At 69.0% G+C, this 48,125-nt stretch carries 41 protein-coding genes and 2 pseudogenes; 32 read left to right on the top strand and 11 right to left on the bottom strand.

Going from position 1 to position 48,125, the window contains the following annotated elements; all coding sequences use genetic code 11:
- The 4 genes and pseudogenes from ACNFOC_RS09735 to ACNFOC_RS09750 form a co-directional block, all read right to left on the bottom strand.
- Positions 1 to 667 (bottom strand): annotated as a pseudogene (locus ACNFOC_RS09735) (hypothetical protein); the annotation flags it as partial.
- A complete protein-coding gene (locus ACNFOC_RS09740) occupies positions 649 to 1,389 on the bottom strand; it encodes an ABC transporter ATP-binding protein (protein ID WP_416958684.1) in 741 nt (246 codons plus the stop codon). The pseudogene ACNFOC_RS09735 and the gene ACNFOC_RS09740, both read right to left, overlap by 19 nt.
- Before the next feature lie 192 nt (positions 1,390 to 1,581).
- The gene (locus ACNFOC_RS09745) at positions 1,582 to 2,961 is read right to left on the bottom strand and encodes an aspartate aminotransferase family protein (protein ID WP_363096779.1); all 1,380 of its coding nucleotides are present in this window, start codon (positions 2,959 to 2,961) and stop codon (positions 1,582 to 1,584) included.
- Entirely contained in the window at positions 2,946 to 3,461 is a 516-nt protein-coding gene (locus ACNFOC_RS09750; RefSeq protein ID WP_329258436.1) for an Lrp/AsnC family transcriptional regulator, read from the bottom strand. Before ACNFOC_RS09750 ends, ACNFOC_RS09745 begins: the two co-directional genes overlap by 16 nt.
- A 165-nt stretch (positions 3,462 to 3,626) precedes the next feature.
- Here ACNFOC_RS09750 and ACNFOC_RS09755 point away from each other — a divergent pair, with 165 nt between their 5' ends.
- Together ACNFOC_RS09755 and ACNFOC_RS09760 are read left to right on the top strand one after the other, a co-directional pair.
- On the top strand, positions 3,627 to 5,066 hold the full coding sequence (locus tag ACNFOC_RS09755) for a gamma-aminobutyraldehyde dehydrogenase (RefSeq protein WP_416958685.1): 1,440 nt from the start codon (positions 3,627 to 3,629) through the stop codon (positions 5,064 to 5,066).
- A 219-nt stretch (positions 5,067 to 5,285) separates the two neighbouring features.
- Positions 5,286 to 6,476: an extracellular solute-binding protein gene (locus tag ACNFOC_RS09760; RefSeq protein ID WP_416958686.1), complete on the top strand. Its 1,191-nt coding sequence runs from the start codon at positions 5,286 to 5,288 to the stop codon at positions 6,474 to 6,476.
- Between the two features lie 44 nt (positions 6,477 to 6,520).
- Here the strand turns inward: ACNFOC_RS09760 and ACNFOC_RS09765 are convergent, their stop codons facing one another.
- On the bottom strand, positions 6,521 to 7,513 hold the full coding sequence (locus ACNFOC_RS09765) for an Lrp/AsnC ligand binding domain-containing protein (RefSeq protein ID WP_416958687.1): 993 nt from the start codon (positions 7,511 to 7,513) through the stop codon (positions 6,521 to 6,523).
- 112 nt (positions 7,514 to 7,625) lie between these two features.
- On the opposite strand from ACNFOC_RS09765, the gene ACNFOC_RS09770 reads away from it, so the two are divergent.
- On the top strand, positions 7,626 to 9,068 hold the full coding sequence (locus tag ACNFOC_RS09770) for a carboxylesterase/lipase family protein (protein ID WP_416958716.1): 1,443 nt from the start codon (positions 7,626 to 7,628) through the stop codon (positions 9,066 to 9,068).
- 113 nt (positions 9,069 to 9,181) lie between these two features.
- Positions 9,182 to 10,024, top strand: coding sequence for a PhzF family protein (locus ACNFOC_RS09775; RefSeq protein WP_416958688.1), 843 nt, complete (start codon positions 9,182 to 9,184; stop codon positions 10,022 to 10,024).
- A 9-nt stretch (positions 10,025 to 10,033) separates the two neighbouring features.
- Here ACNFOC_RS09775 and ACNFOC_RS09780 read toward each other — a convergent pair whose 3' ends face one another.
- Positions 10,034 to 10,489, bottom strand: a complete 456-nt coding sequence (locus ACNFOC_RS09780; protein WP_416958689.1) for an Lrp/AsnC family transcriptional regulator — start codon at positions 10,487 to 10,489, stop codon at positions 10,034 to 10,036.
- 173 nt (positions 10,490 to 10,662) lie between these two features.
- Here ACNFOC_RS09780 and ACNFOC_RS09785 point away from each other — a divergent pair, with 173 nt between their 5' ends.
- Genes ACNFOC_RS09785 through ACNFOC_RS09795 form a run of 3 tightly spaced genes read left to right on the top strand, consistent with a single transcriptional unit; the run spans position 10,663 to position 13,315 of the window.
- On the top strand, positions 10,663 to 11,847 hold the full coding sequence (locus tag ACNFOC_RS09785) for a trans-sulfuration enzyme family protein (RefSeq protein ID WP_416958690.1): 1,185 nt from the start codon (positions 10,663 to 10,665) through the stop codon (positions 11,845 to 11,847).
- Between the two features lie 34 nt (positions 11,848 to 11,881).
- A complete protein-coding gene (locus ACNFOC_RS09790; protein WP_416958691.1) occupies positions 11,882 to 12,013 on the top strand; it encodes a hypothetical protein in 132 nt (43 codons plus the stop codon).
- Between the two features lie 12 nt (positions 12,014 to 12,025).
- Positions 12,026 to 13,315, top strand: coding sequence for an amidohydrolase family protein (locus tag ACNFOC_RS09795; RefSeq protein WP_416958692.1), 1,290 nt, complete (start codon positions 12,026 to 12,028; stop codon positions 13,313 to 13,315).
- 74 nt (positions 13,316 to 13,389) lie between these two features.
- Here ACNFOC_RS09795 and ACNFOC_RS09800 read toward each other — a convergent pair whose 3' ends face one another.
- Both ACNFOC_RS09800 and ACNFOC_RS09805 read right to left on the bottom strand, forming a co-directional pair.
- A complete protein-coding gene (locus tag ACNFOC_RS09800) occupies positions 13,390 to 14,031 on the bottom strand; it encodes a bifunctional 4-hydroxy-2-oxoglutarate aldolase/2-dehydro-3-deoxy-phosphogluconate aldolase (protein ID WP_416958693.1) in 642 nt (213 codons plus the stop codon).
- Positions 14,032 to 14,317: 286 nt separating this feature from the next.
- On the bottom strand, positions 14,318 to 15,226 hold the full coding sequence (locus tag ACNFOC_RS09805) for a sugar kinase (protein WP_416958694.1): 909 nt from the start codon (positions 15,224 to 15,226) through the stop codon (positions 14,318 to 14,320).
- Between ACNFOC_RS09805 and lysA the strand changes: the two are divergent.
- The 5 genes and pseudogenes from lysA to rho form a co-directional block, all read left to right on the top strand.
- Positions 15,152 to 16,432 (top strand): annotated as a pseudogene (lysA, locus tag ACNFOC_RS09810) (diaminopimelate decarboxylase); the annotation flags it as partial. The gene ACNFOC_RS09805 and the pseudogene lysA sit on opposite strands and share 75 nt — an antisense overlap.
- A gap of 160 nt (positions 16,433 to 16,592) precedes the next feature.
- Positions 16,593 to 17,885: a homoserine dehydrogenase gene (locus tag ACNFOC_RS09815; RefSeq protein ID WP_416958695.1), complete on the top strand. Its 1,293-nt coding sequence runs from the start codon at positions 16,593 to 16,595 to the stop codon at positions 17,883 to 17,885.
- A gap of 6 nt (positions 17,886 to 17,891) precedes the next feature.
- On the top strand, positions 17,892 to 18,950 hold the full coding sequence (gene thrC, locus ACNFOC_RS09820) for a threonine synthase (RefSeq protein WP_416958696.1): 1,059 nt from the start codon (positions 17,892 to 17,894) through the stop codon (positions 18,948 to 18,950).
- A 246-nt stretch (positions 18,951 to 19,196) separates the two neighbouring features.
- Entirely contained in the window at positions 19,197 to 20,126 is a 930-nt protein-coding gene (thrB, locus tag ACNFOC_RS09825) for a homoserine kinase (protein WP_365309631.1), read from the top strand.
- A gap of 429 nt (positions 20,127 to 20,555) precedes the next feature.
- A complete protein-coding gene (gene rho / locus ACNFOC_RS09830) occupies positions 20,556 to 22,619 on the top strand; it encodes a transcription termination factor Rho (protein ID WP_416958697.1) in 2,064 nt (687 codons plus the stop codon).
- A gap of 860 nt (positions 22,620 to 23,479) precedes the next feature.
- Here the strand turns inward: rho and ACNFOC_RS09835 are convergent.
- Complete coding sequence (locus tag ACNFOC_RS09835; RefSeq protein WP_416958698.1) at positions 23,480 to 23,953, bottom strand: hypothetical protein; 474 nt, start codon at positions 23,951 to 23,953, stop codon at positions 23,480 to 23,482.
- A gap of 397 nt (positions 23,954 to 24,350) precedes the next feature.
- Here ACNFOC_RS09835 and ACNFOC_RS09840 point away from each other — a divergent pair, with 397 nt between their 5' ends.
- The 20 genes from ACNFOC_RS09840 (at position 24,351) to ACNFOC_RS09935 (ending at position 46,113) form a co-directional block, all read left to right on the top strand.
- Positions 24,351 to 26,012, top strand: coding sequence for a phospholipase A2 (locus ACNFOC_RS09840; protein WP_416958699.1), 1,662 nt, complete (start codon positions 24,351 to 24,353; stop codon positions 26,010 to 26,012).
- A 169-nt stretch (positions 26,013 to 26,181) separates the two neighbouring features.
- Positions 26,182 to 28,986: a S8 family peptidase gene (locus ACNFOC_RS09845; RefSeq protein WP_416958700.1), complete on the top strand. Its 2,805-nt coding sequence runs from the start codon at positions 26,182 to 26,184 to the stop codon at positions 28,984 to 28,986.
- A 500-nt stretch (positions 28,987 to 29,486) separates the two neighbouring features.
- The gene (locus tag ACNFOC_RS09850) at positions 29,487 to 30,623 is read left to right on the top strand and encodes an LCP family protein (RefSeq protein ID WP_416958701.1); all 1,137 of its coding nucleotides are present in this window, start codon (positions 29,487 to 29,489) and stop codon (positions 30,621 to 30,623) included.
- Between the two features lie 210 nt (positions 30,624 to 30,833).
- Positions 30,834 to 31,058, top strand: coding sequence for a 50S ribosomal protein L31 (rpmE, locus tag ACNFOC_RS09855; RefSeq protein ID WP_416958702.1), 225 nt, complete (start codon positions 30,834 to 30,836; stop codon positions 31,056 to 31,058).
- A gap of 104 nt (positions 31,059 to 31,162) precedes the next feature.
- Positions 31,163 to 32,239: a peptide chain release factor 1 gene (gene prfA / locus ACNFOC_RS09860; RefSeq protein ID WP_416958703.1), complete on the top strand. Its 1,077-nt coding sequence runs from the start codon at positions 31,163 to 31,165 to the stop codon at positions 32,237 to 32,239.
- A gap of 55 nt (positions 32,240 to 32,294) precedes the next feature.
- Positions 32,295 to 33,140, top strand: coding sequence for a peptide chain release factor N(5)-glutamine methyltransferase (gene prmC, locus ACNFOC_RS09865; RefSeq protein ID WP_416958704.1), 846 nt, complete (start codon positions 32,295 to 32,297; stop codon positions 33,138 to 33,140).
- A gap of 181 nt (positions 33,141 to 33,321) precedes the next feature.
- A complete protein-coding gene (locus ACNFOC_RS09870; protein ID WP_033285396.1) occupies positions 33,322 to 33,969 on the top strand; it encodes an L-threonylcarbamoyladenylate synthase in 648 nt (215 codons plus the stop codon).
- Positions 33,966 to 34,634, top strand: a complete 669-nt coding sequence (locus ACNFOC_RS09875; RefSeq protein WP_043683118.1) for an arsenate reductase/protein-tyrosine-phosphatase family protein — start codon at positions 33,966 to 33,968, stop codon at positions 34,632 to 34,634. Before ACNFOC_RS09870 ends, ACNFOC_RS09875 begins: the two co-directional genes overlap by 4 nt.
- Positions 34,635 to 34,800: 166 nt before the next feature.
- Entirely contained in the window at positions 34,801 to 36,039 is a 1,239-nt protein-coding gene (gene glyA, locus ACNFOC_RS09880) for a serine hydroxymethyltransferase (RefSeq protein ID WP_416958705.1), read from the top strand.
- Between the two features lie 129 nt (positions 36,040 to 36,168).
- Positions 36,169 to 37,488, top strand: a complete 1,320-nt coding sequence (locus ACNFOC_RS09885; protein WP_416958706.1) for an MraY family glycosyltransferase — start codon at positions 36,169 to 36,171, stop codon at positions 37,486 to 37,488.
- A gap of 294 nt (positions 37,489 to 37,782) precedes the next feature.
- The gene (locus tag ACNFOC_RS09890; protein ID WP_406454589.1) at positions 37,783 to 38,196 is read left to right on the top strand and encodes a Cg1360 family ATP-synthase-associated protein; all 414 of its coding nucleotides are present in this window, start codon (positions 37,783 to 37,785) and stop codon (positions 38,194 to 38,196) included.
- Positions 38,197 to 38,421: 225 nt separating this feature from the next.
- The gene (gene atpB, locus ACNFOC_RS09895) at positions 38,422 to 39,243 is read left to right on the top strand and encodes a F0F1 ATP synthase subunit A (protein WP_416958707.1); all 822 of its coding nucleotides are present in this window, start codon (positions 38,422 to 38,424) and stop codon (positions 39,241 to 39,243) included.
- A 76-nt stretch (positions 39,244 to 39,319) separates the two neighbouring features.
- Positions 39,320 to 39,556: an ATP synthase subunit C-like protein gene (locus tag ACNFOC_RS09900; RefSeq protein WP_416958708.1), complete on the top strand. Its 237-nt coding sequence runs from the start codon at positions 39,320 to 39,322 to the stop codon at positions 39,554 to 39,556.
- 41 nt (positions 39,557 to 39,597) lie between these two features.
- Entirely contained in the window at positions 39,598 to 40,140 is a 543-nt protein-coding gene (locus tag ACNFOC_RS09905; RefSeq protein ID WP_200679770.1) for a F0F1 ATP synthase subunit B, read from the top strand.
- Positions 40,137 to 40,952: a F0F1 ATP synthase subunit delta gene (locus ACNFOC_RS09910; RefSeq protein ID WP_416958709.1), complete on the top strand. Its 816-nt coding sequence runs from the start codon at positions 40,137 to 40,139 to the stop codon at positions 40,950 to 40,952. Before ACNFOC_RS09905 ends, ACNFOC_RS09910 begins: the two co-directional genes overlap by 4 nt.
- Positions 40,953 to 41,082: 130 nt before the next feature.
- Positions 41,083 to 42,672 carry a F0F1 ATP synthase subunit alpha gene (gene atpA, locus ACNFOC_RS09915; protein WP_416958710.1) on the top strand — a complete coding sequence of 530 codons (1,590 nt, stop codon included), beginning with the start codon at positions 41,083 to 41,085 and terminating at the stop codon, positions 42,670 to 42,672.
- A gap of 20 nt (positions 42,673 to 42,692) precedes the next feature.
- Complete coding sequence (locus ACNFOC_RS09920) at positions 42,693 to 43,607, top strand: F0F1 ATP synthase subunit gamma (protein ID WP_416958711.1); 915 nt, start codon at positions 42,693 to 42,695, stop codon at positions 43,605 to 43,607.
- Positions 43,607 to 45,043 (top strand): F0F1 ATP synthase subunit beta, encoded by a 1,437-nt coding sequence (atpD, locus tag ACNFOC_RS09925; RefSeq protein WP_416958712.1) that lies wholly within the window; start codon positions 43,607 to 43,609, stop codon positions 45,041 to 45,043. Before ACNFOC_RS09920 ends, atpD begins: the two co-directional genes overlap by 1 nt.
- A gap of 110 nt (positions 45,044 to 45,153) precedes the next feature.
- Positions 45,154 to 45,528 carry a F0F1 ATP synthase subunit epsilon gene (locus tag ACNFOC_RS09930; RefSeq protein ID WP_365309655.1) on the top strand — a complete coding sequence of 125 codons (375 nt, stop codon included), beginning with the start codon at positions 45,154 to 45,156 and terminating at the stop codon, positions 45,526 to 45,528.
- Between the two features lie 138 nt (positions 45,529 to 45,666).
- The gene (locus ACNFOC_RS09935) at positions 45,667 to 46,113 is read left to right on the top strand and encodes a DUF2550 domain-containing protein (RefSeq protein ID WP_416958713.1); all 447 of its coding nucleotides are present in this window, start codon (positions 45,667 to 45,669) and stop codon (positions 46,111 to 46,113) included.
- Here ACNFOC_RS09935 and ACNFOC_RS09940 read toward each other — a convergent pair.
- Together ACNFOC_RS09940 and ACNFOC_RS09945 are read right to left on the bottom strand one after the other, a co-directional pair.
- Positions 46,100 to 46,309 carry a hypothetical protein gene (locus tag ACNFOC_RS09940; protein ID WP_416958714.1) on the bottom strand — a complete coding sequence of 70 codons (210 nt, stop codon included), beginning with the start codon at positions 46,307 to 46,309 and terminating at the stop codon, positions 46,100 to 46,102. The two genes, ACNFOC_RS09935 and ACNFOC_RS09940, sit on opposite strands and share 14 nt — an antisense overlap.
- Before the next feature lie 231 nt (positions 46,310 to 46,540).
- Positions 46,541 to 48,125 (bottom strand): glycoside hydrolase family 18 protein (locus ACNFOC_RS09945; protein ID WP_416958715.1); only part of this gene is annotated, 1,585 nt, incomplete at its 5' end.

Consider the following 48,125-nt stretch of genomic DNA (forward strand, 5'->3'; position numbering starts at 1 on the left):
CTTCAGTGGTTGCGTCCTCCGTGGATCCACGGCCACCGCCGCGCAGGCGCGCGCCGAAGCGGCCGTACGTCCCGAAGGTCTCCCGCGCGCCCGAGCGGCCGTAGGCGCCGAAGCGGCCGTACGACCGTGCCGGGCCCTTCCCGGAGGCGGGGCGGAGGTCCCGGGGGCGTAGGACGAGGGCCACCGCGAGGGAGGCGATCACCGGGACGAGGGCGAGGAGGGTCAGCGCGGCCGGGAGGGGGAGGGGTTGCTCCGAGGCGAGGAACTCCGCCGCCGCTCCGTCGAAGGGCATGCCCGTGAGGTCGCCGCGGAGGTGGAGGAAGAAGAGCAGGGCCAGCATGGAGCCGAGGGTGCAGGCCAGCGCCGTCGTGGTCGCCGAGATCGCCATCAGGCGGCCCGGGCCGAGGCCGATCGCGGAGAGGCCGGGGCGGGGTTTCGTCGCCGGGTCGGTGCGGGCGACGGCGACCGCGAAGTACACGGTGGCGGCCATCGGGGTCGCGCACCAGGCGAGGCGGAGGGCCGCGGCGGCGGGGGAGTCGGGGTGGCCCATCGCGTAGCCGAGGGTGCAGAGGAGGAGGAAGCCCGTGCCCGCCGAGGCCACCGCGACCAGCAGGCGGCGCAGTTGGACGGCGGGGTGCGAGCCGCGGGTCAGACGGAGAGCGAGCACGCGGCCCGGCCTTCCGTCTCGGTGACCGGGGGAAGGTGAACCGTGTTCACACGGCGTCCGTCGAGCAGCGACACCGTGCGGTCCGCCAGGGCCGCGGTCTCCGCCTCGTGGGTCGCGAGGACGACCGTGATGCCGTGCGAGCGGGCGGCCGTCGTGAGCGTACGCAGGACCTGGGCGCGGTCCGCGCGGTACAGCGGGGCCGTCGGCTCGTCGGCGAACAGGACTGTCGGCGCCGGGGCCAGCGCGCGGGCGATCGACACGCGCTGGCGTTCGGCCTGGCGCAGTTCGTGCGGGCGTTTGCGGGCGTGGTCGCCGATGTCGAGGCGGTCCAGCCACTCCAGGGCGGCGGTCTTGGCGCGCCGGCGGCTGGTGCCGCGCAGCATCAGGGGGAGGGCCGCGTTCTCCCAGACGTTCAGCTCCGGGACGAGGACGGGCGCCGGGTCGATCCAGCCGAAGCGGTCGCGGCGCAGCCGTTCCCGGGTGAGCGGGCCCATGGTGTGCACGGGCACGCTGTTGAACCAGACCTCGCCGCGGCCGGGTCGCTCCAGACCGGAGAGGCAGCGCAGCAGGGTCGTCTTGCCGCTGCCGCGCGGGCCCATGACGGCGAGGATCTCGCCCTCCCGGACACCGAGCGAGACGCCGGTGATCGCGGGCGTGCCGTCGTTGTGCTGGAAGTGCAGGGCACGTGCCCAGAGCACGTCGTTGTCCGGCGGGGCCACCATGCGCGTACACCTCGTTCTGATCCGTTTTCCGTACCGCGTCCCCCTTGCGGGGGAACGAGGACGGGGCCGATCGGTTACCAGGCACGCTAAGGACGATGGGGGCGCGACCCCGGACAGCACACGGCCCGGGGTGCGCCCTTCTCACTCGCATGGGTGCACCCCGGGCCGTATAAACCGCTGAATCGCCGAAGGCTAGAGCTTCGTCCAGGCCTCCGTGAGGACCTGGCGGACGATGCCCTCGATCTCGTCGAAGGTCGACTGGTCGGAGATCAGCGGCGGCGACAGCTGGATGACCGGGTCACCGCGGTCGTCGGCGCGGCAGTAGAGGCCGTACTCGAAGAGCTTCTTGGAGACGAAGCCGTAGAGCACGCGCTCCGACTCCTCGTCCGTGAAGGTCTCCTTGGTGGCCTTGTCCTTGACCAGCTCGATGCCGTAGAAGAAGCCGTTGCCGCGGACGTCGCCGACGATCGGGAGGTCGTGCAGCTTCTGGAGGGTCTGGAGGAAGTTGGCCTCGTTGTCGAGGACGTGCTGGTTGAGGCCCTCGCGCTCGAAGATGTCGAGGTTGGCGAGGCCGACCGCGGCGGAGACCGGGTGGCCGCCGAAGGTGTAGCCGTGCAGGAAGGTGTTGTCGCCCTTGTAGAACGGCTCGGCCAGGCGGTCGGAGATGATGCAGGCGCCGATCGGGGAGTAGCCCGAGGTCATGCCCTTGGCGCAGGTGATCATGTCCGGGACGTAGCCGAACTTGTCGCAGCCGAACATCGTGCCCAGGCGGCCGAAGGCGCAGATGACCTCGTCGGAGACCAGGAGCACGTCGTACTGGTCGCAGATCTCGCGCACCCGCTGGAAGTAGCCGGGCGGCGGCGGGAAGCAGCCGCCGGCGTTCTGCACCGGCTCCAGGAAGACCGCGGCGACGGTCTCCGGGCCCTCGAAGAGGATCTCCTGCTCGATCTGGTCGGCGGCCCAGCGGCCGTAGGCCTCCGGGTCGTCGCCGAACAGCGGGGCGCGGTAGATGTTGGTGTTCGGAACCTTGTGCGCGCCCGGGACCAGCGGCTCGAACGGGGCCTTCAGCGCCGGGAGTCCGGTGATGGACAGGGCGCCCTGCGGGGTGCCGTGGTAGGCGACCGCGCGGGAGATGACCTTGTACTTGGTGTGCTTGCCCTGAAGCTTGAAGTACTGCTTGGCGAGCTTCCAGGCGGTCTCCACGGCCTCGCCGCCGCCGGTGGTGAAGAAGACCTTGTTCAGGTCGCCCGGCGCGTAGTGGGCGAGACGCTCCGCGAGTTCTACGGCCTTCGGGTGGGCGTACGACCAGATGGGGAAGAACGCCAGCTCCTGCGCCTGCTTGGCGGCGGTCTCGGCCAGCTCGGCGCGGCCGTGACCGGCCTGGACCACGAACAGACCCGCGAGACCGTCGAGGTAGCGCTTGCCCTTGTCGTCGTAGATGTAGGTGCCCTCGCCACGGACGATCGTGGGAACGGGCGCGTTCTCGTACGAGGACATGCGGGTGAAGTGCATCCACAGGTGGTCGTACGCGGTGCGGCTGAGGTCCTTGCTCACGGTTATCGGGTTCCCCACATGTAGGTCTGCTTCTTGAGCTTCAGATAAACGAAGCTCTCGGTGGAGCGCACGCCGGGGAGAGCCCGGATGCGTTTGTTGATGACGTCCAGCAGGTGGTCGTCGTCCTCGCAGACGATCTCGGCGAGGAGGTCGTACGAGCCCGCGGTCATCACCACGTACTCCACTTCCTGCATGGCCGTCAGCGCGTCCGCCACGTTCTCGGCGTCGCCCTCGACGTTGACACCGACCATCGCCTGTCTGCGGAAGCCCACGGTGAGCGGGTCCGTGACGGCGACGATCTGCATGACGCCCTGGTCGAGCAGCTTCTGGACGCGCTGGCGCACGGCCGCCTCGGACAGGCCCACGGCCTTGCCGATGGCGGCGTACGGCCGGCGGCCGTCCTCCTGGAGCTGCTCGATGATGGCGAGGGAGACGGAATCCAGGTGAGGAGTCCCGTTCCTGGACTCGCGGGAGTCCCTAGGTTCTGCGCTGCGACTGGCCACGGCTTCACTGTGCACGAGGTCTCGACCGTTCCGCAAGGCCGCTTCGATGAAATTCGTTGTTTACGTGGTCGAGACTTGCGGATTTCGTAGCCTTGGCGCGATCAGGGGTGTTGAAAACGTGGGCTGGGCGATTAGGGTGGGTGTCTCAGTGATTGGACACCTGACCTTGGAGGGCCGGCAGTGAGCACCGAACTGCGTCGTCTGCGCAACTACATCGACGGTGAGTTCCGGGACGCCGCCGACGGACGGACCACCGAGGTGGTCAACCCGGCGACAGGGGAGGCGTACGCGACCGCGCCGCTGTCCGGAGCGGCGGACGTGGACGCCGCGATGGCGGCCGCCGCCGCTGCCTTCCCGGCCTGGCGGGACGAGACCCCGGCCAAGCGGCAGAAGTTCCTGCTGGACATCGCCAGCGCGTTCGAGGAGCGCGCGGAGGAGCTGATCGCGGCCGAGGTGGAGAACACCGGCAAGCCGATCGGGCTCACCCGCTCCGAAGAGATCCCGCCGATGGTCGACCAGATCCGCTTCTTCGCGGGCGCCGCCCGGATGCTCGAGGGTCGCTCGGCCGGCGAGTACATGGAGGGCATGACCTCCATCATCCGGCGCGAGCCGATCGGCGTCTGCGCGCAGGTCGCGCCGTGGAACTACCCGATGATGATGGCGGTTTGGAAGTTCGCCCCTGCGCTGGCCGCGGGTAACACGGTCGTCCTGAAGCCCTCGGACACCACCCCCGCCTCCACCGTCCTGATCGCGGAGATCATCGGCTCGATCGTGCCCAAGGGCGTCTTCAACGTCGTGTGCGGCGACCGCGATACCGGCCGCGCGATGGTCGAGCACCACACGCCGGCGATGGCCTCCATCACCGGTTCGGTGCGCGCCGGCATGTCCGTTGCCGAGTCCGCGTCCAAGGACCTCAAGCGGGTCCACCTGGAGCTGGGCGGCAAGGCCCCCGTCGTGGTCTTCGAGGACACCGACATCGCCAAGGCCGTCGAGGACATCTCGGTCGCGGGATTCTTCAACGCGGGGCAGGACTGTACGGCGGCGACGCGCGTGCTGGTCCAGGAGGGCATCCACGACGAGTTCGTGGCGGCGCTCGCGAAGGCGGCCGCCGAGACGAAGACCGGACAGCCGGACGACGAGGACGTGCTCTACGGCCCCCTCAACAACGCCAACCAGCTCAAGCAGGTGACCGGCTTCATCGAGCGGCTGCCCGCGCACGCGAAGGTGGAGTCCGGCGGTCACCGGGTCGGTGAGGTCGGCTACTTCTACGCCCCGACCGTCGTCTCGGGTCTGAAGCAGGACGACGAGATCATCCAGAACGAGGTCTTCGGGCCGGTCATCACCGTCCAGTCCTTCACGGACGAGGCCCAGGCCATCGAGTGGGCCAACGGCGTCGACTACGCGCTCGCGTCCTCGGTGTGGACCAAGGACCACGGGCGCGCGATGCGGCTGTCGAAGTCGCTGGACTTCGGCTGCGTGTGGATCAACACCCACATCCCGCTGGTCGCGGAGATGCCGCACGGCGGCTTCAAGAAGTCGGGCTACGGCAAGGATCTGTCGGGCTACGGCTTCGAGGACTACACGCGGATCAAGCACGTGATGACGTCCTTGGACGCGTAGGCGTTAGCTGTTCTGTTAGCTGCTCTGGAGGAACAACTGCGCGGCCCCGGACGGGAGTTGACCGTCCGGGGCCGCGCTGATTCCTGGGGTACCGCGCTCATTTCGTGTGAACGGGCGGTTACTTCACAGGCAACCGATCGACAAGGTGTCGGGTCCGTACGAAGCCGCTCGACGCAGCGTCCATTGATCGGGCACGGGTCGGCGGGTCATGCTGCGCGGGTGCCCAAGACTCCGAAGTCGTACTCGCCCTCCCGTCGCTCCTTGCTGCGCGCGCTCGGCGGTACCGCCGCGCTCGGCGCGCTCGCCGGGTGCGGTGTGCCCGCCGCGTATGTGAAGGCCGGGGACCGTGCCGGTGCCGATCTGTCCGCCAAGGACAGGAGTCTGACGTGGGCGAACTGGCCGTTGTACATCGACACCGATGACGACGACGAGACGAAGCGGCCCACGCTGGACGCGTTCGAGAAGAAGACCGGGATCTCCGTCGACTACATCGAGGAGATCAACGACAACGACGAGTTCTTCGGCAAGATCAGCCCGGCGCTCATGAACCACCAGCAGACCGGCCGCGACCTGATCGTCATGAGCGACTGGATGTGCGCGCGGTTCGTCCGGCTCGGCTGGGTCCAGCGGATGGACCGGGCCGCGCAGCCCAACGTGGCGAAGTACCTTGACCCGCAGCTCAGTTCGCCCGCCTTCGACCCGGGCCGCCGGTACTCGGTGCCGTGGCAGTCGGGCATCACCGGCATCGCGTACAACCGCCGCAAGCTCGGCCGCGAGATCCGCCATGTCTCCGAGCTGTGGGCGAGCGACCTGAAGGGCCGGGTCACGCTGCTCTCCGGTCTGGACGAGGCGTTCGCGCTGCTGATGCAGGGCAACGGCGTCGACATCACCAAGTGGACCGCCGCCGACTTCTACAAGGTGTGCGACCAGGTACAGACCCAGATCAGCCGGAACCAGATCCGCCGCTTCACCGGCAACGACTACACCAAGGACCTGGTCAGCGGCGACGTCCTCGCCTGTCAGGCCTACTCCGGTGACGTGATCCAGCTCCAGGCCGACAACCCGGACATCCGCTTCGTCGTCCCCGAGGAGGGCGCCGAACTCTGGGCGGACTCCCTGATGATCCCCGACCTGGCCCGCCACAAGACGAACGCCGAAAAGCTGATCGACTACTACTACGACCCCGAGGTCGCCGCGGAACTCGCCGCCTGGGTCAACTACGTCTGCCCCGTCCCGGCGGCGCAGGACGTCCTCGCGTCCTCCAAGGACAAGGACACCGCGGAGCTGGCCGAGAACCCGCTGATCTTCCCGGACGCCACGATGCGCAAGCACCTCGCCATCGCGCGGGACATCACGTCGACGGAGCGGGTGGAGTTCGCGAAGGAGTGGAACAAGATCGTGGGGTTGTAGGGGGGTGTGTAGGAGGGGCCTTTTGCCATCAGTGTGCGGTCGGTTCACAGGCTGCCCGGGCGGACCAGGCCTGTTCTCTTGACCCCGCTCAGGATGGGGGTGACCTCCAGCGTGGTGACGTGGGGGAGCGCGCCGATCGTGTCGCTCAGGAAGTGGTAGAGCGCGTTGAGGTCGGCGGCGGCGACGGCCACGAGGAGGTTGGCCGCGCCGGTGGTGGCCGAGGCGAAGCGGACCTGGGGGTGGCGGCTGAGTTCGCGGCCCGTCTCCTCCAGGCCGCCGGGGGCGACCGTGATCCACAGCAGTGCCTCGGTGCGGATGCCCAGGCGGGCGAGATCGACCTCGGTCGCGAGTCTGACCACCTGGTTGCCGACCAGCGTCTCCAGCCGGCGGCGGGCGGTGAGCGCGGTGGTGTCGGCGCGGCGGGCGAGGTCGGCGTAGGAGGCTCGGCCGTCCTCGACCAGGGTCGTGATCAGGGCGTGGTCGAGGGGTTGGAGGGACGGGCGGGCCGCCGCCGCGGTGGTGGCCGGGGCGGGCAACTCAGGCCTGAGGCTGGTCAGTTCGGCCTCCGTCAGCAGTCCGCCGCTCCAGTCGAAGGCTGCCGGGAAGACCCGTAGGAGGATGTGCGAGGTCCACGACTGGACCGCGGGGGTGGCAGGAAGGTCGCGCAGGAGCAGGGAGTCGCGGGCGTCCGGGCCGTCCAGGAACAGGATCGTGCAGATCTCGTCGCCGCCGCCGAGGATGTCCACCCAGATGGTGTCGGGGCGGCGGGCCAGGGTGGCGGCGATGGCGCTGATCTGGTTCGGCCGGCAGCGGATGCGCAGGGCCAGCGGGATCAGGTCGGGGAACCACACCGGGTTGCGTACGGCGGTGGCGCGCAGCGTCCTGTCGTGGAACAGCGGTCCCGCGCGACGTACCACCGTGCGCTCCGAGATGCCCAGGACGTGGCCGACCGTGCGCCACGAGGCCCGCGGGGAGGCCAGCATCGCGGCGGCGATCCGACTGTCCGTCTCGCTCAAGGGCTGGCTTGCTTTCGACATGTCGACCCGGTCCTCTGTCCTTCTTTCACGCTTCTGCTTCCTCATTCTGGCTCGGATCGATGCTCACCGCTAGAAACGGTTCGGAGCAGCCGATGGAGAGAGGGTGAGTGCGATGGTGGGTGTCGCGGAGACGGATCGCGGTCGGGTCAGGGGTGTCGCGCGGGGTGAGGTGGTCTCCTTCCGGGGGATTCCCTATGCCGCTTCGCCTGTCGGGGAGTTGCGGTTCGCGCCGCCCCGGCCGCATTCGGGGTGGACCGGGGTGCGGGAGGCGACGCAGGCCGGGCCGGCTGTTCCGCAGGGGGCCTCCCGGCTGGAACGGGTGATGGGGGCCCGCGTGCCGGACTGGGACGAGGACGGCAGTCTGACCGTCAACGTCCATGCTCCGGCAGGGGCGTTCGAGGGCGGTGCGGCCCGGCCGGTCCTGGTGTGGTGGCACGGGGGCGGCTTCACCAGTGGCTCCGGCGGCTGGGACTGGTACGACGGCGGGCGGCTGGCCGCGCTCGGCGACATCGTGGTGGTCACTGCCAACTACCGGGTGGGGCCCCTGGGTTACCTGTATCTGCCGGAGATCGGCGCCGCCAACCTCGGTGCCCAGGACCAGGCCGCCCTGCTGGCCTGGGTGCGGGACAACATCGCCTCCTTCGGCGGTGATCCGCGCGAGGTGACGGTCGGCGGGCAGTCGGCCGGAGCGTATTCGGCACTGGCGCTGGCGCTCGATCCGCGGACCTCGGGACTCGTGAACCGGGTGCTGCTGGAGAGCGGCCCGTTCGGGCTGGCGCCGCAGGACCCGCAGCACGCGGCCGAGAACGCAGAAGCGTATCTACGGCTGCTCGGCGTGCCGGGCGGAGGAGCGGATGCGGCAACTGCTCTGCGCGCGCTGCCCGTTGAGCAGTTGCTGTCCGCCTACGGCCGGCTCGCGGGGCAGCTCGCGCGTCCGGGCAACGCCGCTCCGCCCATGTACCCGGTGCTCGGCGGACCCGGCTTTCCCCGCGATCTGCACCAGGGGCTCGCGGGCGGCGGGCTGGAGGGCAAGCCGCTGCTGATCGGTACCGCCCGGGACGAGGCGACCGCCTTCACCGCCTTCGACCCGCGCATTCAGAACCTCACCCCTGATGGCGCGTTGGACCTGCTGACCGGCCAACTGGGCGGACAGGCCCACGAGTTCTACCAGCGGTACGCCGCCCGGTTCGAAGAGCCCACCGCCGCGCGGGTGTTCACCGCCATGCAGACCGACGGGCTGTTCCGGGAGGGCTCGTCGCGGATCGCCGACCATCACGCCGCGGGTGGCAACGCGACCTACGTGTACGAGTTCGACTACCGGCCGGCTGAGGACCCGTACGGCCTGGGTGCCACCCACTGCGGTGAACTGCCCTTCCTTTTCGGCACGTTCGACGCCTATCCGGACAGTCCGATGCTGGGTCGGGCCACCGATGCCGTACGGGAGCTGGGGCGCACCTTCGCGAGCGCGGTCGCCGGGTTCGTCGCGAGTGGGTCGGTGCGTGACTGGTTGCCGTACACGCCCGGGACGGCCGCACGCATCCGGCACTTCGGCTGAGGCAGGAGCCTGGCTCAGTCCACTTTGTTGTGACTGGACCTGTCCTCGCCGTGCGGGCTCCCGTAGGGATGGATCTGCTTCCGCCGCAGCCGCTCGAGAGGGACTTGATGACCATGCCGCGTACCCGCCCGTTCGTGCAGGTCGACGTGTTCTCCACGATCCCCTATTCCGGCAATCCGGTCGCGGTCGTCCTGGACGGGACCGGCCTCGGCGACGAGGAGATGCAGCGGCTGGCGCGTTGGACGAACCTGTCCGAGACGACGTTCCTGTTGCCGCCCACCGTCCCGGAGGCGGACTACCGGGTGCGGATCTTCACTCCGCAGGGGGAGCTGCCGTTCGCCGGGCACCCCACGCTCGGCTCGGCGCGTGCCTGGCTGGACGGTGGCGGCACGCCGCGGGACGCCGAACGCGTCGTGCAGGAGTGCGCCGTAGGACTGGTCGCCGTGCGGCGCGGGGAGGGCACGCTGGCGTTCGCCGCTCCGCCCCGGGTGCGTGAGGGTGCGCTCGATGAGGATCAACTGCTGCGGATCGTGGGCGCGTTCGGGATCTCGCGCGACCGGGTCGTGGCGCATCAGTGGGTCGACAACGGCCCCGGGTGGGCCGTGGTGCAGCTGCCCACGGCCGAGGAGGTTCTCGCCCTCGAACCCGATCTCTCCCGCATCCCGGAGGCGATGGTCGGCGCGATCGGGGCCTATCCGGACGGGTCCCCGCACCGCTTCGAGATGCGTACCTTCGCCCCCGGCGCCGGTGTGCCCGAGGACCCGGCGTGCGGCAGCATGAACGCCGGCGTCGGTCAGTGGCTCACCTCCACCGGCGCCGCGCCCTCCTCCTACCGGGTCTCCCAGGGCACGCGACTGGGACGTGCGGCGAGCATCGAGATCACCGCCGATGCGGACGGCGCCGTGTGGGTCAGCGGTGCCGCCGTCGTCTGCATCCGGGGCACGATCACCGTCTGACCGCCTCCGTCATGCGGAGTCGGCGTGGGTGTCGGCGGTGAGGGTCTTCATCGTGACATAGCTGGTCACCGTGGCCACGGCGGGCAGGGTGGCCAACTGGTTGGCGTGGAAGTCCTCGTAGGCGGGGAGGTCGGCCACCTCGACCTGGAGGAGGTAGTCGAAGTTGCCGGTGATGTGGTGGCAGGCGACCACCTCGGGCAGTTGGACGACCCCGCGTTCGAAGGCGACCACGTCCGCGCGGGTGTGCCGCATCAGCCGTACGCCCGCGAAGACCCGCAGGCTGCGGCCGATCGCGGCGGGGTCGATCATCGCGCGGTAGCCGCGGATAATCCCGGACTCCTCCAGCTGGCGCACGCGCCGCAGACAGGGGGACGGGGAGAGCCCGACCCGGGCAGCGAGCTCGTTGTTGCTGATACGGCCGTGCGTTTCGAGTACGGCCAGGATCGACCGGTCCACGTCATCCATGGGGAAGATTATTGCGCCCAGGGCTCGGCTATCACAATTCTGCGCCTGCCTTGCGCGCAATTTGCTGCCAAAATTGCCGAGATCCGGTCACATCGGGCTGCCGGTCGGTCACGCTTCATGGAGTCACACCTCATGGAGTCAGACAGACGGTCCAGGTCCACGGAAGGGCAGCCATGCCGGGCAAGAGCACCATCACCGTTCACGCCGATCGCGCGGTCCATCCCAGCCGTGCCGTGGCCCCGCCCATCTACCAGACGGCGGCGTTCTCGGCCGAGGACGCGGAGACGTTCGCGCAGGGTGCCGTGGAGTCGCGGGGCAAGGACTTCTACACCCGGTTCGGCAACCCGAACCACGCCCAAGTCGCCGCCGTGGTGGCCGAGTTGGAGAACACCGAGGCGGCCATGGTCACCGCGTCCGGGATGGCCGCGCTCACCACGGCCGTGCTGGCGCTGGTGTCCGCCGGTGACCATGTCATCGGGCAGCGGTCCACCTACGGGGGTACGGCTTCGGTGCTGCTGAACCTGCTGCCGCGGTTCGGTGTGACGACCACGCTGGTGGACCAGACCGACCCGGAGGCGTTCGCGAGGGCGCTGACCCCGCGGACCCGGCTGATCCTGGTGGAGACCCCGAGCAACCCGTTGCTTCAGATCACCGACCTGCGCGCCGTAGCCGAACTGGCCCGCGCGCACGATGTGTTGACCATGGCGGACAACACCTTCGCCACCCCGCTGAACCAGCGGCCGGTGGACTTCGGCATCGATCTGGTCTGGCACAGCGCGACCAAGTATCTGAACGGTCACTCGGACGTCTCCGCGGGAGTGCTCGCCGGGCCGGCCGAGATCCTCGACCGGATATGGGACGTCGGGCTCCTCACCGGCGCCACGCTCGGCCCGATCGACGCGTGGCTGCTGCTGCGCGGCATGCGCACCCTGCCGCTGCGGGTGCCGCGGCACAACGCCAACGGCCTTGCCCTCGCTGAGGCGTTGAGCTCGCATCCGGCGGTGACGAAGGTGCACTATCCCGGGCTTGCGACGCACCCGCAGCACAAGGTGGCCGTGGACCAGATGAGTGGTTTCGGCGGGGTGCTCGGTATCGAGTTCGCCGGTGGATTCGAGATGGCCGACGCCTTTCTCGGCCGGCTGCGTTACCCGCGCCGATCGGCCAGCCTCGGTGGCGTGGAGTCGCTGGCCGTGCATCCGGCGTCCATGTGGCGCGGGATGCTCAGCGACCAACAGCTCGCGGAATCGGTCCCGTTGGGGCTGGTCCGGCTGGCGGCCGGGACTGAGGACACGGCGGACCTGGTCGCGGACGCGATCGACGCGGCCGACGCGGTGCTGACCGAAGCAGCGACCACTTGAGCGACCGACCGTTCCCGTACGGCTTCTCCGCGAGTTGAACGACGGCGCGGCCATCGGCGTCGGCGCCCATCTCCCCGAGCCGGAGCTCGGCCGCGTCCTCACCGGCCGGGGCCGCCGCTGGTTCACCCGACCGTGCGGCCAGACCTCCAACACCCCCCACCAGTAAGGAGTTCCTCCGATGAAGACCCTGCTCACCGGCGGCACCGTGGTCAGCATGGACCCGGCTGTCGGCGATCTCGAACGCGGTGACGTGTTGATCGAGGACGGTGTGATCGTCGAGGTGGCCGAGGGTGTCGACGCGCGGGACGCCGAGGTGATCGACGCGACCGACCGCATCGTCATGCCCGGGTTCGTCGACAACCACCGTCACAGCTGGCAGACCGCGTTCCGAGGCGTCGGTGCGGACTGGACGTTCCCCGAGTGGGCGCTGGCCATGCACCGCACGGTCAAACCCCACTACCGGCCCGAGGACGTCTACGCCGGCACCCTGCTCGGCCGCCTGGAGGCACTGCACTCGGGCGTGACCACGATGCTCGACTGGTACCACGTCGCGCAGACCCCCGCGCACGAGGACGCCGCCGTCGCCGCGCTGCGGGACGCGCCGGGACGGTCGATCTTCTGTCTCGGCGCAGGCTGGGGCACCCCCGACTCCGTCGACGCCGACATCCGCCGCGTCCGCGCCGACCTGCCCGGCGACGGCCTCGTCACCATGGCGTTCGGTCTGCGCGGACCCGACGACACCGGCATGGACACCGTCGCCCGCGAGCTGAAGCTGGCGGCCGAACTCGGCCTGCGCACCAGCCTGCACATCGAAGCGAGCGGGACTGTGGCCGACCTGCGCGAGCACGGTCTGCTCCAGGACACCACCACGTTCGTGCACGCCAACGGGATCAGCGACGAAGAGCTACGGATGCTCGCCGACGCGGGCGCCTCGCTGTCGATCAGCCCGGACGTCGAGCTGAAGATGGGGTTCGGATCGCCGGTCACCGGCCGGGCGTTGGCCGCCGGGCTGCGTCCGACGCTGTCCATCGACGACGTCCCGTCGGTCGGCGGTGACATGTTCTCCACGATGCGTACGGCCTTCGCCGTGCAGCGCGGCCTGGACGGCGGCCTGCGCTCCCGCGACCTGCTGGAGTTCGCCACCGTCGACGCCGCCCGGTCGTGCGGGCTCGACACCCGCACCGGCAGCGTCACGCCCGGCAAGGACGCCGACCTCGTCCTGCTGCGCACCGACGACCTGACGGTGTTCCCGGTCACCGACCCGGCCGGCACCGTCGTCAGCGCCGGCCATCCCGGCCTGGTGGACACCGTGCTCGTCGCCGGTCGCGTGGTCAAACGGGACGGTGCGCTGGTGGGCGTAGACCTGTCGGCTCTGCGGGCCCGGCTGCTCGCCTCACGCGACCGGATCGCGGCGGCGGCCGGTGTTCCGCTCGACGGCACGTGGCGTCCGCGGCCGGAAGCGGCGTAGGAGCAATTGGCCGTACCCGTCGGCCTGTTGGGTTGTTCTGTTACTCCGGCTGTGCTGTCACGCCGGTTGTTCTGTTACGCCGGCGACGGCTCGGCCGGCAGGGAGTGGGTGAAGGCGCGGGCGCGTCGGGTGATCTCGGGCCAGTCTCCGGCGGCGACGACGGCGGGCGGTACGACCTCCGAACCGGCGCACACCGCGCGTGCCCCGGCCGTGAGGAAACTGGCCGCGTTGTCCGCGTTGACGCCGCCCGACGCGACCAGCGGTACGTCCGGGAAGGGGCCGGCCAGGTCCCGGAAGTGCCGGGGGCCGAAGGCACGCGCGGGGAAGATCTTCACCGCGTCCACGCCGAGGTCGAGTGCCATGCCGACCTCCGTCGGGGACAGGGCGCCCATGACGACCGGCACCCCGGCCGCCGCCGCCACCTCCGCGACGCCGGGGCGGCAGCCGGGGGTGACGAGGTACTGGGCCCCCGCCTCGATCAGCTCCTTGGCCTGATCCGCCGTCATCACCGTGCCCGCGCCGACGCCGTCCTGCCCGTCGGCCACCGCGCGGCGCAGCTGCGCCGCGAGTGAGGGGGTGGTGCGGGTGAACTCGATCCAGCGGATGCCGCCCGCCCGCAACGCCTCGCACAGCGCCACTGAGTCGGGGATCTCCGGGGCGCGGACCACGGCGATCACGCGGTCCTTCGACAGCCGGGTGAGGAAGTCGGTGGTCATGGGCGGAGCGCTCCTTCGGTCGGTGGAGGGGGTGACGATGGCGGGTGCGGTCACGTCGGCCGGTTCGCCGGGGTGTCGTCGTTCCGGGGGAAGGTTCCGGGGGAAGGTGTTCATCACGGAGCCGTCCTGCACAGAGGGCGGTGGTGCCCGGGACGGGGCGGTGCCTGGTCGTGGCCGGAGGTGGTCGCCGCGGGTCGAATCACCACCGTGCCGTCCTGTACCGGGCGGCATCCGTCCGGGGCGGGTCGGCGACCGGCGACACGTGAGTGCCGTCGCATGAGCTGATTCATCCCGTCGCACCCGTGCGCCAGTCCGCCTCGTCCAGCGCGAGTCGGCGGTCGATCTCTGCGCGCGGCGGCATGGCCGGTACGTCGTCCCGGGTCCGCAGCGCCGCGGAGGCCGCCAAGTGCCCGAGGCGCAGCCGGGACCGTTCGTCGCGGTGCTCCAGTACCGCCGCGAGGTAGCCGGCCGCGAAGGCGTCGCCCGCACCGACCGGTTCGACCACCCGGGTGGGCAGCGCGGGGACGAAGGTCCGGGTGCCGTCGGCGTACGAGGTCGCCCCGTGCTCGGCGTCCTTGACCACGACCAGCGGCGCCGGAGCGAGCAACTCCCCTATGTCGTCCGGGCGGGCGGTGCCCCACAGCGCCTCGGCCTCGTCCCGTCCGACGAACACGATGTCGGCGGCGCGGGCGAGGGTCAGCAGGCTCTTCGCGGCGTCCGCGGTGCCGCCCCGCCACAGCGCGGGGCGGTGGTTGACGTCGAAGGAGACGACCGGCCCGTCGGGCCCCGAGCCGAGGACGCGGTCGACCAGGATCGTCTCCAGCAGCCGGGCGCAGCTGTCGGAGAGCGCCGCCGCGACGCCCGACAGGTGGACGACGCGGGCGTGGTGCAGCGCGGGCAGCCGGGTCAGGTCCGGTCCCATCAGGGTGGCGGCCGATCCACCGCGGTAGTAGTGGGTACGGGTGCCGTCCGGTCCCGGGTCCTTGAAGTAGACGCCGGTCGGGCGGGACGGATCGGTCTCGACGTCCGTCACGTCCACGCCCCGCGCGGTGAGTTCGGCCAGGACGCGGCGCGCGAACGGATCGTCGCCCAGGCGGCTCAGCCACGCGACACGGTGACCGAGACCGTCGCTCGGGACGCGGACGGTGTCGTCACCGTCGGCGGTATCGACGTGAAGACGCTCGCCGAGCAGCACGGCACTCCGGCCTACGTTCTCGACGAGGCCGATTTCCGGGAGCGGGCCCGGGCCTGGCGTACCGCGTTCGGGCACGACGCCGACGTCTTCTACGCCGGCAAGGCGTTCCTGTCCCGTGCCGTCGTGCGGTGGTTGCACGAGGAGGGGCTCAATCTTGATGTGTGCTCCGGTGGTGAGCTCGTCACCGCCCTCTCCGCCGGGATGCCCGCCGACCGCATCGCCTTCCACGGCAACAACAAGTCCACGGACGAGATCCACCGGGCCATCGACGCCGGTGTCGGGCGGATCGTTCTCGACTCCTTCCAGGAGATCGTGCGGGTCGCCCACATCGCGCAGTCCCTCGGCAAGCGGCAGCGTGTGCAGATCCGGATCACCGTGGGCGTGGAGGCGCACACCCATGAGTTCATCGCCACCGCCCACGAGGACCAGAAGTTCGGGATTCCGCTCGCCGGTGGGCAGGCCGCCGAAGCCGTGCGCCGTGCCCTTCAGCTCGACGGGCTCGAACTCATCGGGATTCACAGCCACATCGGGTCGCAGATCTTCGACATGTCCGGGTTCGAGGTCGCGGCCCACCGGGTTGTCGGGCTGCTGAAGGACATCCGGGACGAGCATGGGGTGGAACTGCCCGAGATCGACCTCGGTGGTGGGCTCGGGATCGCCTACACCAGCGACGACGATCCCCGCGAGCCGCACGAGATCGCCAAGGCGCTCACCGAGATCGTCACCCGCGAGTGCGACTCCGCGAAGCTGCGGACCCCTCGTATCTCCGTCGAGCCCGGGCGCGCCATCGTCGGGCCGACCGCCTTCACGCTCTACGAGGTCGGCACCATCAAGCCCCTCGACGGGCTGCGGACGTATGTGTCGGTCGACGGTGGCATGTCCGACAACATCAGGACCGCGCTCTACGACGCCGAGTACAGCGTCGCTCTCGTGTCCCGCCATTCCGACGCCGAGCCCATGCTCGCCCGGGTCGTCGGCAAGCACTGCGAGAGCGGGGACATCGTGGTCAAGGACGCCTTTCTGCCGGGTGACCTGGCACCGGGTGACCTGATCGCCGTACCGGCTACGGGTGCTTACTGCCGTTCCATGGCCAGCAATTACAACCATGTGCTCCGGCCGCCGGTCGTCGCCGTGAAGGATGGGGAGTCGCGGGTCATCGTCCGCCGTGAGACGGAGGACGACCTTCTGCGTCTCGACGTCGGCTGAGATCTTCCACAGAAGAGGAAGCAGGAAAGGGTGGAAGATCTCCGGTCTTCCACCCCCGCAGAAATGAAATCGATGTCTCACGATCCGGACTATGGATAGAAACTCCCGTCCGGTGAGTGAGACTGGTCCAACCGATGACGGTATGAGGAAACGAGGTCGGATGATGCGTACGCGTCCGCTGAAGGTGGCGCTGCTGGGCTGTGGAGTGGTCGGCTCAGAGGTGGCGCGCATCATGACGACGCACGCCGACGACCTCGCCGCCCGCATCGGCGCACCCGTCGAGCTCGCGGGCGTCGCCGTACGGCGGCCCTCCAAGGTCCGCGAAGGCATCGACCCCGCCCTCGTCACCACCGATGCCACGGCACTGGTGAAACGCGGCGACATCGACGTCGTAGTAGAGGTCATCGGGGGGATCGAGCCCGCGCGTTCCCTCATCACCTCCGCCTTCGAGCACGGTGCCTCCGTCGTCTCCGCCAACAAGGCGCTGCTCGCCCAGGACGGTGCCGCGCTGCACGCCGCCGCCGAGCAGCAGGGCAAGGATCTGTACTACGAGGCCGCCGTCGCGGGTGCCATTCCGCTGATCCGGCCGCTGCGCGAGTCCCTCGCCGGCGACAAGGTCAACCGGGTCCTCGGCATCGTCAACGGCACCACCAACTTCATCCTCGACAAGATGGACTCCACGGGGGCGGGTTATCAGGAGGCCCTCGACGAGGCCACCGCCCTCGGGTACGCCGAGGCCGACCCCACCGCCGACGTCGAGGGCTTCGACGCCGCCGCCAAGGCCGCCATCCTCGCCGGAATCGCCTTCCACACGCGCGTGCGTCTCGACGACGTCTACCGCGAGGGCATGACCGAGGTCACCGCCTCCGACTTCGCCTCCGCGAAGAACATGGGCTGCACCATCAAGCTGCTCGCCATTTGCGAGCGGGCCGAGGACGGCGGGTCCGTCACCGCGCGCGTGCACCCCGCGATGATCCCGCTCAGCCACCCGCTCGCCTCCGTACGCGGCGCCTACAACGCCGTGTTCGTCGAGTCCGACGCCTCCGGGCAGCTGATGTTCTACGGCCCCGGAGCGGGCGGCGCCCCCACCGCCTCCGCCGTGCTCGGCGACCTCGTCGCCGTGTGCCGCAACCGGCTCAACGGGACCACCGGGCCCGGCGAGTCGGCGTATGCCGGACTGCCCGTGTCGGGCATGGGCCAGGTCGTCACGCGGTACCACATCAGCCTCGACGTCGCCGACAAACCGGGTGTTCTCGCACAGGTCGCCACCGTGTTCGCCGAGCACGGTGTCTCGATCGATACGGTTCGGCAGCAGGGGAAGGACGGCGAGGCATCCCTCGTCGTCGTCACGCACCGCGCGTCCGACGCCGCCCTGGGCGGGACCGTCGAGGCGTTGCGCAAGCTCGACACCGTGCGGGGTGTCGCCAGCATCATGCGGGTTGAAGGAGAGTAACCAGCAATGACCCACCAGTGGCGCGGAATCATCGAGGAGTACCGGGACCGGCTCCCGGTGTCCGACAGCACGCCGGTCGTCTCCCTCCGCGAGGGCGGCACGCCCCTCGTGCCCGCGCAGGTGCTCTCCGAGCGCACCGGCTGCGAGGTCCACCTCAAGGTGGAGGGCGCCAACCCCACCGGGTCCTTCAAGGACCGCGGTATGACCATGGCCATCACGCGGGCCAAGGAGGAGGGCGCGCAGGCCGTCATCTGCGCCTCCACCGGCAACACGTCGGCCTCCGCCGCCGCCTACGCCGTACGCGCCGGGATGGTCTGTGCCGTCCTCGTGCCGCGCGGCAAGATCGCGCTCGGCAAGATGGGCCAGGCCCTCGTGCACGGCGCGAAGATCCTCCAGGTCGACGGGAACTTCGACGACTGCCTCACCCTCGCGCGCGAGCTGAGCGACAACTACCCTGTGGCGCTGGTGAATTCGGTCAACCCGGTGCGCATCGAGGGCCAGAAGACGGCCGCCTTCGAGATCGTCGACATGCTCGGCGACGCGCCCGACGTCCACGTCCTGCCGGTGGGCAACGCGGGCAACATCACCGCGTACTGGAAGGGCTACAAGGAGTACGCCGGGGACGGGATCGCCGCGAAGACTCCGCGAATGTGGGGCTTCCAGGCGTCCGGTTCCGCGCCCATCGTGCGCGGCGAGATCGTCAAGGACCCCTCGACGATCGCCACCGCGATCCGCATCGGCAACCCCGCGTCCTGGCAGTTCGCGCTGGACGCGCGGGACGAGTCCGGCGGGTTCATCGACGAGGTGACGGACCGTGAGATCCTGCGCGCCTACCGGCTGTTGGCCGCTCAGGAGGGCGTTTTCGTCGAGCCCGCGTCCGCCGCTTCCGTCGCCGGTCTGCTGAAGGCGGCCGAGCAGGGCAAGGTCGACCCGGGCCAGACCATCGTCTGCACGGTCACCGGAAACGGCCTCAAGGACCCCGACTGGGCCGTCGCGGGCGCCCCGCAGCCGGTCACGATCCCGGTCGACGCACCGACGGCCGCCGAGCGCCTCGGTCTGGCGTAAAGCCGCCTGGCGGGTATTCGCCACGGGGGTGCACAGGGGGCTTACGACACGCATCGTGCGCCTCCTGTGCGCCCTATGTCGCCACAGAACCTTCCTTCGATAGGCTGTACCGAACCCGCCCGCCGCATATGCCTGCGCGCATGGCTCGGCACCGCGCCGTCTCCACGGCCCGAGGGTCTTCACGTACCTATCGAATCTCATCGAATGTCTTCGACAGTCACGCAGCTCAAGGAGAGTCATCGAGCGATGGCCGGTCCAGCCTTCCGCGCCGCCGCCGTCCGGGTGCGCGTCCCCGCCACCAGCGCCAACCTCGGCCCGGGCTTCGACGCCTTCGGCCTCTCGCTGGGGCTCTACGACGACGTCGTCGTCCGTGTCGCCGACTCCGGGCTGCTCATCGACATCGCAGGCGAGGGCAGCGAGACCCTCCCGCGCGACGAGAACCACCTCCTCGTACGGTCCCTGCGCACCGCCTTCGACCTCCTCGGCGGACAGCCGCGCGGCCTCGAGATCGTGTGCGCCAACCGCATTCCGCACGGCCGCGGCCTGGGCTCCTCCTCCGCCGCCATCTGCGCCGGCATCGTCGCCGCGCGCGCCGTGACCATAGGCGGGGACTCCCGGCTCGACGACACGGCCCTGCTGGAGCTCGCCACCGAGATCGAGGGCCACCCCGACAACGTGGCGGCCTGTCTGCTGGGCGGCTTCACGCTCTCCTGGATGGACGGCGGAGCCGCGCGGGCGATCAGGATGGACCCGGCCGATTCCATCGTTCCGGTGGTTTTCGTGCCCGGGAAACCGGTGCTCACCGAGACCGCGCGCGGCCTGCTCCCGCGCAGCGTCCCGCACGTCGACGCCGCCGCCAACGCGGGCCGCGCCGCACTGCTCGTCGAGGCCCTCACCCGGCGCCCCGAGCTGCTGCTGCCCGCCACCGAGGACCGCCTGCACCAGGAATACCGCGCTCCGGCGATGCCCGAAAGCGCGGCGCTCGTGGACCGCTTGAGGGCGGACGGAGTCCCGGCCGTGATTTCCGGCGCCGGACCGACCGTGCTGGCACTTGTCGACGCCGACAACGCCGACAAGGTGTCCCACCTCGCCGGTGAGGGCTGGGCCGCCAACCGGCTCGATCTCGACGCACAGGGCGCGTGCGTACTGCCGCTCGCGTCCTCCACCGTCAATTGACTACGTACCGTCGCCGGATTTCGAGAGGGGGAATGTTTGTTGGATCCGGTAGTGTTAATCTCAAGTCTGCACCCGACCCCACCATGGCGAGGTGCTTGTTGTCCCCGTCAGGGACAGACATTCTTCCGGGAGCCTCCCAAGCCGCACTGTGTTTCGTACGTCGTACGCGGGCAGTACCTCGTACGCGGACACTGAGCGGTTCGCCGGGCACGCTCCGGAAGCCGGGCAAGCTCCGGAATTGGTGCGACCAAGCCACGTGACACAGACACTCGGTGCCACTGCTTCGGGAAGCGCCTTCACCAGCAATCTCTTCCGCCGTTGAGGCGGACCACCGCCCCGGCACGGTTCACACAGCAAGAACCGAAGCCGGACAGCACAACCGGTCGCCGAGCCAGACAGGCCGACGTCCGCTCCAGGGAAGGACCCTTCGTGAGCGACACCACCGATCTGATGGGCGCACGTGTCGAGGAGACCGCTGCCGCGCCCGCCACGGACGCCTCCGCGCCTGCCACCGGTGCCGGCTCCCGGCGGCGCCGCGGTACCGGCCTCGACGGCATGGTGCTGGCCGAGCTGCAGCAGGTCGCATCCGGCCTCGGCATCAGGGGCACCGCGCGTATGCGCAAGAGCCAGCTGATCGAGGTCATCAAGGACGCGCAGGCTGGGGGTACCCCCTCTGGGGGAGGGGGTGCTCCGGCCAAGGCCGAGACCGCCACCGAGACCAAGCCGAAGCGCCGCGCCACCTCCAAGACCCGTACGGGCGACGAGGCGGCCGCCCCGGCCGAGCAGAAGGCCGAGAAGGTCGCCGCCGAGAAGGCCGTGGCCCAGCAGCAGATCGAGATTCCCGGCCAACCCGCCAGCGATGACGCCCCTGTTGAGCGCCGTCGTCGCCGTGCCACCGCCGAGGCCGGCAGCCCCGAGACACCCGCCGCCGAGGCGAAGAGCGAGCCGAAGGCCGAGGCGCCCGCCGCCGCGCAGGGCGAGGCCAGGGGCGACGCGGGTGACGACGGCCGTCAGGGCCGCCGTGACCGTCGCGACCGCGACCGCGGTGGCCGTCAGGACCGCCAGGACCGTGACCGCGGCGACCGCCGCAAGGGCGACGAGCAGCAGGGCGGCGGCCAGCAGCAGGCCGGCGGCCGTCAGGACCGGCAGCAGGGTGGTCAGCAGCAGGACCGCCAGCAGCAGAGCGGTGGCCGCCAGGACCGTCAGGACCGGCAGCAGCGCGACAACGGCCCGCAGGACGACGACGACTTCGACGGAGGTCGGCGCGGCCGGCGCGGACGTTACCGGGACCGTCGTGGCCGTCGCGGCCGTGACGAGTTCGGTGGTGGCGCAGCGGGCGAGCCGCAGGTCGCCGACGACGATGTCCTGATCCCCGTCGCGGGCATCCTCGACATCCTCGACAACTACGCGTTCATCCGTACGTCGGGCTACCTGCCGGGCCCGAACGACGTGTACGTCTCGCTCGCCCAGGTCCGTAAGAACGGTCTGCGCAAGGGCGACCACGTCACCGGCGCGGTCCGTCAGCCCAAGGACGGCGAGCGCCGCGAGAAGTTCAACGCGCTGGTCCGCCTCGACTCGGCGAACGGCATGGGTGCCGAATCCGGGCGCGGGCGGCCGGAGTTCAACAAGCTGACGCCGCTGTACCCGCAGGACCGGCTCCGGCTGGAGACCGACCCGGGTGTGCTGACGACCCGCATCATCGACCTCGTCGCGCCGATCGGCAAGGGCCAGCGCGGTCTGATCGTGGCCCCGCCGAAGACCGGCAAGACCATGATCATGCAGGCGATCGCCAACGCGATCACGCACAACAACCCCGAGTGCCACCTGATGGTCGTCCTGGTCGACGAGCGTCCGGAAGAGGTCACGGACATGCAGCGGTCGGTGAAGGGCGAGGTCATCTCCTCGACCTTCGACCGTCCCGCCGAGGACCACACCACGGTCGCCGAGCTCGCCATCGAGCGCGCCAAGCGACTGGTGGAGCTGGGCCACGACGTCGTCGTACTGCTGGACTCGATCACGCGTCTCGGCCGTGCGTACAACCTCGCCGCCCCCGCCTCCGGCCGCATCCTGTCCGGTGGTGTCGACTCCACGGCGCTGTACCCGCCCAAGCGCTTCTTCGGTGCCGCGCGCAACATCGAGGACGGCGGTTCGCTGACCATCCTCGCCACCGCGCTCGTCGACACCGGCTCGCGCATGGACGAGGTCATCTTCGAGGAGTTCAAGGGCACGGGCAACGCCGAGCTGAAGCTCGACCGGAAGCTTGCCGACAAGCGCATCTTCCCCGCGGTGGACGTCGACGCGTCCGGTACCCGTAAGGAAGAGATCCTGCTCGGCAGCGACGAGCTGGCCGTCACCTGGAAGCTGCGCCGGGTGCTGCACGCGCTCGACCAGCAGCAGGCGATCGAGCTGCTCCTCGACAAAATGAAGCAGACGAAGTCGAACGCCGAGTTCCTGCTCCAGATCCAGAAGACCACTCCCGGCAACGGCGACTGAGAACGACTGGTAGCTCGGGCCTGCGCGGTCGTTGTCGGCTGTGACCGACGGTTGTCCAGGCCGCGAGCAGTGTGTGCAAGCGCTCGGCTGGGGTTTCCCAGCCGAGCGTTTTGCGTGGTCGGCAGTTGAACCGGTCGGGGTGCGGTGGACTTGGGCCCGGGGCTGGGTCTGAGCCGCGTGTCGACGGCCGACCGTGGCCGTCGCCTTCGGGGTCGTCTCCCTTGGCGCCTTCGGCGCTGTCGTGGCGGATCTCCCGGCTGATCGCGGAGGGGGTGAGGCCCAATGCCGCGGCGATCGCCCGCACGGCGGCCTTCTCCCGCGCCGGTCGGCCCTCCCGCCTGCGGATTGCCCGCTGGTCAAAGGGCTGGAGCAGGGCCCGTCGCCATCGAACGGTCCGGACGGCGCGTGGCCGGCCGGACCGGCGCCGCTGGATCCGCAGCCGTTCAGCAGGGGATGGACATGGGGCTGTCGCTCTGACGGTCCGGAGAAGGCTGCCAGGTCCAGCGGACGGCTCGGTCGTTGGTCGATGTTCGCTGTCCACTGGTGGTCGGCGGCTTCGCTCGTAGACGGTCCAGGTCCGGAGCAGCATCCCGTTGACCACTCTGCGATGCGCGCACCATTATCCGGGCATGCCCTTGGCGGGTCAATTCATGTCTTTCGACCGCAAAGCGCTGCTGCTCAATCCCCGGCACTCGGCCGGAAATGGACCTATGTCCGCACGGCTTCGGAGTCCCGGTCCATCGGATTTGATCCGGCTTCAGGTGTGACGGGGCATTAACCGACCGGTTCGCCCTCGCTGTACCTTTTGGACTTGCTGAATGGGTTCGCGCGTCCGGTAGGTCCGATATTGCCGCCTTCCTTTAATTCTGCCCCTTAATCGTGAATGCTCCGGTGGCGAGGGCTGCATAGGGGGTCACATCCGATTCGTCGCCCGCTGCCAGACCCTTCTCGCACAGTTGGCCGCCCTTCTCGCGCAGGTCGAGGTAGAAGCGCGTGACCTTGCCGTCCTGCTTGAGGTCGTGGATGCGTTCGTCGATGTAGCCGAGGTCGTTCAAGGTCTTGCGGACCTTGGCGGGCGTGGGCTCCGGGATCGCCTGTAGTGCCTCGATGATGCGCTGTTCGTGCTGGACGCTCGCGCAACGATCGCGCTCGCTCAACTCCGCCCCGGGCTCCGTGGGCGCGCCGGGCTCAACCGGCCCGGTCGGGGGAGTCGCGCCCGGGGTGAGGCTCTGCTCGCCGTCTGAACCTGTCGGTGTCTTGTCGGTCGGTCCGGGCGCGGGCGCGCTCCCGCCGACCGAAGCGCACGGCTGCGCGACCTTGTCGAGCATCGCCACGAATGCCGCCTGCTCGGGGGATGGCGGTGTGGCACTCGCCTTGGGGCCGGCGCTCCCACCTGGCTCACTTTGTGACCCATTTCCAGCCACTTCGCCACTTCCGCAACTGGTAAGCACCAAGGCGGTGAAAGCGGCAGCCGCAAGGGCTCGCCAAGCGGGGGAAGAGGCCTTAATGGGGCCGGGGGTATGTGGCATGCGCGTAGTCTCCGGTCGGCATCCCTCGTTCCGCATGAGTACCCGTACTCATATTCATGATGAGTAATCGACGGCCTTAACGACGTCGAGGGAAAACGGTTTCACGCATTCCGTTTTTAAGGGCTTGTGAAAGCGATCAGGCGTGATCTATGGTCCACAGCGATCACTCAGATCCTTCACATTTTCTACATGGGGGAAATTCGTGCGCAGAATTGCGCTACCGGTATTTGCCGCGCTGTCCATAAGCCTGCTGCTCCCGCAGCAGCCGGCGGGGGCGGCTCCTGCGGGCGTATCGCTCGCCGCGGAGGCCGCAGTCGACGATCCGCCACTGGCGGAGGGCGACTTCCTACAGATCGGTCCCGGCCTGTACTCGACCGATGAACAGTCCTTCGAGATCTACGAGACGGATGTGGCGGACGGCCTCATGAGCCGCAGCCACAGTGTCACCGCTCAGGCCGGCGGCGTCGCCAAGCCGGAGTCGGCACCCGCGTCCCGTCCGGACATGGGCGTCTTCGGCCCGGGCTGGGAAGCCGAGTTCGTAGGGGGCCAGCTCAACCGCAAGCTGGAGCAGAAGGCCAACTCCGTGGTCGTCACCGACCTCGACTCGAAAGTCGCCATCACCTACACGCTACAGAGCAGCGTCGACTACCCGAGTGGTGGCGGCGTCAAGAAGTACGTGACCACCGAAGGCGACAAGTTCACCGAGACCACCAGGTTCGACGAGGCGACCGGTGTCCTGGTGGCCACCGCCTCCGAGGTCGTCAACGTGGCCACGCCGACCGTGGACGAGGACCAGTCCGCCGACACGGATGCCACCGCTGCCATCGGAACCAGCGAGCTGACTCCCGCCTACACATGGAAGCAGGCCGCTCCGGGCGCCGACTCCTGGCGCGTCACCGGTGTGGGCAACGTGGCCGTCGGCAGCCTTTCCACCGCCACCTATGACGCCCAGGGCCGGATCTCCACCGTCCAGGAGGCCGCCGCCGGGGAGACCCCGGCGCAGTCGTTGGCGGTCAAGTACTCGACCGCCACGACGTCCACGAGTGCGGCTCTCGGTGAGTTCGCGGGTCGCGTCAAGGAGATCACCGTCACCACCGGTGCCACGACGCAGACGCTCGCGCGGTACTCCTACGACACTTCGGGTCTGCTGCGTTCGGTGGCCAACCCGGTCGAGGGCACCGAGCCGGTCTCTTCGTACGCCTATGACTCCACCGGGCGGGTCTCCGACGTCACTTCGCCGTCCAACGGCGCCTGGGACCTGTCGTTCCCGGCCGAGTCGGCCGTCCCGAACGTCGAGCCCATCGGTCCCGCGCGTCCGTCCTCCGAGTCGGTCTTCACGGGCGCGGCCGACATCACCAACGAAGCTGCCGTCGCCCCGCCGGCGACGGACTTCATCCCCGGTGAGATCTCGGACCCGCAGGCCTATCCCCGCCACTGCAACCGCGCGACGGACTGGATGTGGTACCTGGAGAGCGGTTGTGCCGCGTGGGCCGCGCACTACGGCTGGCACAAGCCGTACTGGAAGCAGACACCGACCGGGCACTGGGTCGTAGGCATCAACAACGACGGTTGCAGCACGCCGGGTCCCAACATCAGCAAGCCGCGCGGCTTCAACTTCCGCAGCGCTTGCGACATGCACGACTACGGCTACGGCCTGATCGGCAACACGTACAAGGGCTACAAGTACTACCTCGACCGCAACAAGAAGTCGAACGTCGACAACGCCTTCTACACCACGATGAAGACGTACAGCTGCAACGCCTACTTCATCACGAGAAGACCGCTTTGCAAGTCCATCGCCTACGTCTACTACAAGGCCGTGGGCTTGGTGGGCAACCCGAAGAACGGTGCCAACGCGACCTGATCCGTCACCAGGCTTTCTGACGGGCCGCAGCACAACATCCTGACGGGGCAGGTCAGTTGGACGTGATCGGCCCGGGTGGCGGAGACCTCTCGCCATCCGGGCCCATCACGCCTGCCTCCCACAGACATTCCTTCGGGCTGAGTCACGCCCGCTTCTTGTTGGAGCAACATTGAAGAGACCGATATGGGCAGCGGTCGTCACCGTGGTGATGACCGCCGCGGTCGGCGCTGTTCCGGCCCACGCCGCCGCATCGCTCGGCACCCTTGCTGCAACAGCAGCAGAAGCGGCGGACGACCCCGTCGACCAGCCGCTGTACGACGAGACCGCCGACGGCAGTACGGTTCGCGTCAACGTCGTCACGAAGAGCCGCACGGATCTGCCCGCCGCGACGGCCGTCGGCACGATGATGAAGTCCTTCACGACCCTGCCGGTCGTCACCCTCAGGGTCGACCAGGCCGGACTGGATGCGTTGGCGACCCAGTCAGGTGTGGTCAGCGTCACCGAGGACGTGCCGGTGCCGCCGCCGCTGGACGAGGCCGTCCCTCTCACCGGCGCGGATGTGGCCGCCGCGGCGGGCGCGACCGGACAGGGCACCGCGATCGCCATTCTGGACACCGGCATCGACACCAGCCATCCGTATCTGAAGGACCGGGTTGTCGCGGAGGCGTGCGTCTCGCCCGCCGATCCCGACTACTCCGCCACCAGCCTGTGCCCCAACGGGGCTGAGGAACAGGACGGGCTGGGCAGTGCCGATTCCGGGACCGGGCCCTGTGCGACCGTCGTGGGCTGTGATCACGGAACCCACGTGGCCGGGATCGCCGCCGGCGACGGCACGAACCTGACCGGAGCACCCGCTTCCGGGGTGGCTCCCGGTGCGGACCTCGTCTCCGTCCAGATCTTCAGCCAGTTCAACTCCGAGGATTTCTGCGGCGGCCCCGACTACACACCGTGCGTCGGCAGCTTCCCCAGCGCCCAGATCGCAGGGCTGGAAAAGGTCCTGAAGCTGAAGCAGTCCGGCACACCGCTCGTCGCCGCGAACCTCAGCCTCGGCAACGGCCGGTATGCCGCAGCCTGTGACGACGACCCCCGCAAGCAGATCATCGACAGTCTGCTCAACGCCGGGGTGGCGACCGTCGCGGCGGCCGGAAACAACGGCCAGGACGCCGTCAGCGGACCCGCCTGCGTCTCCTCCGCCATCGCGGTCGGCGCCACCACCGCGGACGACGAACTGTCCGCCTTCACCAACCGGGGCCCACTGCTGGACCTCTTCGCACCCGGCACCAGCATCGTCTCCTCCGTACCCGGCGGCGGGTATGCCACAAAGAGCGGCACATCCATGGCCGCGCCGTACGTGGCCGGTGCTTTCGCGGTCCTCCGAGAGGCTTTCCCCGAGACGAGCCTCGCGAGCCTCGAGTCGCTCCTGAAGACCACGGGCAAGCCCATCACCTACACAGGAGCCACCACACCGCGCGTCGACCTCGCCAAGGCGCTCGGTGAAGGAGCCGGCAACATCACCGACTTCAACTGCGACGGGGTCGAGGACATCGCCGTCGCCGACCCCGAGGCCACTGTCGGCGGTGACGCCAAGGCCGGTCTGGTGCGCATCGTCTACGGCGGCGGCAAGGGCACCTTCGAGCTCAACCAGGACCTGGCCGCGGTCCCCGGCGCCGCCGAGGCCAACGACTACTTCGGCGACGCTCTGGCAACCGTCGACTACGACCAGGACGACTGCACCGACCTGGTGGTCTCCACCTCCCGCGAGGACATCGGCACAGCGGCCGACGCCGGCGTCGTCGACGTCGTCTACGGATCCGCGGCCGGCCTCTCCGCCGGCAAGGCATCGATCCGCTACGAGCAGGCCACAGGATCGGGCGACATCCTGGCCGGGACGTCCGAAGCCGGGGACCGCATGGGCGCCGCCCTTGCCGCCGGCCTCACCCTCGCCAAGGAGCCCTACCTGGTCATCGGGGTTCCTGGCGAAGACATCGACGGCAAGACGGATGCCGGCGACGTCTACTATCTGCGCGGCACCGTCAACCGATCGCTGATCCAGGGGAAGTCGGGGATGAACGACGTCCTCGAGGCGGGCGACAAGTTCGGTTCCTCCGTCGCCGCGACGTCCCTGCACGTGGTGATCGGAAGCCCGGGCGAGGGAGTCATTCCCTATCTGAGCGGCCCCAACGCCGCCGAGGTGGTGTCGGGCTCGGTCGACGTGCTGAGCCACGACCTCAACAGCAACGGCGTGCCCACCTTCGTGGGAGCGTCCAGGCAGGCGGCTCCCGGTGATGGCGCCGAGGCGGAGGCCGGTGACCAGTTCGGCGCCGCGGTCGCGGCCGCCGAAGGCACCGTCACCATGGGCACCTTCACCCTTCAAGGCTCCTTCATCGCCATAGGTGTCCCCGGCGAGGACGTGACCTACGCAGGAGCCAACAAGGCCGACGCGGGCCGGGTCGTCGTCCTCACCGCGGTCAACAGCCGCAACCCCGTGGTCGCCAAGACCGACACCGACTACCAGCAGGCTCCTGACGATGTCGTCGGCGCCCCTGAGGCCGGTGACGGTATGGGCGCGCAGGTGGCGTTGACCAGCCTCGGATCCGGGAAGACCACCGCCACCAACCTGCGGATGGCTGTCGGAGTGCCGGGTGAGGACGTCGGCACAGTCGTCGACGCGGGCGCGGTGAGCATCTTCTCCCTGGTCGGAGCACCCGGCGCCAACGACCAATGGATCGAGGCCGGCAACGCCACCGGCATGCCGGGCACCCCGGGCACCTCGTACAAGGCAGGGTCCAGCCTGTACGGCACACCCACTCGCCTGTACATCGGGATGCCCTACGGGCCAGGTGCCTACGGTGCCCTGTACGCGATGCCGTGGGCGAACGCCACCGGCGGCACCGCGCAGCCCGTCATCACCTACGCGCCCGGCACCGGCGGGCTCCCCGCGAGTGGCCTGCGGTTCGGAATGGCGGCACGTTAGCGCAGCGCGCCAGAAATCCTGGGGGCTAATCGGTTCAGCGGTTTTCTGCCAGGCGAACTGACGGTGCGAAGACCGCGGGACATCAGTACCGGTGGTGCGACGCCGAATATCCCGAACCGACGTTGTTGCGGCGGTGCTCGATAAACTCGGCCGGATTCACCAAGCAGTCGGGCGTTGTCGTCGTATGCCCGTCGGAGCCTCGCGTTCTGGGCCACGAGCGAGATCTTCGGCACACCGAAGTCGCCTGGCACCGGTTTCCAGCAGTACGACATCTTCGGCTGAAATCGCAGGTGAGCGGGGCATAACCCGCTGACGCGACTACGCAGAGTGCCCATCGCCGTACGCGATGGGCACTCTGCGTTGTGCAACCCTTTCCCGAGTTTCCCTGTCTGACCTGGCGGAGCGACCATGGAGCGAGGATTGAGCGGTATCGGTCGCTTCGGCCAGGCCTGAACCCTGAAAGCAGGGGGTAACCGACCGGAACGAGATGCGAGGAGCCCATGTCCGCCGAGAGCACGCCGGAGCCCGCCATACCGGGCAAGGACGGCAACAGCGGCCCGCGCCACCGCGCCGGAGGCCGTAAGAAGGACCGCAGTCCGCGCAGCAAGGCCCTGCTGATCACGGCCTGGGTCGCGGCGGGCGTCGTGGTGCTGGGCGGCACCGGTGCCGGGTACGTGTACTTCAAGCTCAACGGCAACATCAAGAGCGTCGACATCAACCAGGCCCTCGGCACCGACCGCCCGGTCAAGGTCGACAACGGCTCGGAGAACATCCTGGTCCTGGGCTCGGACAGCCGCTCCGGCACCAACAAGAAGCTGGGCGGCGGCACCGACGACGGCAGCGCCCGCTCCGACACCGCGATGGTCATCCACGTCTACAAGGGCCACAAGAAGGCCAGCGTGGTGTCCATCCCGCGTGACACCCTCATCGACCGCCCCGAGTGCACCGACACCAAGGGCGTCACGCACGACGCGGCGTCCGGCGTGATGTTCAACTCGGCGTACACGACCGGTGGCGCGGCCTGCGCGGTGAAGACCGTCGAGTCCATCTCCGGCCTGCGCATGGACCACTACCTCGAAGTCGACTTCTCCGGCTTCGAGAAGCTCATCAACGAGCTCGGCGGTGTCCAGATCACCACCACCAAGGACATCAAGGACTCGCAGAGCCATCTGAACCTCAAGGCCGGCACACACACGCTCAACGGCTCGCAGGCCCTCGGCCTGGTCCGCACCCGGCACGGCGTCGGCGACGGTTCCGACCTCGGCCGCATCCAGCTCCAGCAGGCCTTCATCAAGGCCCTGGTCAACCAGGTCAAGCACATAGGCGTCCTGACCAGCCCGACCAAGTTGTACGCCCTCGCCAACACCGCCACCGAGGCCGTCACCACCGACTCCGACCTGGGCTCCGTGAACTCCCTCACGTCCTTCGCCAACGGCCTCAAGGGCATCAGCTCGAAGAACATGAACATGGTCACGATGCCGGTCGAGTACGACCCGGCCAACCCGAACCGCGTGATCGTGGAGAAGTCGAAGGCCCAGCTGGTCTGGAACGCCCTGAAGAACGACCAGCCGATTCCCGCGGCGGCGACCAAGGGGACGGCAACAGGCGAAGCCAAGGGCGTCGTAACAGCTGGCTGAGGCGCACCCCCCCAGGGGCGCGGGGCTGTGTCGATTTGCGGCTCCGCCGCGGGGCGCGCTCAGCCACAACGCACCCGCAGGGGAATAGACAACAGCAACCCCCCGTTTTGGGAGATGGCTCCAGTGCTGGCAGACTGGACAGTCGGCCCCGGTTCACGCGACCGCATCCGCGGCAGCGACCCGGAGCCCTCCCGAAACTAGGAGACACCCTTGAAGCGCGAGATCCACCCCGAGTACGTCGAGACCCAGGTCAGCTGCACCTGCGGCGCGTCGTTCACCACCCGCAGCACGATCACCAGCGGAGCGATCCGCGCCGAGGTCTGCTCCGAGTGCCACCCGTTCTACACGGGCAAGCAGAAGATCCTCGACACCGGTGGCCGCGTGGCCCGCTTCGAGGCCCGCTTCGGCAAGGCTGCTGCCGGCTCCACGAAGTAGCGAGCTCCATTTCGCCGGTCCACGGCCACGCCCTTTTTCGGCGTGCCGGGACCGGCGTTTTTGGTCGCCCGCCTTCCCTTCCGTACGCATTTCAGGAGCCCAAGATGTTCGAGGCTGTCGAGGACCTCATCGGCGAGCACGCCGACCTTGAGAAGAAGCTCGCCGACCCGTCGGTCCACGCCGACCAGGCCAACGCGCGCAAGCTGAACAAGCGCTACGCCGAGCTCACCCCGATCGTCGCCACGTACCGCTCCTGGAAGCAGACCGGCGACGACATCGAGACCGCGCGTGAACTCGGCGCCGACGACCCGGAGTTCGCGGCCGAGGTCAAGGAGCTGGAGAAGCAGCGCGACGAGATCACGGAGAAGCTGCGGCTGCTGCTGGTGCCGCGCGACCCCAACGACGACAAGGACGTGATCCTTGAGGTCAAGGCGGGCGCGGGCGGCGACGAGTCCGCCCTGTTCGCCGGTGACCTGCTGCGCATGTACCTGCGGTACGCGGAGCGCGTCGGCTGGAAGACCGAGATCATCGACGCCACCGAGTCCGATCAGGGCGGCTACAAGGACGTCCAGGTCGCCGTGAAGACCAAGGGCGGCAACGGCGCGACCGAGCCCGGCCAGGGTGTCTGGGCCCGCCTGAAGTACGAGGGTGGCGTGCACCGTGTGCAGCGCGTCCCGGCGACCGAGTCCGCGGGCCGTATCCACACCTCGGCGGCCGGTGTCCTGGTCACGCCCGAGGCGGAGGAGGTCGACGTCGAGATCAACCCGAACGACCTCCGCATCGACGTCTACCGCTCGTCCGGTCCCGGCGGCCAGTCCGTCAACACGACCGACTCCGCGGTGCGCATCACGCACATTCCGACCGGAGTCGTCGCTTCCTGCCAGAACGAGAAGAGCCAGCTGCAGAACAAGGAGCAGGCACTGCGTATCCTGCGCTCCAGGCTGCTCGCCGCGGCGCAGGAGGAGGCGGAGAAGAATGCCGCCGACGCCCGCCGCAGCCAGGTCCGCACGGTCGACCGCTCCGAGAAGATCCGTACGTACAACTTCCCGGAGAACCGCATCTCCGACCACCGCGTCGGATTCAAGGCGTACAACCTGGACCAGGTCCTGGACGGCGACCTCGACGCGATGATCCAGGCTTGCGTGGACGCGGACTCGGCCGCCAAGCTCGCGGCGGCGTAACACAACGGCACGCACGGCACGTTCGGCACGGACGAGTACGACACGGAGGACTTGCGTGAACCTGCTGCTAGCAGAGGTGGCCCAGGCCACCCAGCGGCTGGCCGACGCCGGCGTGCCCTCGCCGCGCAACGACGCGGAGGAGCTCGCCGCGTACGTGCACGGTGTGAAGCGGGGCGAGCTGCACTCCGTGAAGGACGTGGACTTCGACGCCCGCTACTGGGAGACCATCGCCCGGCGCGAGCAGCGTGAGCCGCTCCAGCACATCACCGGCCGCGCCTTCTTCCGGTACCTCGAACTCCAGGTCGGGCCAGGGGTGTTCGTGCCGCGCCCCGAGACCGAGTCGGTGGTCGGCTGGGCCATAGATGCGGTCCGCGCGATGGACGTCGTAGAGCCGCTGATCGTGGATCTGTGCACCGGCTCCGGCGCCATCGCGCTCGCTCTCGCGCAGGAGGTCCCGCGCTCCCGGGTGCACGCCGTGGAGCTGTCCGAGGACGCCCTCCAGTGGACCCGCAAGAACATGGAGGGGTCGCGGGTCGACCTGCGGCAGGGCAATGCCCTGGACGCCTTCCCCGACCTCGACGGCCATGTCGACCTGGTCATCTCCAATCCGCCGTACATCCCGCTCACGGAGTGGGAGTACGTCGCTCCCGAGGCCCGGGACTACGACCCCGAACTCGCCCTGTTCTCAGGGGAGGACGGCCTCGACCTGATCCGCGGCATCGAACGCACCGCACACCGTCTCCTCCGTCCCGGCGGTGTCGTCGTCATCGAGCACGCCGACACCCAGGGCGGTCAGGTGCCGTGGATCTTCACCGAGGAGCGTGGCTGGGCCGACGCGGCCGACCACCCCGATCTCAACAACCGCCCGCGCTTCGCGACCGCCCGCAAGGCCATGCCATGACAGCAGCGTTCGCTACGGCAGCAGCGAGTGAGCCGAAGGGGCGCGTCGGTGTCGAGGGCGCTGGGGGTCCCCCCTCTGGGGGAGCGCGGAGGCCCGCAGGGTCGAGCACGGTCGCGGTCTCGACACCGACAACAGGCGCCCCGGAGGCGAACCGAGCTACGAAAAAAGGAGACCGCTAGACATGGCACGGCGATACGACACCAACGACGCGACCGACCGCACGACGGGTCTGCGCGAGGCCGCGTCCGCCGTCCGCCGGGGCGAACTCGTGGTCCTGCCGACCGACACGGTCTACGGCATCGGGGCCGACGCGTTCTCCTCGGAGGCCGTCGCCGATCTCCTGGACGCCAAGGGCCGGGGCCGCAACATGCCCACCCCCGTCCTCATCGGCTCCCCGAACACGCTGCACGGCCTCGTCACGGACTTCTCCGAGCTGGCCTGGGAACTCGTCGACGCGTTCTGGCCGGGCGCCCTCACCCTGGTCGCCAAGCACCAGCCGTCGCTCCAGTGGGACCTGGGCGACACCCGGGGCACGGTCGCCGTACGGATGCCGCTGCACCCGGTCGCGATCGAGCTGCTGACGGAGGTCGGCCCGATGGCGGTCTCCTCGGCGAACCTCACCGGGCACCCCGCGCCGGAGGACTGTGACGCGGCCCAGGAGATGCTCGGCGACTCGGTCTCCGTGTACCTCGACGGCGGTCCGACGCCCGGCAACGTGCCGTCGTCGATCGTCGACGTCACGCGCGAGGTGCCGCTGCTGCTGCGCGCGGGCGCGATCTCGGCGGAGGAGCTGCGCAAGGTCGTACCCGACCTCGAGGTGGCGAATTGACAGCCCCTGACGCGGGGCGTGGCATAGGCAACGGGGAAGTGACGGGGACCTTCGGGCTTCCCATGGACAGCTTCCGCATCCTCCACGTCAGCACCGGCAACGTGTGCCGCTCGCCGATCACCGAGCGGCTGACCCGTCATGCCCTGGCGGACCGGCTCGGCGACCCGCTGTGGGGCGGGCTGATCGTGGAGAGCGCCGGCACATGGGGCCATGAGGGCGCACCCATGGAGACCAACGCGGCGACCGTCCTCACCGACTTCGGCGCGGACCCCTCCGGGTTCACCGGCCGCGAGCTGCTCGACGACCACGTGATCCGCGCCGACCTGGTCCTGACGGCCACCCGGGACCACCGCGCCCAGGTCATCTCGATGGGCCACTCGGCGGGCCTGCGCACCTTCACCCTGAAGGAGTTCACCCGCCTGGTGAAGGCCATAGACCCGGCGACCCTGCCGCCCCTGGAGGACGGCATGGTGGCCCGTGCCCGCGCCCTGGTCCGCGCGGCGGCGGCCCTGCGCGGCTGGCTCCTGGCCCCCACGGCAGAGGCGGACGAGGTCTTCGACCCGTACGGCGCCCCGCTCCCGTTCTTCCGCTCCATCGGCGACGAGATAAACCAGGCGATCGACCCGGTGGTGACGGCACTGACGGGTGTTCCTGCGCGGACTTGAGCCGGGGACGCCCGCCGCGGAGCGGCTGATGTAGCTGAACCAGGCGATCGACCCGGTGGTCACCGCCCTCACAGGCGTACCGGCCAAGACGTAGCAACGGCCGCGCGCCTCACCCGCCCCGGGCCTACATTGGACGTACGTCACCGTCGACGCCCCGGAGCCTGCCATGTCGGTCACCCCTGTCCTTGAGGCCGATGTCCTGCGCCGTCAGGACCCCGAGCTGGCCGAGATCCTGCTCGGGGAGCTGACCCGGCAGTCGACGACGCTCCAGCTGGTCGCCGCCGAGAACTTCACCTCGCCCGCCGTGCTGGCCGCGCTCGGCTCCCCGCTCGCCAATAAGTACGCCGAGGGATACCCCGGCGCCCGCCACCACGGCGGCTGCGAGATCGTCGACGTCGCCGAGCGCGTCGCCGTAGAACGGGCGAAGGCGCTGTTCGGCGCCGAGCACGCCAACGTGCAGGCGCACTCCGGGTCTTCGGCCGTGCTCGCCGCCTACGCCGCGCTGCTGCGGCCCGGCGACACCGTCCTCGCGCTGGGGCTGCCGTACGGCGGGCATCTCACGCACGGGTCGCCCGCCAACTTCTCCGGGCGGTGGTTCGACTTCGTCGGGTACGGAGTGGACGCGGAGACCGGGCTCATCGATTACCCGCAGGTGCGTTCCCTCGCCCGTACGCATCGGCCCAAGGCGATCGTGTGCGGGTCCATCGCCTATCCCCGGCACATCGACTACGCCTTCTTCCGCGAGGTCGCCGACGAGGTGGGCGCCTATCTCATCGCCGACGCCGCGCATCCCATCGGGCTCGTCGCCGGCGGAGCGGCGCCGAACCCGGTGCCGTACGCCGATGTCGTCTGCGCGACCACGCACAAGGTGCTGCGCGGGCCGCGCGGCGGGATGCTGCTGTGCGGGAGCGAGCTGGCCGAGCGGGTCGACCGGGCCGTCTTTCCGTTCACGCAGGGCGGCGCGCAGATGCACACCATCGCGGCGAAGGCCGTCGCGTTCGGCGAGGCGGCGACCCCGGCCTTCACGGCGTACGCCCATCAGGTGGTCTCCAACGCCCGGGTGCTCGCGGCGGGTCTGGCGGCCGAGGGGCTGGTCGTCACCACCGGCGGCACCGACACCCACCTCATCACCGCCGACCCGCTGCCCCTCGGCGTCGACGGACGCGCCGCACGCGGTCAACTCGCTGCCGCCGGGCTGGTGTTGGACTGCTGCGCGCTGCCGCACGGAGACTCGCGCGGGCTGCGGCTGGGTACCGCCGCGGTGACCACGCAGGGCATGGGGGAGGGCGAGATGGCGGGCATCTCGGCGCTGATCGCGGGAGTGCTGCGCGGCCGGACCGACACCAGGCTGGCCCGTGACGAAGTGCGGGATCTTGTGGGTGGATTCCCGCCGTATCCGGGCTGAACGGGGGTACCCGGACCCAGGTACACAGCCACACGTGCAACCATCGTCGCTACCCGGAAGTCCCCAACCATATGCGTCCCTCGCTAGGGTGTGGGGCTGTGATGGCCAGCGAGACCTGTGGGGAAGCCTGTGCGTGAATACCTGCTGACGCTCTGCGTGACGGCCGCGGTGACGTATCTGCTGACCGGGCCGGTGCGGAAGTTCGCGATCGTGGCCGGGGCGATGCCGGAGATCAGGGCCCGTGACGTGCACCGGGAACCCACTCCGCGGCTCGGCGGTATCGCCATGTTCTTCGGTCTGTGCGCGGGTCTGCTGGTCGCCGACCACCTGACCAACCTCAGCGAGGTCTTCGAGAACTCGGACGAGCCGCGCGCCCTGCTCTCCGGGGCGGCCCTGATCTGGCTGATCGGTGTCCTGGACGACAAGTTCGAGATCGACGCCCTGATCAAGCTGGGCGGCCAGATGATCGCCGCCGGCGTGATGGTCATGCAGGGTCTGACGATCCTGTGGCTGCCCATCCCGGGCGTCGGCAACGTGGCGCTGACCCAGTGGCAGGGCACCCTGCTCACGGTCGCCCTGGTCGTCATCACCATCAACGCGGTCAACTTCGTCGACGGCCTCGACGGCCTGGCCTCCGGCATGGTGTGCATCGCGGCCGCGGCGTTCTTCCTGTACGCCTACCGGATCTGGTACTCGTACGGCATCGAGGCCGCCGCCCCGGCCACGCTCTTCTCCGCGATCCTGATGGGCATGTGCCTGGGCTTCCTGCCGCACAACATGCACCCCGCGCGCATCTTCATGGGCGACTCCGGCTCGATGCTGATCGGCCTGGTGCTGGCCGCGGGTGCGATCTCCATCACGGGACAGGTCGACCCGGACGCGCTCCAGCTGTTCGTCGGCTCGGAGAAGGCGGCGGTGCACCAGACGGTGCCGGTCTACATCCCGCTGCTGCTGCCGCTGACGATCATCGCGGTGCCAGCCGCCGACCTGGTGCTGGCGATCGTCCGCCGCACCTGGCGCGGTCAGTCGCCATTTGCAGCGGACCGCGGCCATCTGCACCACCGGCTCCTGGAGATCGGCCACTCGCACAGCCGGGCGGTGCTGATCATGTACTTCTGGTCGGCGCTGATCGCGTTCGGGGCGCTGTCCTACTCGGTCAACTCGGCCTCGATGTGGATCGTCCTCGGCATCGTCTTCCTGAGCGCGATCGGGCTGCTGCTGCTTCTGCTGCCGCGCTTCACACCGCGTGCGCCGCGTTGGGCCGAGTTCTTGGTGCCGCCGCGATATCGCCGTCGTAGGGCCGCGGTTGACCCCGTTGTGGTGCTGGCGGAAGAAGACCGCGCCCCGCGCGCCCCGATCACCGCCGGAGTGTCAGGAGTCAACGGGGCGACCGCTGTCGGCGCCCGTTCGCGCCTCCTGGACGGACGTAAAGCCGAGTCGTCGCGCTGACGCCAAGGTAAGAATCTGACTAAAGCGTTGCCATCTCGTGGGAGGACAAAGCCTCCCTATACCAGACAAGTTGGCCGCTATTTTGCACAGACGCGCACTGTCACTCTCATGTGTGACAGCAAGCACACCTTCTAGGTAAAGACCGCATCAAATAGTTTGTGATACGGTTCACGAGAACCCGGGACAGAGCCGAAGGACCGTAGTGCGAGGGTCCATTGGCGTGAGGTTCTCTCTCATCCCGGGACTACGCTCGTCCATGACGACACGCCCCCCTTAGCAAGCGGAGTTGCCGCCATGCCGTCCAATGACGCCCGGATTCTCCTTCAAGCCGCTGTGCCCACAGCTGCCGTCGGCGCGATTGCCGCCGTGGTCAGTGGTGTGGTCGCCGGCGGCGAAGGAGCTATTGGGGCAGCCGTTGGGACGCTGATCGTGATCCTCTTCATGGGAATCGGGCTCTACGTTCTGCAGCGCACTGCCAAATCGCTTCCGCACCTGTTCCAGGCGATGGGCCTCATGCTCTTCGCGGCGCAGATTCTTCTGCTGTTCATCTTCCTGGCCGCGTTCAAGCACACCACGCTGTTCAATCCCAAGGCCTTCGCGTTCACGCTGCTCGCCGGCACCATCATCTGGACCGCCGCGCAGACCCGTGCCCACATGAAGGCCAAGATCCTCTACGTCGAGCCCGAGAAGTCGGGGCATTCGTCGTGAGAGGTAGGGCCGGGATAAGAGCACGTAAGCGACCCTGCTATCGTCCGGTGCCAACTGCGGCATCGCGGGCGCGGGCATCTGAGCTGACGCCTGCTCAATCGCGAGGCTTGATGCCCCACTGCCGCCCCCACATCCGTAACACCAGTCCAGTGCCGAACCGCGGCTGTCCGCCGCGCCGACACAACGAGGTTGCCGTACCTATGCGCCACGCTGAAGGAGCCCGCGGTGAGTGCTGACCCGACGCAGGTGCTCGCCTTCGAGACCGACTGCCACATCTTCGACGGCTGTGGCTTCCCGGCTCCCGGCCTGCACTCGTTCCTGTTCAAGCCCCTTCTGGGGGACGGCGACAGCAACGTGTACTTCAACAAGCCGATGCTGCTGGCGCTGATCGGTTCGGTCATCGTTGTCGGCTTCTTCTGGGCCGCCTTCCGTAAGCCGAAGGTCGTCCCCGGCAAGTTGCAGATGGTCGCCGAGTCCGGCTACGACTTCATCCGCCGCGGAGTCGTCTACGAGACGATCGGAAAGAAGGAGGGCGAGAAGTACGTACCGCTGGTCGTCTCGCTCTTCTTCTTCATCTGGATGATGAACCTCTGGTCGATCGTCCCGGTCGCCCAGTTCCCGGTGACGTCGATCATCGCGTACCCGATCGTCCTCGCGATCATCGTCTACATCACCTGGGTCTCGCTGACGTTCAAGCGGCACGGATTCGTCGGCGCGTTCAAGAACTTCACGGGCTACGACAAGTCGCTCGGCCCGGTTCTCCCGCTGGCGATGTTCATCGAGTTCCTGTCGAACCTGATCGTCCGGCCGTTCACGCACGCGGTGCGACTGTTCGCCAACATGTTCGCGGGCCACACCCTGCTGCTGCTCTTTACGATCGCCAGCTGGTACCTGCTCAACGGCATCGGCATCGCCTACGCGGGTGTCTCGTTCATCATGGTCCTCGTGATGACGGCCTTCGAGCTCTTCATCCAGGCCCTGCAGGCCTACGTCTTCGTGCTGTTGACCTGCACCTTCATCCAGGGCGCGCTCGCCGAGAACCACTGAGCAGCACCCCCTGCAAAACCCCCTGAGCGTCCGGTGGCCAACCCCCGCCGGTCCGTATAGATAAGGAAGAATCAGCATGGCTGCCACTGAGACCCTCGCTGCCGTTTCCGGTTCGCTCGGCTCCATCGGCTACGGCCTCGCCGCCATCGGTCCCGGCGTCGGCGTCGGCATCATCTTCGGCAACGGCACCCAGGCTCTTGCCCGTCAGCCCGAAGCTGCCGGCCTGATCCGCGCCAACCAGATCCTCGGCTTCGCCTTCTGTGAGGCCCTGGCCCTCATCGGCCTGGTCATGCCGTTCGTCTACGGCATCTGATCTGTCGATCAGCAACAGCCCACTAGACGAAAGGCACTGACATGAGCCAGCTGCTCATTCTGGCGGCCGAGAAGGAGAACCCTCTCGTCCCGCCGATCCCCGAGCTTGTCATCGGCCTGATCGCCTTCGTCATCGTCTTCGGCTTCCTCGCCAAGAAGCTCCTCCCGAACATCAACAAGGTTCTGGACGAGCGGCGCGAGGCCATCGAGGGCGGTATCGAGAAGGCCGAGGCCGCCCAGACCGAGGCACAGAGCGTGCTTGAGCAGTACAAGGCTCAGCTCGCCGAGGCCCGGCACGAGGCCGCGCGTCTGCGCCAGGAGGCGCAGGAGCAGGGCGCCACGCTCATCGCCGAGATGCGCGCGGAAGGCCAGCGGCAGCGCGAGGAGATCGTCGCCGCCGGTCACACGCAGATCGACGCCGACCGCAAGGCCGCTTCGCAGGCGCTGCGCCAGGACGTGGGCAAGCTCGCCACCGACCTGGCCGGCAAGCTCGTCGGCGAGTCCCTCGAGGACCACGCCCGGCAGAGCCGCGTGATCGACCGTTTCCTCGATGAACTCGAGGAGAAGGCCGAGGCCGCACGATGAACGGAGCGAGCCGCGAGGCCCTGGCAGCCGCACGTGAGCGTCTCGACGCGCTGACGGACTCCACGTCCGTGAACGCGGCGCAGCTCGCCGACGAGCTGGCCGCCGTCACCGCGCTGCTCGGCCGTGAGGTGTCCCTGCGCCGAGTCCTCACCGACCCGGCGCAGGACGGCGAGGCCAAGGCCCAGCTGGCCGAGCGCCTGCTCGGCGCCCAGGTCGGCGGCCCCGCCCTCGACCTGCTGTCCGGCATGGTGCGCTCCCGCTGGTCGCAGTCCCGCGACCTGGTGGACGCGCTGGAGGAGCTGGCGGCCACCGCCGACCTCACCGCCGCCCAGCAGTCGGGCGAGCTCGACGACGTCGAGGACGAGCTGTTCCGGTTCGGCCGGATCGTCTCCTCGAACACCGGACTGCGCGCCGCGCTGACCAACCGCGCCGCCGGCACCGCGGCCAAGAGCGAGCTGCTCGGCAGCCTGCTCGGTGGCCGTGCCAAGCCGGCCACCGAGCGACTGGTGACCCGCCTGGTGACCGCGCCCCGGGGACGTAGCCTGGAAGCGGGACTCGAGTCCCTGTCCAAGCTCGCCGCCGAGCGCCGCAGCCGCCTGGTCGCGGTCGTCACCACGGCGGTCCCGCTGAGCGACCCGCAGAAGCAGCGCCTGGGCGCCGCCCTCGCGAAGCTCTACGGCCGCCACATGCACCTGAACATCGACGTGGACCCCGAGGTCCTCGGCGGCATCCGGGTGCAGGTCGGCGACGAGGTCATCAACGGTTCCATCGCGGACCGTCTCGATGACGCCTCCCGCCGCATGGCGAGCTAGCAGCACCACAACAAAGACGTAGTAAGGCGGCCCGAGTTGGGCCGTGCAGAGGATTCACCTCGTCATGGGGGGAGTCCCCCCATCCCCCCAAGTGAAACTTCGGGCCCAACAAGGAGAGCAGGGAACCCAGATGGCGGAGCTCACGATCCGGCCGGAGGAGATCCGGGACGCGCTGGAGAACTTCGTCCAGTCGTACAAGCCGGACGCGGCCTCGCGCGAGGAGGTCGGCACGGTCACCCTTGCCGGCGACGGCATCGCGAAGGTCGAGGGCCTCCCCTCGGCCATGGCCAACGAACTGCTGAAGTTCGAGGACGGCACCCTCGGTCTCGCGCTCAACCTCGAAGAGCGTGAGATCGGTACCGTCATCCTCGGCGAGTTCAGCGGTGTCGAGGAGGGCCAGCCGGTCACCCGCACCGGAGAGGTCCTGTCCGTCGCCGTCGGCGAGGGCTACCTCGGCCGTGTCGTCGACCCGCTCGGCAACCCGATCGACGGCCTCGGCGAGATCGAGACCACCGGCCGCCGCGCGCTGGAGCTTCAGGCCCCGGGCGTCATGGTCCGCAAGTCGGTGCACGAGCCGATGGAGACCGGCTACAAGGCCGTCGACGCGATGACCCCGATCGGCCGTGGCCAGCGTCAGCTGATCATCGGCGACCGCCAGACGGGCAAGACCGCCCTGGCCGTCGACACGATCATCAACCAGCGCGACAACTGGCGCTCGGGCGACGTGAACAAGCAGGTCCGCTGCATCTACGTCGCCATCGGTCAGAAGGGCTCCACCATCGCCTCCGTGCGTGGTGCGCTCGAAGAGGCCGGCGCGCTGGAGTACACGACCATCGTCGCCGCCCCGGCGTCCGACCCGGCCGGCTTCAAGTACCTTGCGCCGTACACCGGTTCGGCCATCGGCCAGCACTGGATGTACGACGGCAAGCACGTCCTCATCATCTTCGACGACCTCTCGAAGCAGGCCGACGCCTACCGCGCCGTGTCCCTGCTGCTGCGCCGTCCGCCGGGCCGCGAGGCCTACCCGGGTGACGTCTTCTACCTGCACTCCCGTCTGCTGGAGCGCTGCGCGAAGCTCTCCGACGAGATGGGCAAGGGCTCGATGACCGGTCTGCCGATCGTCGAGACCAAGGCCAACGACGTCTCGGCGTTCATCCCGACCAACGTCATCTCCATCACCGACGGCCAGTGCTTCCTGGAGTCGGACCTCTTCAACGCCGGTCAGCGCCCCGCGCTGAACGTCGGTATCTCCGTCTCCCGAGTCGGTGGTTCCGCGCAGCACAAGGCGATGAAGCAGGTCTCCGGGCGACTGCGCCTCGACCTCGCCCAGTACCGCGAGCTGGAGGCGTTCGCCGCCTTCGGTTCCGACCTGGACGCCGCGTCGAAGTCGCAGCTGGAGCGCGGTCAGCGGCTGGTCGAGCTGCTCAAGCAGCCGCAGTACCAGCCGATGCCCACCGAGGACCAGGTCGTCTCCGTGTGGTCCGCGACCACCGGCAAGATGGACGACGTACCGGTCGAGGACATCCGCCGCTTCGAGAAGGAGCTGCTTGAGTACCTGCACCGCAAGGAGCAGGGCCTCATGACCTCCATCAAGGAGGGCGGCAAGATGTCGGACGACACCCTCACCGCCGCCGCGGACGCGATCGCCGAGTTCAAGAAGCAGTTCGAGACCTCGGACGGCAAGCTCCTCGGCGAGGACGCCCCGGCCGCGGCCAAGTGACGTAGGAAGGGACCTGACTCATGGGAGCCCAGCTCCGGGTCTACAAGCGTCGCATCCGATCCGTCACCGCGACCAAGAAGATCACCAAGGCGATGGAGATGATCGCCGCCTCGCGCGTCGTCAAGGCGCACCGCAAGGTGCAGGCCTCGACGCCGTACGCGAAGGAACTGACGCGCGCGGTCACGGCGGTCGGTACGGGTTCCAACACCCGGCACCCGCTGACCACCGAGGCCGAGACGCCGACCCGTTCCGCTGTGCTGCTCCTCACGAGCGACCGCGGTCTGGCCGGCGCCTTCAACTCCAACGCCATCAAGGCCGCGGAGCAGCTGACCGCGCGTCTTGAGGCCGAGGGCAAGGAGGTCGACACGTACATCGTCGGCCGCCGCGGTGTCGCCCACTACAACTTCCGTGAGCGCAAGATCGCGGAGCAGTGGACCGGCTTCACCGACCAGCCCGAGTACGCGGACGCGAAGAAGGTCGCGGGTCCGCTGATCGAGGCGATCGAGACGGAGACGGCGGAGGGCGGCGTGGACGAACTCCACATCGTCTACACCGAGTTCGTCTCGATGATGACGCAGACGCCGATCGACAGCCGGCTGCTGCCCCTCAGCCTCGAAGAGGTCGCGGAGGACGTGCCCTCGGGCGAGATCCTTCCGCTGTACGACTTCGAGCCGTCGGCGGAGGACGTCCTGGACGCCCTGCTGCCGCGGTACGTCGAGAGCCGTATCTACAACGCGCTGCTTCAGTCGGCTGCCTCCAAGCACGCCGCCACCCGCCGCGCGATGAAGTCGGCGACCGACAACGCGGGAGACCTGATCACCACGCTCTCCCGTCTTGCCAACGCGGCCCGCCAGGCCGAAATCACCCAGGAAATCAGCGAGATCGTCGGTGGCTCCGCAGCCCTGGCCGACGCGACCGCGGGGAGTGACAAGTAATGACGACGACAGTTGAGACGGCCGTTGCCACGGGCCGCGTCGCCCGGGTCATCGGCCCGGTCGTCGACGTGGAGTTCCCCGTCGACGCGATGCCGGAGATCTACAACGCTCTGCACGTCGAGGTGGCCGACCCGGCCCTGGACGGTGCGCAGAAGACGCTGACCCTGGAGGTCGCCCAGCACCTGGGTGACGGCCTGGTCCGCACGATCTCGATGCAGCCCACCGACGGTCTGGTCCGCCAGGCCGCCGTCACCGACACGGGCACGGGCATCACCGTCCCGGTCGGCGACTTCACCAAGGGCAAGGTGTTCAACACCCTTGGTGAGGTGCTGAACAGCGACGAGAAGTACACGGGCGAGCGCTGGTCCATCCACCGCAAGGCCCCGCGCTTCGACGAGCTCGAGTCGAAGACCGAGATGTTCGAGACCGGCGTCAAGGTCATCGACCTGCTGACCCCGTACGTCAAGGGCGGCAAGATCGGCCTGTTCGGCGGTGCCGGCGTCGGCAAGACGGTGCTCATCCAGGAGATGATCTACCGCGTCGCCAACAACCACGACGGTGTCTCGGTGTTCGCCGGTGTCGGCGAGCGCACCCGTGAGGGCAACGACCTCATCGAGGAGATGGCCGACTCGGGCGTCATCGACAAGACGGCGCTCGTCTTCGGCCAGATGGACGAGCCCCCGGGCACCCGTCTGCGCGTGGCCCTGGCCGGTCTGACCATGGCGGAGTACTTCCGCGATGTGCAGAACCAGGACGTGCTGTTCTTCATCGACAACATCTTCCGGTTCACGCAGGCCGGTTCCGAGGTCTCGACCCTGCTCGGCCGCATGCCCTCCGCGGTGGGCTACCAGCCGAACCTGGCCGACGAGATGGGTCTCCTCCAGGAGCGCATCACCTCGACCCGCGGTCACTCGATCACCTCGATGCAGGCGATCTACGTCCCCGCGGACGACCTGACCGACCCGGCCCCGGCCACCACGTTCGCCCACCTCGACGCGACGACGGTTCTCTCCCGTCCGATCTCCGAGAAGGGCATCTACCCGGCCGTGGACCCGCTGGACTCCACGTCCCGCATCCTGGACCCGCGGTACATCGCGGCGGAGCACTACAACACCGCGATGCGCGTCAAGACGGTCCTCCAGAAGTACAAGGACCTCCAGGACATCATCGCGATCCTCGGTATCGACGAGCTGGGCGAGGAGGACAAGCTCACCGTCCACCGTGCCCGTCGCGTGGAGCGCTTCCTGTCCCAGAACACCCACGTCGCCAAGCAGTTCACCGGCGTCGACGGGTCGGACGTCCCGCTGGACGAGTCGATCGTGGCCTTCAACTCGATCATCGACGGCGAGTACGACCACTTCCCGGAGCAGGCGTTCTTCCTCTGCGGTGGTATCGAGGACCTGAAGGCGAACGCGAAGGAGCTGGGCGTCTCCTGACCCCGTGCTTCACCTGAGGGGGTGGGGCGTGTCCCACCCCCTCTTTCATGCCTACTAGAATTGAACCCACACCCGGCACGACCGCCGGGTGGTGACCCGAGGAGCCCACCTTGGCTGCTGAGCTGCATGTCGAGCTCGTCGCCGCGGACCGCCAGGTCTGGTCCGGCGAGGCCACCCTGGTCGTCGCGCGCACCACGTCCGGCGACATCGGCGTCATGCCCGGTCACCAGCCGCTGCTCGGTGTGCTGGAGTCGGGCCCGGTGACCATCCGCACGAGCGACGGCGGGACGGTCGTCGCCGCGGTGCACGGCGGTTTCATCTCGTTCGCGGACAACAAGCTGTCGCTGCTCGCCGAGATCGCCGAGCTGTCGGACGAGATCGACGTCCAGCGCGTGGAGCGGGAGCTGGAGCGTGCGAAGGCGGAGGGCGACGAGTCCGCCGAGCGCCGCGCGGACGTCCGACTGCGTGCGGCGGAGACGCGCTGAACCCAGGTTTGACGCTATGACGTGACTCAGCCGCGGCTGGGACCGGAGGAATCCGGCCCCAGCCGCGGCTGAGGCGAATGTGGGTGTTTTTTCCGTTCCGTTACCTGTTTTACCTAGGAGACGAGGAGGTCGGTGTCGATGGTCCTCGCTCTGACTGTGTGCGGAATTGTCGTGGCCCTTGTGGCGGTGGGGCTGTTCGTCTTCGGCCTGCGCCGCAGACTCATCCAGCGCTCCGGCGGCACCTTCGACTGTTCCCTGCGCTGGGACGTCCCGGAGAAACCCGACACCAACGGCAAGGGCTGGAGCTACGGCGTCGCCCGCTACAACGGCGACCGCATCGAGTGGTACCGCGTCTTCTCCTACGCCTACCGCCCGCGCCGCACACTGGAACGCTCCGCGATCGAGGTCGCCGGCCGCCGCCTCCCCGAGGGCGAGGAGGAGCTGGCGCTGCTCTCCGACGCCGTCATCCTCACCTGCCTGCACCGCGGCACCCGCCTCGAACTCGCCATGAGCGAGGACGCGTTGACGGGTTTCCTGGCCTGGCTGGAGGCGGCTCCGCCCGGCCAGCGGGTCAACGTGGCCTGAGCGGACACACGGGGTTGGGTACGTCGGCCTGACTGACGACGGCCGTGTGGGGCTCGGGGCTGAGCATGACGGTGACGTTGACCGGGCTGGCGGCCAGGAGTGCGGCTGCCGCCGCTCCGGCGAAGGCGCCGACGGACGCGATCCTGGAGTTGACGGGCTTCTTGGCGTTGTGGGTCGTGGTGGGCCTGCGCTTCATGGTTTCCCCCGAATGAGATATTCCGCTTATTGTCGCGAGACCCACAATGTGCCCGGTCGGCGGCCTGTCCCCACCCGCCATCCGGCCTGAGGCACGGGCCGAAGGTCCCTAGAGGGCGCACGCCGGGGGCGCGTGCCGCGCACAGCGCGCCCTACGCAGGACCTTCCACGCAACGCACCGCGGACAGACCGGAGAGGTCTGTCCGCGGCAGGGCGCTGAGCAGCGTGGGGATCAGCTCAGCCCGCTGTTGATGGCGGTCACCAGCTCACCGTTGCTGGTGTCGCCGCTGAAGTCCCAGAAAAACGCGCCGCCCAGACCCTGGGTCTTGGCCCAGCTCATCTTTCCGGCGATCGTGCTCGGGGTGTCGTAGGACCACCAGTTGCTGCCGCAGTGGGCGTACGCCGTGCCCGCGATGGTGCCGGTGACGGGGCAGGACGTCTTGAGGACCTTGTAGTCCTCGATGCCCTGTTCGTAGGTGCCGGGCGCCGGGCCTGTGGCCGTGCCGCCCGGGGCGTCCTGGGTGACGCCGGTCCAGCCTCTGCCGTAGAAGCCGATGCCGATGAGCAGCTTGCTCGCGGCTACGCCCTTCGACTTGAACTTGGCGATCGCGTCGGCCGTGGTGAAGCCTGGCGTCGGGATGCCGGTGTAGGTGGTGAGCGGGGAGTGCGGGGCGGTCGGGCCGTCCGCGTCGAAGGCGCCGAAGAAGTCGTACGTCATCACGTTGTACCAGTCGACGTACTGGGCCGCGCCCGCGTAGTCGGCGGCGTCGATCTTGCCGCCGGAGGTGCCGTCCGCCGTGGTGGCGGCGGTGACCAGGTTGCTGGAGCCGAACTTGGTGCGCAGGGCGGACATCAGGTTCTTGTACGCCGCAGCGCCGCTGGTGTCGCAGGACAGGCCGCAGGCGTTCGGGTACTCCCAGTCGATGTCGATGCCGTCGAAGACGTCGGCCCAGCGCGGGTCCTCGACCAGGCTGTAGCAGGAGTTGGCGAACGCGGTCGGGTTGGCCGCCGCCTGCGCGAAGCCGCCGGACCAGGTCCAGCCGCCGAAGGACCAGAGGATCTTGATGTTCGGGTACTTGGCCTTCAGCTCGCGCAGCTGGTTGAAGTTACCGGCCAGCGGCTGGTCCCAGGTGTCGGCGACGCCGCTGACCGACTGGTCGGCGGTGAACGTCTTCTGGTAGTCGGCGTAGGCGTCACCGATCGCGCACTGCCCGTTCGTCACGTTGCCGAACGCGTAGTTGATGTGCGTGATCTTCGCGGCCGAGCCCGAGGTCACCAGGTTCTTGACCTGGTAGTTGCGGGTGTAGGTGCCCCACTCGGTGAGATACCCGAGCTTGACCTTGCTGGCGGTGGTCGGGGGAGTGGTCGTACCGCCCGTGGTGTGCACGGCGACCGCGCCGCTGACCGGTCCTGTCTGGTCCGCGGTGTCGCGGGCCTGCACGGTGTACGAGTAGTCGGTGCCGGCGGTCAGGCCGGTGTTCGTGTACGACGTCGTCGTCACCGTGGCGACCTTGGTGCCGTCGCGCAGGACGTCGTAGTTCTTGACGCCCTTGTCGTCGGTGGCCGCGCTCCAGGAGAGGTTCACCGAGGTGTCGGTGATCGAGGAGGCGGTGCACACCAGCGCCCTGCGTACGGTGATGATTTCCTCCTGTGGCACCTGGCTGGCCAGCGCCGACATCAGCGGCGCGGTGGCCCGCGACACCGACGCGTCGATGTCCAGGCAACCCGCGAACTGCATGGGTTGATTGGCCACGATGCCTACCGGGCGGCCCTCGACCCGGCCGAAACCGGTGAGGATGTTCGGGGCGAAGAGTGGC

Source organism: Streptomyces colwelliae (genome assembly GCF_048158785.1).
In the GTDB taxonomy this organism is placed as follows: Bacteria; Actinomycetota; Actinomycetes; order Streptomycetales; family Streptomycetaceae; genus Streptomyces.

Coding starts and splice junctions, on each gene's coding strand:
- ACNFOC_RS09795 (WP_416958692.1), top strand. CDS start 12,026: ATGAAGACCCTGCTCACCGGCGGCACCGTGGTCAGCATGGACCCGGCT.
- ACNFOC_RS09770 (WP_416958716.1), top strand. CDS start 7,626: ATGGTGGGTGTCGCGGAGACGGATCGCGGTCGGGTCAGGGGTGTCGCG.
- ACNFOC_RS09935 (WP_416958713.1), top strand. CDS start 45,667: ATGGTCCTCGCTCTGACTGTGTGCGGAATTGTCGTGGCCCTTGTGGCG.
- ACNFOC_RS09785 (WP_416958690.1), top strand. CDS start 10,663: ATGCCGGGCAAGAGCACCATCACCGTTCACGCCGATCGCGCGGTCCAT.
- ACNFOC_RS09910 (WP_416958709.1), top strand. CDS start 40,137: ATGAACGGAGCGAGCCGCGAGGCCCTGGCAGCCGCACGTGAGCGTCTC.
- ACNFOC_RS09800 (WP_416958693.1), bottom strand. CDS start 14,031: ATGACCACCGACTTCCTCACCCGGCTGTCGAAGGACCGCGTGATCGCC.
- ACNFOC_RS09765 (WP_416958687.1), bottom strand. CDS start 7,513: ATGTCGAAAGCAAGCCAGCCCTTGAGCGAGACGGACAGTCGGATCGCC.
- ACNFOC_RS09870 (WP_033285396.1), top strand. CDS start 33,322: ATGGCACGGCGATACGACACCAACGACGCGACCGACCGCACGACGGGT.
- ACNFOC_RS09780 (WP_416958689.1), bottom strand. CDS start 10,489: ATGGATGACGTGGACCGGTCGATCCTGGCCGTACTCGAAACGCACGGC.
- prfA (WP_416958703.1), top strand. CDS start 31,163: ATGTTCGAGGCTGTCGAGGACCTCATCGGCGAGCACGCCGACCTTGAG.
- glyA (WP_416958705.1), top strand. CDS start 34,801: ATGTCGGTCACCCCTGTCCTTGAGGCCGATGTCCTGCGCCGTCAGGAC.
- thrB (WP_365309631.1), top strand. CDS start 19,197: ATGGCCGGTCCAGCCTTCCGCGCCGCCGCCGTCCGGGTGCGCGTCCCC.
- ACNFOC_RS09920 (WP_416958711.1), top strand. CDS start 42,693: ATGGGAGCCCAGCTCCGGGTCTACAAGCGTCGCATCCGATCCGTCACC.
- ACNFOC_RS09890 (WP_406454589.1), top strand. CDS start 37,783: ATGCCGTCCAATGACGCCCGGATTCTCCTTCAAGCCGCTGTGCCCACA.
- atpD (WP_416958712.1), top strand. CDS start 43,607: ATGACGACGACAGTTGAGACGGCCGTTGCCACGGGCCGCGTCGCCCGG.
- ACNFOC_RS09775 (WP_416958688.1), top strand. CDS start 9,182: ATGCCGCGTACCCGCCCGTTCGTGCAGGTCGACGTGTTCTCCACGATC.
- ACNFOC_RS09815 (WP_416958695.1), top strand. CDS start 16,593: ATGATGCGTACGCGTCCGCTGAAGGTGGCGCTGCTGGGCTGTGGAGTG.
- atpA (WP_416958710.1), top strand. CDS start 41,083: ATGGCGGAGCTCACGATCCGGCCGGAGGAGATCCGGGACGCGCTGGAG.
- ACNFOC_RS09940 (WP_416958714.1), bottom strand. CDS start 46,309: ATGAAGCGCAGGCCCACCACGACCCACAACGCCAAGAAGCCCGTCAAC.
- ACNFOC_RS09905 (WP_200679770.1), top strand. CDS start 39,598: ATGAGCCAGCTGCTCATTCTGGCGGCCGAGAAGGAGAACCCTCTCGTC.
- ACNFOC_RS09740 (WP_416958684.1), bottom strand. CDS start 1,389: ATGGTGGCCCCGCCGGACAACGACGTGCTCTGGGCACGTGCCCTGCAC.
- ACNFOC_RS09900 (WP_416958708.1), top strand. CDS start 39,320: ATGGCTGCCACTGAGACCCTCGCTGCCGTTTCCGGTTCGCTCGGCTCC.
- thrC (WP_416958696.1), top strand. CDS start 17,892: ATGACCCACCAGTGGCGCGGAATCATCGAGGAGTACCGGGACCGGCTC.
- ACNFOC_RS09850 (WP_416958701.1), top strand. CDS start 29,487: ATGTCCGCCGAGAGCACGCCGGAGCCCGCCATACCGGGCAAGGACGGC.